General features: G+C 49.1%; 46 protein-coding genes (1 of these 46 running past the window's edge). 30 read left to right on the top strand and 16 right to left on the bottom strand.

Annotation, left to right across the window (positions count from 1 at the left end; all coding sequences use genetic code 11):
- The 6 genes from rpoB to BUA93_RS16060 all read left to right on the top strand — a co-directional run.
- On the top strand, positions 1-2,895 hold the 3' portion of the coding sequence (rpoB, locus tag BUA93_RS14435; RefSeq protein ID WP_072980600.1) for a DNA-directed RNA polymerase subunit beta. It extends 1,377 nt beyond the left edge of the window; 2,895 of the gene's 4,272 nt are visible here — the last part of the coding sequence; the start codon falls outside the window, past its left edge; its stop codon occupies positions 2,893-2,895.
- A gap of 1 nt (position 2,896) precedes the next feature.
- The gene (gene rpoC, locus BUA93_RS14430; RefSeq protein WP_072980598.1) at positions 2,897-7,342 is read left to right on the top strand and encodes a DNA-directed RNA polymerase subunit beta'; all 4,446 of its coding nucleotides are present in this window, start codon (positions 2,897-2,899) and stop codon (positions 7,340-7,342) included.
- A gap of 66 nt (positions 7,343-7,408) precedes the next feature.
- Complete coding sequence (gene rpsL, locus BUA93_RS14425) at positions 7,409-7,798, top strand: 30S ribosomal protein S12 (RefSeq protein ID WP_072980597.1); 390 nt, start codon at positions 7,409-7,411, stop codon at positions 7,796-7,798.
- A gap of 16 nt (positions 7,799-7,814) precedes the next feature.
- Positions 7,815-8,291 carry a 30S ribosomal protein S7 gene (gene rpsG / locus BUA93_RS14420; RefSeq protein ID WP_072980594.1) on the top strand — a complete coding sequence of 159 codons (477 nt, stop codon included), beginning with the start codon at positions 7,815-7,817 and terminating at the stop codon, positions 8,289-8,291.
- 238 nt (positions 8,292-8,529) lie between these two features.
- A complete protein-coding gene (locus BUA93_RS14415; RefSeq protein ID WP_072980592.1) occupies positions 8,530-9,657 on the top strand; it encodes an AAA family ATPase in 1,128 nt (375 codons plus the stop codon).
- Positions 9,658-9,695: 38 nt separating this feature from the next.
- Positions 9,696-10,778, top strand: a complete 1,083-nt coding sequence (locus tag BUA93_RS16060) for a hypothetical protein (protein WP_139258113.1) — start codon at positions 9,696-9,698, stop codon at positions 10,776-10,778.
- Between the two features lies 1 nt (position 10,779).
- Here the strand turns inward: BUA93_RS16060 and BUA93_RS14405 are convergent, their stop codons facing one another.
- Both BUA93_RS14405 and BUA93_RS14400 read right to left on the bottom strand, forming a co-directional pair.
- On the bottom strand, positions 10,780-11,292 hold the full coding sequence (locus tag BUA93_RS14405) for a glycosyl hydrolase (RefSeq protein WP_254794002.1): 513 nt from the start codon (positions 11,290-11,292) through the stop codon (positions 10,780-10,782).
- Positions 11,293-11,444: 152 nt separating this feature from the next.
- Positions 11,445-12,602, bottom strand: a complete 1,158-nt coding sequence (locus tag BUA93_RS14400) for a glycoside hydrolase family 26 protein (protein WP_072980588.1) — start codon at positions 12,600-12,602, stop codon at positions 11,445-11,447.
- A 184-nt stretch (positions 12,603-12,786) separates the two neighbouring features.
- Here BUA93_RS14400 and BUA93_RS14395 point away from each other — a divergent pair, with 184 nt between their 5' ends.
- From BUA93_RS14395 to BUA93_RS14385, 3 genes are read left to right on the top strand one after another with little or no spacing between them, the layout of a single operon-like run.
- The gene (locus BUA93_RS14395; protein WP_072980586.1) at positions 12,787-14,106 is read left to right on the top strand and encodes a GntR family transcriptional regulator; all 1,320 of its coding nucleotides are present in this window, start codon (positions 12,787-12,789) and stop codon (positions 14,104-14,106) included.
- Between the two features lie 40 nt (positions 14,107-14,146).
- Positions 14,147-14,461, top strand: a complete 315-nt coding sequence (locus tag BUA93_RS14390) for a DNA polymerase III subunit beta (RefSeq protein WP_072980584.1) — start codon at positions 14,147-14,149, stop codon at positions 14,459-14,461.
- 1 nt (position 14,462) lies between these two features.
- Positions 14,463-16,256 carry a penicillin-binding protein activator gene (locus BUA93_RS14385; protein ID WP_072980582.1) on the top strand — a complete coding sequence of 598 codons (1,794 nt, stop codon included), beginning with the start codon at positions 14,463-14,465 and terminating at the stop codon, positions 16,254-16,256.
- Positions 16,257-16,430: 174 nt separating this feature from the next.
- Here BUA93_RS14385 and BUA93_RS14380 read toward each other — a convergent pair whose 3' ends face one another.
- Complete coding sequence (locus BUA93_RS14380) at positions 16,431-16,646, bottom strand: hypothetical protein (RefSeq protein WP_072980580.1); 216 nt, start codon at positions 16,644-16,646, stop codon at positions 16,431-16,433.
- Positions 16,647-17,121: 475 nt separating this feature from the next.
- Between BUA93_RS14380 and BUA93_RS14375 the strand changes: the two genes are divergently transcribed.
- Positions 17,122-18,060, top strand: a complete 939-nt coding sequence (locus BUA93_RS14375) for a tetratricopeptide repeat protein (protein ID WP_254794001.1) — start codon at positions 17,122-17,124, stop codon at positions 18,058-18,060.
- A 134-nt stretch (positions 18,061-18,194) separates the two neighbouring features.
- On the top strand, positions 18,195-18,860 hold the full coding sequence (locus tag BUA93_RS14370) for a PIN domain-containing protein (RefSeq protein ID WP_072980578.1): 666 nt from the start codon (positions 18,195-18,197) through the stop codon (positions 18,858-18,860).
- A 276-nt stretch (positions 18,861-19,136) separates the two neighbouring features.
- Here BUA93_RS14370 and BUA93_RS14365 read toward each other — a convergent pair whose 3' ends face one another.
- Positions 19,137-20,051 carry a hypothetical protein gene (locus tag BUA93_RS14365; RefSeq protein ID WP_072980577.1) on the bottom strand — a complete coding sequence of 305 codons (915 nt, stop codon included), beginning with the start codon at positions 20,049-20,051 and terminating at the stop codon, positions 19,137-19,139.
- Positions 20,052-20,168: 117 nt separating this feature from the next.
- Between BUA93_RS14365 and BUA93_RS14360 the strand changes: the two genes are divergently transcribed.
- The 5 genes from BUA93_RS14360 to ahcY all read left to right on the top strand — a co-directional run bounded on the left by BUA93_RS14360 (position 20,169) and on the right by ahcY (position 26,838).
- A complete protein-coding gene (locus tag BUA93_RS14360) occupies positions 20,169-21,485 on the top strand; it encodes an ABC transporter substrate-binding protein (protein ID WP_175547462.1) in 1,317 nt (438 codons plus the stop codon).
- A 3-nt stretch (positions 21,486-21,488) separates the two neighbouring features.
- Complete coding sequence (locus BUA93_RS14355) at positions 21,489-22,286, top strand: cyclic nucleotide-binding domain-containing protein (RefSeq protein ID WP_072980573.1); 798 nt, start codon at positions 21,489-21,491, stop codon at positions 22,284-22,286.
- Positions 22,287-22,322: 36 nt separating this feature from the next.
- Positions 22,323-23,348: a phosphoribosylformylglycinamidine cyclo-ligase gene (gene purM, locus BUA93_RS14350; protein ID WP_072980571.1), complete on the top strand. Its 1,026-nt coding sequence runs from the start codon at positions 22,323-22,325 to the stop codon at positions 23,346-23,348.
- Between the two features lie 274 nt (positions 23,349-23,622).
- Positions 23,623-25,227, top strand: a complete 1,605-nt coding sequence (locus tag BUA93_RS14345) for a hypothetical protein (protein ID WP_072980569.1) — start codon at positions 23,623-23,625, stop codon at positions 25,225-25,227.
- 150 nt (positions 25,228-25,377) lie between these two features.
- Positions 25,378-26,838 (top strand): adenosylhomocysteinase, encoded by a 1,461-nt coding sequence (gene ahcY / locus BUA93_RS14340; protein WP_072980567.1) that lies wholly within the window; start codon positions 25,378-25,380, stop codon positions 26,836-26,838.
- 398 nt (positions 26,839-27,236) lie between these two features.
- Here the strand turns inward: ahcY and BUA93_RS14335 are convergent, their stop codons facing one another.
- The gene (locus BUA93_RS14335) at positions 27,237-27,503 is read right to left on the bottom strand and encodes a hypothetical protein (RefSeq protein ID WP_072980565.1); all 267 of its coding nucleotides are present in this window, start codon (positions 27,501-27,503) and stop codon (positions 27,237-27,239) included.
- Positions 27,504-27,552: 49 nt separating this feature from the next.
- On the opposite strand from BUA93_RS14335, the gene BUA93_RS14330 reads away from it, so the two are divergent.
- Positions 27,553-28,671 (top strand): polysaccharide lyase, encoded by a 1,119-nt coding sequence (locus BUA93_RS14330; RefSeq protein WP_254793999.1) that lies wholly within the window; start codon positions 27,553-27,555, stop codon positions 28,669-28,671.
- Between the two features lie 2 nt (positions 28,672-28,673).
- Positions 28,674-28,859 (top strand): hypothetical protein, encoded by a 186-nt coding sequence (locus BUA93_RS14325; protein ID WP_072980563.1) that lies wholly within the window; start codon positions 28,674-28,676, stop codon positions 28,857-28,859.
- Between the two features lie 30 nt (positions 28,860-28,889).
- Here BUA93_RS14325 and BUA93_RS14320 read toward each other — a convergent pair whose 3' ends face one another.
- From BUA93_RS14320 to BUA93_RS14295, 6 genes are all read right to left on the bottom strand, one after another.
- A complete protein-coding gene (locus tag BUA93_RS14320) occupies positions 28,890-29,963 on the bottom strand; it encodes a PDDEXK nuclease domain-containing protein (RefSeq protein WP_072980561.1) in 1,074 nt (357 codons plus the stop codon).
- Between the two features lie 143 nt (positions 29,964-30,106).
- Positions 30,107-30,739, bottom strand: a complete 633-nt coding sequence (locus BUA93_RS14315) for a nitroreductase family protein (protein ID WP_072980559.1) — start codon at positions 30,737-30,739, stop codon at positions 30,107-30,109.
- 24 nt (positions 30,740-30,763) lie between these two features.
- Positions 30,764-31,774 carry a virulence RhuM family protein gene (locus BUA93_RS14310; protein WP_072980557.1) on the bottom strand — a complete coding sequence of 337 codons (1,011 nt, stop codon included), beginning with the start codon at positions 31,772-31,774 and terminating at the stop codon, positions 30,764-30,766.
- Between the two features lie 74 nt (positions 31,775-31,848).
- A complete protein-coding gene (locus BUA93_RS14305; RefSeq protein ID WP_072980555.1) occupies positions 31,849-32,388 on the bottom strand; it encodes a hypothetical protein in 540 nt (179 codons plus the stop codon).
- Between the two features lie 11 nt (positions 32,389-32,399).
- Positions 32,400-35,105: an ATP-dependent DNA helicase gene (locus tag BUA93_RS14300; protein ID WP_072980612.1), complete on the bottom strand. Its 2,706-nt coding sequence runs from the start codon at positions 35,103-35,105 to the stop codon at positions 32,400-32,402.
- Between the two features lie 29 nt (positions 35,106-35,134).
- Positions 35,135-36,196 carry a PDDEXK family nuclease gene (locus tag BUA93_RS14295; protein WP_072980554.1) on the bottom strand — a complete coding sequence of 354 codons (1,062 nt, stop codon included), beginning with the start codon at positions 36,194-36,196 and terminating at the stop codon, positions 35,135-35,137.
- A 166-nt stretch (positions 36,197-36,362) separates the two neighbouring features.
- Here BUA93_RS14295 and BUA93_RS14290 point away from each other — a divergent pair, with 166 nt between their 5' ends.
- From BUA93_RS14290 to BUA93_RS14275, 4 genes are all read left to right on the top strand, one after another.
- Positions 36,363-38,102 carry a type I restriction-modification system subunit M gene (locus tag BUA93_RS14290; protein WP_072980552.1) on the top strand — a complete coding sequence of 580 codons (1,740 nt, stop codon included), beginning with the start codon at positions 36,363-36,365 and terminating at the stop codon, positions 38,100-38,102.
- Positions 38,103-38,271: 169 nt separating this feature from the next.
- Positions 38,272-39,498 carry a restriction endonuclease subunit S gene (locus BUA93_RS14285; protein WP_072980550.1) on the top strand — a complete coding sequence of 409 codons (1,227 nt, stop codon included), beginning with the start codon at positions 38,272-38,274 and terminating at the stop codon, positions 39,496-39,498.
- Positions 39,499-39,507: 9 nt separating this feature from the next.
- Positions 39,508-40,164: an AbiTii domain-containing protein gene (locus BUA93_RS14280; RefSeq protein WP_072980548.1), complete on the top strand. Its 657-nt coding sequence runs from the start codon at positions 39,508-39,510 to the stop codon at positions 40,162-40,164.
- Positions 40,165-41,061: an AbiTii domain-containing protein gene (locus BUA93_RS14275; protein ID WP_072980547.1), complete on the top strand. Its 897-nt coding sequence runs from the start codon at positions 40,165-40,167 to the stop codon at positions 41,059-41,061.
- 23 nt (positions 41,062-41,084) lie between these two features.
- Here the strand turns inward: BUA93_RS14275 and BUA93_RS14270 are convergent, their stop codons facing one another.
- Positions 41,085-43,019 carry a hypothetical protein gene (locus BUA93_RS14270; protein ID WP_072980546.1) on the bottom strand — a complete coding sequence of 645 codons (1,935 nt, stop codon included), beginning with the start codon at positions 43,017-43,019 and terminating at the stop codon, positions 41,085-41,087.
- A 30-nt stretch (positions 43,020-43,049) separates the two neighbouring features.
- A complete protein-coding gene (locus BUA93_RS14265; RefSeq protein WP_072980545.1) occupies positions 43,050-44,873 on the bottom strand; it encodes a YobI family P-loop NTPase in 1,824 nt (607 codons plus the stop codon).
- 258 nt (positions 44,874-45,131) lie between these two features.
- On the opposite strand from BUA93_RS14265, the gene BUA93_RS14260 reads away from it, so the two are divergent.
- A complete protein-coding gene (locus BUA93_RS14260) occupies positions 45,132-48,383 on the top strand; it encodes a type I restriction endonuclease subunit R (protein ID WP_072980544.1) in 3,252 nt (1,083 codons plus the stop codon).
- A gap of 249 nt (positions 48,384-48,632) precedes the next feature.
- On the opposite strand, the gene BUA93_RS14255 is transcribed toward BUA93_RS14260, so the two are convergent.
- The gene (locus BUA93_RS14255) at positions 48,633-49,259 is read right to left on the bottom strand and encodes a GNAT family N-acetyltransferase (protein WP_072980542.1); all 627 of its coding nucleotides are present in this window, start codon (positions 49,257-49,259) and stop codon (positions 48,633-48,635) included.
- A gap of 261 nt (positions 49,260-49,520) precedes the next feature.
- Here BUA93_RS14255 and BUA93_RS14250 point away from each other — a divergent pair, with 261 nt between their 5' ends.
- Complete coding sequence (locus BUA93_RS14250) at positions 49,521-49,925, top strand: cupin domain-containing protein (RefSeq protein WP_072980539.1); 405 nt, start codon at positions 49,521-49,523, stop codon at positions 49,923-49,925.
- Positions 49,926-50,019: 94 nt separating this feature from the next.
- Here the strand turns inward: BUA93_RS14250 and BUA93_RS14245 are convergent, their stop codons facing one another.
- The gene (locus tag BUA93_RS14245) at positions 50,020-50,655 is read right to left on the bottom strand and encodes a helix-turn-helix domain-containing protein (RefSeq protein WP_072980537.1); all 636 of its coding nucleotides are present in this window, start codon (positions 50,653-50,655) and stop codon (positions 50,020-50,022) included.
- 72 nt (positions 50,656-50,727) lie between these two features.
- On the opposite strand from BUA93_RS14245, the gene BUA93_RS14240 reads away from it, so the two are divergent.
- The 5 genes from BUA93_RS14240 to BUA93_RS14220 all read left to right on the top strand — a co-directional run bounded on the left by BUA93_RS14240 (position 50,728) and on the right by BUA93_RS14220 (position 56,014).
- Positions 50,728-52,128, top strand: a complete 1,401-nt coding sequence (locus BUA93_RS14240; protein WP_072980535.1) for a Na+/H+ antiporter NhaC family protein — start codon at positions 50,728-50,730, stop codon at positions 52,126-52,128.
- Positions 52,129-52,179: 51 nt separating this feature from the next.
- The gene (locus BUA93_RS14235; protein WP_072980533.1) at positions 52,180-53,331 is read left to right on the top strand and encodes an SGNH/GDSL hydrolase family protein; all 1,152 of its coding nucleotides are present in this window, start codon (positions 52,180-52,182) and stop codon (positions 53,329-53,331) included.
- A 259-nt stretch (positions 53,332-53,590) separates the two neighbouring features.
- A complete protein-coding gene (locus BUA93_RS14230) occupies positions 53,591-53,914 on the top strand; it encodes a DUF3392 family protein (protein ID WP_072980531.1) in 324 nt (107 codons plus the stop codon).
- Positions 53,915-53,980: 66 nt separating this feature from the next.
- A complete protein-coding gene (locus BUA93_RS14225) occupies positions 53,981-54,871 on the top strand; it encodes a histidine phosphatase family protein (protein ID WP_072980529.1) in 891 nt (296 codons plus the stop codon).
- Positions 54,872-54,943: 72 nt separating this feature from the next.
- Positions 54,944-56,014: a hypothetical protein gene (locus tag BUA93_RS14220; RefSeq protein WP_139258111.1), complete on the top strand. Its 1,071-nt coding sequence runs from the start codon at positions 54,944-54,946 to the stop codon at positions 56,012-56,014.
- A 95-nt stretch (positions 56,015-56,109) separates the two neighbouring features.
- Here the strand turns inward: BUA93_RS14220 and BUA93_RS14215 are convergent, their stop codons facing one another.
- Positions 56,110-57,129 carry a hypothetical protein gene (locus BUA93_RS14215; RefSeq protein ID WP_072980525.1) on the bottom strand — a complete coding sequence of 340 codons (1,020 nt, stop codon included), beginning with the start codon at positions 57,127-57,129 and terminating at the stop codon, positions 56,110-56,112.
- Positions 57,130-57,377: 248 nt separating this feature from the next.
- Between BUA93_RS14215 and BUA93_RS14210 the strand changes: the two genes are divergently transcribed.
- Positions 57,378-57,671 (top strand): lipid II flippase MurJ (locus BUA93_RS14210; RefSeq protein ID WP_217651020.1); only part of this gene is annotated, 294 nt, incomplete at its 3' end.

Genomic DNA, 57,671 nt, shown 5'->3' with positions numbered 1-57,671 from the left:
CGTGACCTCGTGAACACCCGTATGGTGAGCTCCGTCGTGCAGTCCTTCTTCGGATCGAGCCAGCTGTCCCAGTTCATGGACCAGATGAACCCGCTTTCCGAACTGACACACAAGCGTCGTCTCTCCGCTCTCGGCCCCGGTGGCCTTTCCCGCGAACGTGCAGGCTTCGAAGTCCGTGACGTGCACTACACTCACTACGGCCGTCTCTGCCCGATCGAAACTCCGGAAGGCCCGAACATCGGTCTTATCAACTCCCTCGCTTCCTTCGCCGTGGTGAACCACTTCGGCTTTATCGAGACTCCGTACCGTATCGTGGGCCTCATCGACTTCAAGGATGCCAAGGGCAACGTCGTGAAGATCCCCGAATCCAAGTGGCACTTCGGTATCTTCAAGGCTTTCGTGCACGACCCGCACCTGTTCCTGGAACTCGAACTCACCAGGAAGCAGATCGACTCCGTGCGCATGAACCTCGACATCAAGCAGCGCGACCTGTTCGACGGTTTCGTGAACAAGGTGTTTGCTTTCAAGGATGTCGATGGCAACGTGACTTACTACCGTAACGGTTTCACCGTCGATGACTTCAACGGCAAGGCCGACTACGAACAGGTGGGCACTGTGGTCGAACAGATCGTTTCCGACTACATCACCTTCCTCACCGCCGACGAAGAAGACGCTTTCAAGGTGGCTCCGGCTTCTACCGAACTCACCGAAGACAACCGCTTCAAGGGCGACATGGACGGCTACGTGATCGTCCGCGACAAGAGCGAATATCCGCACCTCATGCGCCAGGACAGCTTCGCTCTCGACGACACCGAAACCGAACGCATCGACCTCATGGACGTGGCCCCGATGCAGATCGTGTCCGTGGCCGCTGGTCTTATCCCGTTCCTGGAACACGATGACGCTAACCGTGCATTGATGGGTTCCAACATGCAGCGCCAGGCGGTGCCTCTGCTCCGCGCCGAAGCTCCGATCGTGGGTACGGGTCTCGAACGCCGCGCCGCTCTCGACTCGGGTACGGTCGTCCGCGCCAAGCACGACGGTAAGGTGACTTTCGTCGACGCACGCAACATCACCGTGCAGCGTGGCAACATGGTCGACGGCAACTTCGTGCCGCTCACCGGTCTTGGCGAAGACTACGAATTCCTCGGCAAGGATCCTATCGATACTTACGTGCTCCGCAAGTTCGAGCGCTCTAACCAGGATTCCTGCATCAACCAGAAGCCGATCGTTGACGTGGGCGACTTCGTGAAGGCTGGCGACGTGCTGGCTGACGGTGTGTCGACCGACCACGGCGAACTGGCTCTCGGTAAGAACATCCTCATCGGCTTCCTCCCCTGGAACGGTTACAACTACGAAGACGCCGTTATCATCTCGGAAGAACTCGCCATCAAGGACACCTTCACTTCTATCCATATCGAAGAATACGAAATGGAAGTCCGCGATACCAAGCGCGGTCCGGAAGAACTCACTCGCGAAATTCCGAACGTCGGCGAAGACGCTTTGCGCAACCTCGACGAAAACGGCGTGATCCGCGTCGGTGCCGAAGTGACTGCCGACGATATCCTCGTGGGTAAGGTGACGCCGAAGGGTGAAACTGAACTTTCTCCGGAAGAACGCTTGCTCCGCGCCATCTTCGGCGAAAAGGCCGGCGATGTCCGCGATTCTTCCCTCAAGGCTCCTCCGGGAATGAAGGGCGTGGTTCTCGAAACCCGCATCTTCAGCAAGAAGGACAAGGCCGACAAGAATAGCAAGGAAAAGGACCAGGAAACGATCAACGAGATCCGCGCCAACTTCCAGGCTCAGATCGACAAGATCAAGGCTTCCTGCTCCGAACATTTGTTCGAACTCCTCGGCGGCAAGGCTGCCGGCAAGGTCATGGACAACGAAACTCACGAACTCCTGATTCGCGAAGGCCAGACCTACACCGAACAGAACCTCTCCGTGATCGACGTGACCAAGGTGTCCCCGTCTTCTACCTTCGTGGTGGGCGACGACGAACTCCAGGAAAAGGTCCTTACGCTCGTGCTCGTTGCTCGCGACAACCTCGATACCCTGACCCGCACCATGGAAAAGGAAATCGACAAGGTCACGAAGGGCGACGAACTCAAGCCGGGCGTGCTCAAGTGCGTCAAGGTCTACATCGCGAAGAAGCGCTGCCTCTCCATCGGTGACAAGATGGCTGGTCGCCACGGTAACAAGGGTGTGGTTTCCAAGATCGTTCCGGTCGAAGACATGCCGTTCACCGAAGACGGTCGTCCGCTCCAGATTCTTCTGAACCCGCTGGGCGTGCCTTCTCGTATGAACATCGGTCAGGTGCTTGAAGTTCACCTGGGCTGGGCTGCAAAGACCCTCGGCTTCAAGGTGACGACTCCGGTGTTCGACGGTGCCAAGTTCGAAGATATCTGCAAGGAACTCGAAAAGGCTTACCAGAAGAACCCGATCGTGAACTACGAAATGGATCCGGACAACAACAAGATTATCGGTAAGGCCAAGCTCTATGACGGCCGTACCGGTGAAGCCTTCCTGAACCCGGTGACGATCGGTTACATGTACTACCTGAAGCTCGGTCACTTGGTGGACGACAAGATCCACGCCCGTTCTATCGGTAGCTACGCTCTCGTGACCCAGCAGCCTCTTGGCGGTAAGAGCCAGTTCGGTGGCCAGCGCTTCGGTGAAATGGAAGTGTGGGCTATGGAAGCTTACGGCGCCGCTTACACGCTGCAGGAACTCCTCACCGTCAAGTCTGACGACGTGCAGGGCCGTTCCAAGGTGTACGATGCCATCGTTCACGGTCAGAACACTCCGAAGCCGGGTGTTCCTGAATCCTTCAACGTTATGATCCGCGAAGTTCGTTCTTTGGGTCTCAATATTCAGACCAATGGAGATAAGTAATATGGTCGAAGAAATTGAACGCGACAATTCTGGCGATATTTCGATTCACCTCGCCGCTCCGGAAATGATCCGCAGCTGGTCCCATGGTGAAGTGACCAAGCCCGAAACCATCAACTACCGTTCCTTCAAGCCTGAAAAGGATGGTCTTTTCTGCGAAAAGATCTTTGGACCGGTGAAGAACTGGGAATGTAACTGCGGTAAGTTCAAGCGCATTCGTTACAAGGGTGTCGTCTGTGACCGTTGCGGCGTGGAAGTGACTCACTCCAACGTGCGCCGTAAGTACATGGGCCACATCGAACTTGCTATTCCCCTGACCCACACCTGGTTCGTCCGTAACCAGCCGTGCGTCATCGGCGCCCTCCTGAACCTTTCTACCAAGGACCTCGACAACATCATCTACTACGAAAAATATGTTGTCATCGATCCGGGTGACGCCGACCTCGAACCGAACGCTCTGATTGATGAAGCCCAGTACCAGGACCTCACCAACGAAGGCCGTACTTTCGACGCCAAGATGGGTGCTTCCGCCATCAAGCAGCTGCTTGACCGCGTGGACCTCACCGCCCTTTCCGCCGAACTCCGTACGCAGGCCCTGTCCAAGTCCAAGACCAAGCAGGACGACGCCCTCAAGCGCCTCAAGGTGGTGGACGCCTTCCTCAAATCCCAGCGCGAAAGTTTCCGTAGCTACTACGAAAATCCGGAAAAGGCCATGAAGGCCGATTCCCAGCAGCCGTGGCTGCGTGGCCTCGCCGAAGCCGTCGCCGAATTCAAGGCCGACTACGAGACCAAGCACGAGAACTTCATCGTGGCAGACGCCTACGAAGATTTCCGCCACCGCTATCCGAACGAAGCCCGCTTGCTCGCCAACCAGCCGTCTTGGATGATCCTCGACGTGCTTCCGGTGATTCCGCCTGACCTGCGTCCGCTCGTTCCGCTCGAAGGCGGCCGTTTCGCAACGTCCGACCTGAACGAACTCTATCGCCGCGTCATCAACCGCAACAACCGTCTGAAGAAGTTGATCGACCTCCGCGCCCCGAACGTGATTCTCTGCAACGAAAAGCGTATGTTGCAGGAAGCCGTTGACCAGCTGTTCGACAGCGGCCGCCGCACTGCCCGTGCAGGCTCCGCCCGTCCGATGAAGAGCCTCGCCGAACTCCTGAAGGGTAAGCAGGGCCGCTTCCGTATGAACTTGCTCGGTAAGCGTGTCGACTACTCCGGTCGTTCCGTGATCGTGGTGGGCCCGGAACTTCGTATGCACCAGTGCGGTCTGCCGAAGCGCATGGCTCTCGAACTTTACAAGCCGTTCATTATCCACCGTCTGGAAGAAGAAGGTATCGTCTATACCCTCAAGTCCGCCAAGAAGTACGTGGACGCCGAACGTCCGGAAGTGTGGGACATCCTCGAAGAAATTATCGAAGACCACCCGGTGATGCTGAACCGTGCCCCGACGCTTCACCGTCTGGGTATCCAGGCGTTCTACCCGCGCCTGATCGAAGGTAACGCAATCCGCCTTCACCCGCTCGTCTGTACCGCATTCAACGCGGACTTCGACGGTGACCAGATGGCATGCCACCTTCCGCTGTCTTTCGAAACGCAGCTCGAATGCCGCGTTCTCATGCTCTCTTCGAACAACATTCTTCACCCGGCATCCGGTCAGCCGATCGCTGTTCCCGGCCAGGATATCGTGCTCGGTCTGTACTACCTGACCAAGCCGCGTCCGGCCCGTAAGGGTGAAGGCATGCACTTCTTCGACGCTGCCGAAGCCGTGCGCGCCTACGAAAACGGTGCTGTCGATCTGAACGCTATCGTTTATCTGAAGCTCAAGGCCGGCCAGAAGGTCTACATGGGCGCCCTCGAAAAGGATGCCGTGTGCCTGCGCGAATCCGCCGACGACAATGGCAATATCGAAGTCGCTGTCAAGGCTGGCGAAAAGATCAAGTTCCTTATCCTTAAGGAAGACAATGTTATCAAGACGACCGTCGGTCGTATCATCTTCAACGAGTTCGTTCCGAAGGAACTCGGCTACGCCAACGAAACCTTCGGCAAGAAGGTGATTGCGAAGTCCATCGACGACCTGTACCGCCGCACCGGTAACCGCGTGACCGTGGATTACCTGGATGACCTGAAGGCGAACGGTTACAAGTGGGCTACCCGCGCCGGTTCTTCTGTGGCTATCGCCGAAATGGTGATCCCGAAGGAAAAGCAGGAAATGCTCGACAAGGCTGCCGAACAGGTTTCCCGCATCCGTAGCCTCTATGAAGACGGTGTGATTACCGACGGTGAACGTTATAACCAGACGATCGACGTCTGGTCCAAGACGACCTCCGAAGTTGCTGCCAAGCAGTGGGACTTGCTCTCCAGCGACCGTGACGGCTTCAACCCGGTCTACATGATGGCCGACTCCGGCGCTCGTGGTAGCCGCGAACAGATTAAGCAGCTGTCCGGTATGCGTGGTTTGATGCAGAAGCCGATTAAGCAGCTCGGTGGTCAGGAAGTTATTGAAAACCCGATTAAGTCCTGCTTCCGCGAAGGCCTGAACGTGATGGAATACTTCATCTCGTCTCACGGTGCTCGTAAGGGTCTTGCTGATACCGCCCTTAAGACGGCTGACGCTGGTTACCTGACACGCCGTCTCGTGGACGTGGGCCAGGACCTCGTGATTACCGAAGAAGACTGCGGTACCACGAACGGCATCGAAGTTTCTGCGTTCAAGGACGGTGACGATACCGTGATTGCTCTTGAAGAACGTCTCCTCGGTCGCGCTCCGGTGGACGACATCAAGCACCCGGTGACTGGCGAAGTGATCGTCAAGGCCGGCGAACTCGTGACCGAACGTGACCTCGCGAAGATTTCTGCGACGGGTCTCGAACATATCAAGATGCGCTCGGTGCTCACCTGCGATTCCCGCAACGGTGTCTGCTCCAAGTGCTACGGCCGTATGCTTGCTTCCGGTCGTCCGGTTGACCTGGGCGAAGCCGTGGGCGTGCTCGCTGCACAGTCTATCGGTGAACCGGGTACGCAGCTTACCCTCCGTACCTTCCACATCGGTGGTGCTTCTTCCCGTCTTACTGTCGAAAGCGACAAGAAGGCAACCGTCGATGGCCATATCGAACTCGAACAGGTGGAAACCGTCGAACACGAAGGCCAGAAGGTCGTTACCAGCCGCATGGCTGAACTCGTTATCTTTGACAAGACCGGCATCAACAAGGGTCGTTACCAGATTCCGTACGGCTCTATCCTCCATGTCGAAAACGGCCAGACGGTGAACGCTGGCGACGTGATGTTCGAATGGGATCCGTATAACAGCCCGATTATCAGTAACGTTTCTGGTAAGGTTGTTCTTACGGACATGGTTGAAAACCGCACCTACCGTTCCGAAACTGACGAAGTGACGGGCGTGGAAACCTGGACCGTGATTAGCGACAAGCAGCACGGCAAGAAGGACCTCCACCCGGCTGTTACCATCGTCGATTCTTCTAACACGAAGATCGGTAACTACATGCTTCCGGACGGCGCTATCCTTACCGTTAAGGCTGGCGAAATGGTGACCGTCGGTCAGACTGTTGCAAAACTTCCGCGCGCTGCCGGTAAGACCCGCGACATTACGGGTGGTCTTCCGCGCGTGGCCGAACTCTTCGAAGCTCGCGTTCCGAAGAACAAGGCGTTCATCGCTCCGATCGACGGTCTCGTCGAAAAGATCGAAGAAGTCCGCAACAATCAGGTTGTTTATATTAAGATGGATGACCAGGAAGAGAAAGTGCTGGTTCCCCGCGGCGTCCATCTGGCGGTCAACGAAGGTGACCGTGTCCACATTGGTCAGAAGATCAGTGAAGGCAGCGTGGATCCCCACGATATCCTCGACGTCCTTGGTCCTGAAGAGGTCCAGCGTCACTTGGTGAACGAAATCCAGGCGGTGTACCGCCTGCAGGGTGTGGCTATCGCAGATAAGCACATCGAATGTATCGTCCGCCAGATGATGCGTAAGGTTCGCATCAAGGATTCCGGAGACTCCGAACTGCTTCCGGGCGAAGAAATTTCCAAGGCACGTCTGCGCGCAATCAACGATCAGTTGACTGCTGTCGGCAAGACTCCGGCGACCTTCACGCCGATGCTCCTTGGTATCACGAAGGCTTCCTTGGCGACAGACAGCTTCATTTCTGCCTGCTCGTTCCAGGAAACCACAAAGATCCTTACCCGCGCTTCCATCGAAGGTAGCGTAGACCCGCTCTTGGGCCTTAAGGAAAACGTGATTATGGGTCGTCTTATCCCGTGCGGTACAGGAGCCCGCCACCTGAGGAACGTCCAGGTGGTGGATGCCGATGCCGAACTGGATGCCGCGGCTCGGCCTATGGGTATTCAGGGCGAATTTGACGAATCCGCCGACAACGGAATCCAGATGTTGGATAACGAAATCGGCATCAATGACGAAGAAGATTCGGAGAATTAACCCTAAGTACTTGAAAAACTTGGAAAAAGAAACTATATTTGCACTCCAAAATCTAGGAGATTAACAGTGCCAACTATTCAACAGCTCGTCCGCAACGGACGCGAACAGATCAGCAACAAGACCGCTTCCGTGGCCTTGAAGTCCTGCCCCCAGAAGCGCGGTGTTTGCACCCGCGTGTACACCAGCACCCCGAAGAAGCCGAACTCCGCTCTTCGTAAGATTGCCCGTGTGCGTCTTTCCAACAAGATGGAAGTGACCGCATACATTCCTGGCGAAGGCCACAACCTCCAGGAACACTCCATCGTGCTCATCCGCGGTGGTCGTGTGAAGGACGTCCCCGGTGTTCGTTACCACATCATCCGTGGTACTTTGGATACCCAGGCTGTGAACGGTCGCCAGAACGGCCGCTCCAAGTACGGTGTTAAGAAGAAAGGTGCCGCTCCGGCCAAGAAGTAAGGAAAGGAAGTAATCTATGTCTAGAAGAAGAAAGGCTCTCCATCGCTCCATCCTCCCGGATCCGCGTTACAAGTCCACGCTCGTTACCGAACTCGTCGGTGTCGTGCTGAAGCAGGGCAAGAAGACCATCGCTGAACAGATCGTCTACACTGCTCTCGAAAACCTCGGCCAGAAGCTCGAAGGTCCGGAAACTCCGCTTGAAAAGTTCGAACTCTGCCTCGAAAACATCAAGCCGCGTCTCGAAGTGAAGTCCCGCCGTATCGGTGGTGCAAACTACCAGGTTCCTATGGAAGTTGCACCGGACCGCGCCAAGGCTCTCGCTCTCCGCTGGCTCCTTGATGCCGCCCGTAACCGCAACGAAGCCAACATGGCTGACCGCCTTGCTGCCGAACTCGTTGCCGCCAAGAACGGTGAAGGCAACGCTGTCCGCAAGAAGAACGACACGCACAAGATGGCCGAAGCCAACAAGGCATTCGCCCACTTCCGTTTCTAATTCTTGCATTAGCACGGAATTATCCTAGAGGAAGGCTCCGCTTTAAAAGCGGAGCTTTTCTGTATTTATGCGGAATGCCGAGTGTTGTCATCCCCGCCTACCTGTCCTCGCGCCTGTCCTCGCTTGACGGGGATGACGGGGACGAGCGGGAATCTTCATTATCCGATTAGGATTATCCAAAAAAGATAATCTTTTTTGGATAAAAATTGTATATTTACGGTATAGACGAGGTTTCGCTATGGATAATGCCGTAATCAATCCTTTTTTGACATCTGGTTATTTGAGTGCAGAGTATTTCTGTGACCGTGAAGAAGAAACTAAGAAACTTACCCGTTTGCTTACGAATGGCAATAATGTGGCGTTGATATCTTCACGCCGCATGGGAAAAACTGGGCTCATTAGGCACTGCTTTGCGCAACCGAAAATCGTCCGTAGTTATAACACCTTTATAATTGATATTTACGCGACCAAGAATCTTGGCGATTTAGTCTATGAGATGGGACGCCAGATTGTGAGTGCGTTAAAGCCGCGCGGCAAGAAGGCTATTGAATCTTTTGTTGATGCCGTAAAATCCTTGAGGGCAGGAATATCTTTTGATGTGCAAGGGTTACCTTCGTGGAATGTTGAACTTGGCGATGTCCAGACTCCGGCAATTACGTTAGAAGAGATCTTTGCGTATATTGAAAGTGCAGATAAGCCGTGCTTGATAGCTATTGACGAGTTTCAGTCTATTTCGAGCTATCCGGAAAAGAATATTGAAGCGACTTTACGCACTTATATACAGAATTGCCATAATGCGAATTTTGTCTTTGCGGGTTCTGAACGGACAATGATGGGCGAAATTTTTGTATCGGCGGCGCGTCCTTTTTACCAAAGTGTGTCCATTATGAATTTGAATGTAATTCCCGAAGGTAAGTATTCTGAATTTATAAAGTACCACTTTGAAAAGAATGGACGAAAAATTGATGATGATTCAATTCATGAGGCGTATGCGCGATTTGGCGGTGTGACGTGGTACATCCAGAAAATCATGAATTATGCCTATTCCATTACGGATAAAGGCTGTGCTTTTTATGTTGCCCAATTAGATGAAACAGTAGAGGATATCGTTGAGGAAAATTCTGAGATATACAAGAATATGCTGTTCCTTTTGACGCCCCCGCAAAAAATGCTCCTCATTGCAATCGGAAAAGAAGGGCGTGTTTCGCAAATTACAGGCCGTCAGTTCTTAAAGAAATACAGCCTTTCTGCAAGTAGTGTCCAAAAGGCGTTAACGGCCTTGCTCGAAAAGCAGATTGTTACGAATAACCAAGGTGTTTATGAAGTTTACGACAGGTTTATGACGATATGGCTCAGCTGGGGGTGATTTTTTTATATTGTCCATAGTCGTTTTAAGGAGAAAGAATGAATAAATATTTATCAATTGTTTTTGTTCTGTTGTTCGTTGCTTGTAGCGATGAGAATCCAATAAATAATCCAATTGATGTAATTGCGATGTCTTCTGACTTGGAACAGTCTTCGTCAAGTGAAAATGTTCAGTCTTCATCTGCTAAAAAGGGCGTATCATCGTCAAGTAAGGAATTATCGAAATCATCGAGTTCGGTACGCTCTTCTTCAAGTGCAAAAGTTTTATCGTCAAGTTCTGTTTTGTCATCGTCATCTAGCTCGGCAAGTTTGTCGTCTAGTGCTGAAATTTTTGAATCTTCAAGTTCCGTGCAATCGTCGTCAAGTGTTGTGTTAGAGTCTTCGTCTAGCGAGGTATTTTCTTCTAGTTCGGTTACAATATCTTCTTCAAGCGAAGTTTCATCTTCTAGTGTCTATGTGAAAGTTTGCGGACCAGAACCCAGTTCGTTGGACTTGGAAGAGGTTTTTGAAAACCAAAGCAAGGCTGTATATCCAGATACTTCTGAATACCAAATAAAGATATATATAAACTCTCCTGGAGTTCTTGAAATGAATTTTGGGATGGCTATTCTTACTGCGGGACCAGACAAGTCGATTACAACCGTCAAGAATAATTTAGTTCAAACGGAAACAGTTCGTAATAATGGGCGTATAAAAGTGACTGATTTAAAAACGGGAAAGGTTTTACCCTTGTCTGATGCTGAAACCAATCTCATGGATTTTAGACAGTTTGTAGGAACGCCGGAAGACTATTCTGGAGCTTCTTTTGAAGATGGCCTATGGAAATTGTCTCCTAAAGATGATGCTGGAAAAATCTTGTATTATTCGGCTTGTGAAGAAAGAATTATGAAGATTTTTTATGTTTCGGGCGATACTGTGACGACCATGAATTATTCATATTTTGATGAACTTGCCGATTTTCCTGGAACTGTTAAATCTATGAATTTGGAAAGATCCGTTTATTTAAGAGATGCCGCTATGCGTGACTATATAAAGTCCGATTCCATGAAGGTTTTCATGGAATGGAGCTTGTATAAGATAAAACAAAGGCATCTCCTGCCAGGTAAGCTGTTTGATATATAGATTAGGATCCCTTAGCTTTTGTTCTCATCTTCGCAATGCCCGTCTTCCACGCGTTGACGGCATCTTGCGAGGTGTTGAGCGCCCAGTCGCCTTCGTAGTCCTTGCTTTGGCTGAACCACATTACGGCGAATACGCGTGAGTAGTCGGTGCGGAAATGCTCAAACATGTCGGCGATCCATTCGGCCTTGCTCCCTCCTTTTTCGGAGCTGGAAATTTCGGCAATGAAGAGAGGCTTGTCGATGCTTGCGAGGGCCTTGTAAGCGTCATCGAAAAATTGCGCAAAGGATTTCCAGCTGGACCTGCTTTGACTCTTGCCCCAGTTGTAACCGTCGATGGAAATGTAGTCGACGTATTCGTCACCGGGATAGTTGCCTGTGAGCGTGGCGCCTTCGCCGTGGTTCGTGACATTCGTGGTCCATACCCATTTGACGTTCTTGACGTTTTCGTTGCGGAAAATCAGAATTATTGGTGATGTTCCCTTTTGCGTGCATACAAATTCTAAGAGCCGTTTCAATCGGTCAAAAACTCGGCTCTGATTGATTCCATGAAGCGGCGATTATGGGTATTCCGTTTGGAGAAGCTTAGTAGGAATAAAAAATCCCCACTCTAGCGTTTTGAAGGAGCTAGAATGGGGGTTGTCCAAGGAGTTTTAAGAATAAGTTTTGTTTAGCGCTTCACGGATAACTTGTAAATGCTTTGTGCGTTTGCCTTGGGTACGTCGATGGCGTGTTCGCCCGGGGTAAAGTGCTGCACGGCGCTCTGCCACAAGATGCGGCCCTGGTAGTCGAACTGCACGACGCTTGCCTTTAGCGCTTTGTCGGTTTGCATGTAGAGTTTGCCGTCTTGCAGGCGAAAGGAGTTGCCGGCGGCTCTCCCGGTAGGCTTGATAGCCGTGTTGCCGCTGTCGGGGTCTGCGGCTTTCATCTTGGCGATGCCGGCCTTCCAGGCGTCAACGGCGGCCTGCGAGGTATTGAGCGCCCAGTCGCCTTCGTTGGCTTCTTTGCTCTGGCTGAACCACATCACCGCGAATACGCGGGAGAAGTCAGTGGCGAAATGCTCGAACATGTCGGTAATCCATTCGGCCTTGTTGCCGCCCAGTTCGGAACTGGAGATTTCGGCGATGAATAGCGGCTTGTCGATCTTGGCGAGAGCATCGTACGATTTTTTGAATACCTGCGAGAAGGTCTGCCAGTTGGACCAGCTCTGGCACTTGCCCCAGTTGTAACCGTCGATGGAGATGTAGTCGACGTATTCGTCGCCGGGATAGTTGCCAGTGAGCGTCGATCCTTTTCCTGCATTCGAGGCGTTGGTCGTCCACACCCACTTTACGTTGGTGACGTTTTCTTCGCGGAAGATGTTCACGATATGGCGGAATGCCTCGGCGACGTTCGCGTCGGTGTTGCCGGCGCCGGCCTTGCCCACGCCCCAGTCGTACCAGTCACCGTTCGCTTCGTGGAGCGGCCTGAGCCAGATTTCTTCGCCGTAGTTCTTGACACCCTTCGCGTAGTCGCGGATGTAGCTGTCGGCCATGCCGTCGACCAAGTCCTGGGCGCCGTACCCGTTCGCCATCCAGGTGACCACCAGCGTGGAACCGTTTTCCTTGGCCACGTTGGCGTATTCTTCGGTTGCGTTCCAGTCGTTGATGTCGAAGAGCGCGAAGTAACTGATGAGGTCGACGTGCGAGCCCTGCAGGTCCTGGAAAGCCTGCACGTTTTCCTGCGTGGGCTGCGGGTACTGTCCCGGGCCGCCGACCCATGCGCCGACCTGGAATGCCATTGCCGCTACGGGAGCGACACACATAGAGAGGAATAGTTTCTTGTTCATATAAACCCCGTTTGGCGTTAAACGCCGGTGATATTGTTTTACTTTACTAAAGATAGGTCGCGATGCTTGCATATTCGCAATAAATTGTGTATATTAACGCTAAAGTGTATCTAGTGTTATTTCGTGTGTGTTCGCCATGTCAAGTTTATTCGGAATTTGTTCCAAATGATGCGGGAGGTGTTCGGTGACGGTCGACGATTTTTGCAGGTGGATTGAATCTTCCGGATTCAAGGATGGCGCAAGGCTTCCGTCGGTGCGCAAGGTGGCGTCGTCGTCGGGAGCCTCGACGTTTACCGTTTTCCAGGCGTACAAGAGGCTGGTGGAGCAGGGCAGGATTTACGGGGAACACGGCAACGGCTATTTCTGGGGAAAGAAGCCCGAGATCGTGATAGAGCCGGGCGAACGCGAGACCGAACGGCTGGAACGCCTGCTTCTAGAAGACTGGAAATCCCGCAAGATTTCGGCAGACAGCACGCTCCCCTCGATAAAGGACCTTTGCTCGGTTTACGGGACTACGCTGGGGTCCATGAGCCGTACCCTCGAAATGTTGCGCAATCGCGGCGTTCTTGACCGCAGGGGGCGCGGCCGCTACTACTTCAGGAACTCCAGGCCCGAATCGCCTAGCCAGAAGGAAATCCTCCTGGTGATGCGCTGCAACCCGAACGGGGACTTTAACGGTCTCGGCGAACGTGAACTCACGTTCATGCGCCTGGTGTACGACGAGGCGCGCCGCAGCGGCCTGAGGGTCCGGGCGCTGGGCTATTTCGAAAAGGACGGGGTTTTCCTGGATGCGGCCGGGAACCGTGTAAGGCTCGAGGACTGCAGCGAGTGTTTCGGCGCAATCGTCTCGACCATGCTGGTGTTCAATGTCAACCGGCTCTTCGCGTTGCTTGCGAGCACGCGGTTTCCGGTATCGGTGTGGTGGGAACATCCGCTCTACGACATTCCGCGGGCTTTAAAGAAGGAAAAGCGCTACGCATTCTTCAACCTGGCTTTCGGAGATTTCCCGGGCCGTGCCGTGGGGCATTTCCTGAAGAAGAAGGGGATGGAGCGTATCGCCTTTGTATCGCCTTACCACATGAGCATGTGGTCGGTGGATCGCCTGCGCGGGCTCAAGAAGGTGGGACTCAAGGTGGTCGAGGCGACAGACGCGACGCATGCGAGTCCGTTCGACTTTATGCAGGAATCCGGCGCGCACGAGCATTTTTGCCGAATACTGTTTTCGCTTGTCGCGAACCTGCCGCCTGTGGACGCGTGGGTGGTCGTGAACGACCGTGTGGGGGTGGAACTCCTTTCGATGGTGAACCGTGGCGAGCTTGCGCGGCCACCCTACATGGTGTCTTTCGACAATTCTACCGACAGCTACCGTTTCCGCCTGGATTCTTTCGAGTTCAGCCTTGCCGCCCTCGCGGAACAGTCCGTGTTCCACCTGGTGTCCCCGGGAGTTACTTTATACAAAAAAGACGATTTTAGGGAACTTTCGGGCCATGTAGTGGAAAAGTAGCGGGAATGCTCGACCCCCATTTAACTATATTTGGGTCGATATGGCTTTATGCATTGAATCTGATCATTTGGAAAAGGTCCAGAGGATCCTCGCTCTCCATTTCGAAGGAATGGAAGTTTGGGCCCATGGCGCCCGTGTGTCGGGGGTGGACCTGACTCCTGAAACGGAACTGGAACTGGTGGTGATTTCCGAAAAGCCCCTTTCCTTCGAAGTGATGACGGCCATCGAGAAGGCCTTCGTCGATAGTGGACTTCCGTTCCGTGTCGATGTCATTGATTGGGCGAAACTGCCCGAGTCCCTCCAGAAGCAAATCAAGAAAGAACACGAGGTGGTTCAGTCCGCCGCGGAATCTTAATATGAAATGTCTTTTACCGTTTGTTTTGGCCGCAGGCCTTGCGACCACCCTGTTTGCCCAAGACGAAATCGCCCAGGCAAAATCGCTCATCCAGAATGGCAGGTGCGCCGAGGCGGTTGCCCCCCTGCAGAAGCTCTACAAGTCCAGCTTCCGTAAGCCCGCAGGCGAAAAGGCCGCCGTGATGCTTGCCGAATGCTATATGCGCGACCACAAGCGCGACGAGGCTCTGAAGCTTTCTTCGAGGTTCCTGGAATACTACGTGAACTCGGCCTACCGCGAACGCATGGAACTCGCGAACGCCATCGTGATGGCGGAACGCGGCAACGTGTACGAGGGCGTGGAATCGATGCTCCGCATTCTCGCCTACACCAAGAACCCCGCCGCGAAGAGCCGCACCAAGGATGTCGCCATCCAGACGATTGCCGCCTCCCTTTTGACGGCGGACCAGCTGCAGGCGCTCCTGGAAAAGTATCCGGTGGACAAGGACGTTATCGGCTGGCTGCAGTTGCAGATCGGCCGCGAATGCCAGAACTCCAGGCGCTACCGCGCCGCCCGCTACTGGTACAAGAAGGTCTTGGCCGGTGGGGTAGCGGAGAACCTTTCCAATACGGCCCAGAGGGGCCTTGAATCGCTGGAAGGCCAGGGTGCGGGCATGCCGACGGTGTTGGTGCTTGCGCCGCTGTCGGGTGACTTCGCGGAGTTCGGAGCCGCGGCTATCCAGGGTGTCATTCTCGCTCACGAAAAGGCGGGGCTCCAGGGCAAGGTGAACCTGCGCGTGGCGGATACCCGTGCGGATGCCGCCCAGGCGCTGCTCCGTACGCAGCAGGCGGTGAACCAGGACAGCATTGTCGCCGTGATTGGACCTATCATGAGCGCCCCCGCGGCGACCGTTGCCGCATGGCTCGGCAGCAACTTCCAGAATATCCCGATGCTTACCCCGACGGCGACCGACGACGGCATCGCGAAGATGGGACCGAACATTTTCCAGGTGAACATCACCATGGACAATCTCGCGAAGAGCATCGCGGACTTTGCGACCAAGTGCCTTTCCATCCGCGAATTCGCGGTCTTAAGCCCGCTGGGCGGTTACGGCGCCTCCATGTCGCAGAGCTTTACGCAGGCGGTGGAACGCCGCGGCGGAAGTGTGGTGGCGTTCCGCAACTACGAGGAAGGCCGTCCTGACTACAAGACTGAATTCAGTCTGCTTCGTGACGTGCGTTTCAAACAACTGAACCGCCGCCAGAACATTGCGCGCGGCGCCGCCGACCTCGACGCGGTGAACGCCAAGGAACGCCGCTTCTACATGCAGGATTCCACGTTCAACATTCCGGGAATCTTCATTCCGGCGACGAACCCGGGCGATGCGGGCCTCATGGCGGGCCAGGTGGCCTTCAACAAGATTTCGGGCGTGCTGCTGGGTGCATCCGGCTGGTACGGCCGCGAACTGCTGATCCAGGGCAAGCGCCAGGTGGACAGCTCCTACTTCAGCGTGCCGGCCATGGACATGGACGGCAACAACGAGAACCTGAAGAAGTTCGTGGGCGACTTCAAGGAACGCTGGGGCGACGAACCCGGCGAGGACAAAGTGAGCGGCCTCAGCTACGATGCGGCGAATATCGTGTTCAGCTCGCTTGCGAAGAAGCCGAACAGCCTTACCAACGCCATCAACAACACGGCGAATTTCCCGAGCGTCTACGGCGAAATCAAGTTCAAGCGCGGAGTGAACATCAACGCGAAGATCGTGACCGTGAACAAGGGCAAGTTCGAGACGGTGGAAGGCTGCCCTGCCAAGTAGCGAAGGGGCGCTGCTCGAGGCGAACCGGAGCGTGACTCGAACTCAAGTCTCGCGAAATAAGATTAAAAAAATTCCGCAGCGGCGTGCTGCGGAATTTTTGTTTCTAGGAGGAGAGAGTCTTTATATAATCAGGACGGTATTCCCTTCGGTTGTTCGGGAAAGACTTTTTCGGCTTCAGTCTTCTTCGCAGGAAGGGCAGAGGGAGGCTGCCACGTAGTCGGGCGAATCGCCGTTGCGGTAGTACGCGTGCAGGCTGTCGTCGTCCAGAAGGTCGTCCAGGTTGCCGCCACCCGCTGCGTCCAGTTCGGCTTTCACGCGGTCCTTGAACGCCTTGAAACCGGAATGGATCATGTAGAATGACAGTGCAGATGTTTTATGGAAGAGCTTCATAAGACCTCCGTCTTTTTTCGATACCGTTAGTTGTTTGTTGCGTTACATGTTTATTTGTTGTTGAAATGTTGAAAAAGTGTTTATTTCTTAACACCAGTTATAGATTATTTTTATTTGTCGGGCAAGGTGCTTTGGGAAAAGGGACGAAAATAACATCTTTTTGTAATTTTTGCGAAAAATGGAAAATTTGAGCGTTTTTCTGAGTGCGGAATCGTAACTCATTGTTTGTCAACGATTTACGGAACGAAAATGTTTCTTTGTTGAAAAAAGTGCGGCTCGCGCCGATTATTCCAATTTGGAATAAAAAATATCGTCTGTGGAAGCCGCGAAGCAGGCGGGAGAATGTGCTTGGCGGTCTGGGGATTTGTGAATAAATTGTTTACGAAAGTTTTTTATCCATAGTTTATCAACAGATTTGTATGTAAATGCGGGCCTTATTGCGGTTTTCCCACTCCTATTTTCTACCTTTGTGTCTATGTTTTTGCGAATTCTGACGACGATTGCGCTGTGTGCGGTCTGTACCTGGGCGGGAGATGTCCCGTCGCTCAAGTTGTCCGCGGGCCAGAACGACCTGTGGGTCAGGGCAACTTCTGCCACGATGGCGCTCCGCTACGGCGATGCCATGGAGCTCGCGAAAAAGCTCCGCTCCGAAAACGAGGGCGCGGGCTGTGTCCTGGAAAATGTCGTGCGCATCAGCGTTTACGACGACAAGGGCGATACGGCTGCCCTGCAGAAGGCGGGTCAGCTACTGGAAAAATGCAAGACGGAGGGACTCTGGGATGCGCTCCGCAGGTTCGAGATGGGCTATGTGCAGGGCGAGACGGGGCATTCCGTGAAGGGGGCCATGACGACGCGTTCTGCGGCGAAGGCCTTCGAGGATTCCGAGGAGCTCGAGGCGCGTGCGTTCTTCGCGATTTACGCCTACTACATCGACAAGAGTTTCAGCTGGGTGCCGTTCAAGTCGGATAACCGCGAGGCGTACCTTGCGACTCTCGACAGTGCGTCGGAGAAATCCGAGCGTTTCTGGCCGCTGTTCCTGACGCCGCTTATCTGGATGCATTACGATAAGGAAGATTTCTCGAAGGGGCTCAAGCTCGCCGAGCGCGGCCTCGCGAAGGCTCCGGGCAATCCCGTGATGCTGCAGATCAAGGCGGACATGCTTTACCGCCTGAAGCGCTACGACGAGGCGGCTGGAATCTGCGAGAAGAGCGCCGCCGATTACCTGAAGCGTACCGGCGCAAGTATCCGCTACTGGTGCTCGGTGCTGAACTTGGTCCGTATCTACCACGATGCGGGCAAGAAGGAAAAGGCGGCGGAATGGCGTGCCAAGTTGGACAGTCCGAAGTTCAGGGCACTCAAGGGCTGGATGCCCGGGTCTCTGATGGACGACCTGGAAAAAAGAAAGTTACTTTGATTCGTCGATGCCGATTTTGAAGCGGAATCGGCAATTTCTAATTTGTTTACAAAATTTTACCGTAAAAAGGGCATGTGGGCTCCTGAAAAAAGCGTGTTAAGAAATAGGCACGTTTTTTTTCGGAGGTTTACACCATGGAGCCTTTGCGCGTCGGGTTCTTTCTTGACGGATATACGCTGAAGAAGGTCAACGAGTATTACCGGAACCATCACCGGTTCCGTTCACAGCTGGATTTCAGGAGCCTGAAGTCGTGGGTGCAGATGCAGTCGCTCAAGTATTTCGAGAAGGGAAACTTCCGCGACCTGGAGCTTGAGGCGCATTATTACCACCCCTACCGGAACCCGCATATCTACAGGGAATACCACGAGGGGGCCATCCGGTTGCAGCACGAACTGGAGCAGGCGGGGTACAGCGTGCATTATAATCCGACCGCTCCGGTCGAGGGGACGCTCGGGCCGAACATGGCGCTGATGGAAGATGCGCTGCTGTTCGCGGTCTACCGCAAGCTGGACGCCGTGGTGCTTTTCAGCACGCAGGGGCAGTTCGCCCCGCTCCCGAGTCGCCTGGGGCTGATGGGAGTGCCCACGCTGCTGCTGGGCTGGAGCTTTGTGTACCCCAAGGCGAAACGCAACGTTTATTGGAAGACCGACCCCTGCCTCAGGGACCGCTGCGCCCATTATGTGGCCATGGAGAAGGTCGTCGACAGGACTCCCAATTCGACGCAGGGACCGAGCGGGTTCTTTTTCCAGTGCGAGCATCCCTTTGAACGGAGCCATTCTGCACCCGGCCGCAAGAGCTAGGCCGCTTTCTAGATTCCTCGACCACAGGCGACGGCGGGCGGTCCGACCTCAAGCGGACTGCCTGCCGTTGTTCGTCCGTGAGCACGAACGGTCATCTGTGAGCAATAAACGCCTCGTATTAACGAGGCGTGATTGCGAGAGTGAGTGCGCTCGTATTGTCTAGTGGCAGTGAGCACGAACGGTCATCTGTGAGCAATAAACGCCTCGTATTAACGAGGCGTGATTGCGAGAGTGAGTGCGCTCGTATTGTCTAGTGGCAGTGAGCACGAACGGTCATTATAGTTTATCGGCTTGTTTCTTTTCCCACGGGGAGAGGAAGTACCAAGTGATTCGGGCTCCGAGGTACCAGGTGTCGCCGACATTGTCTGTTCCGTCTTCTTCATAGAAGATGTTGAATCCTTCGACGTCGAGATCGTTGTAGCGCACGAAACGGTATCCGCCGTATCCGCCCAGGCCGAGGCGTCCGAGCTCGATGCGGAATTCGAGTTCGCCGGTCACGGTCGTCGCCATAGTGCTGTAGAAGCGGTCACGCGCGAGTTCCGTGTGTTCGGGTTTCCCCCTTTCTTGAAGGGTGAACTCCGAGGCGAAGTGGAAATTGATCATGTTGAAGCCGAAGCCGATAGAGGGTATCAGGTTGATGAAGGTGTGTTCGCCGAAAAGTTTCCAGCCGAACATCCAGTCGGCGCCGTAAGAGAACCATTCGACATCGTAGAGAGTCCATGGTGTTTTTTTCGGAGCGACATCCTGGGCACCTGCGGGGTAGCCTTCGATGTTGGCTGTGTAGGAATTTGCAGGGCGTTCGGAAGTCTGCATCGGCATGAAGTTGATATCGAACCAGGTCAGGAACTGCTTGTACTGGGCGCCGATGTTCACGTGTAGACCCAGATAGTAGTCGTTGAACTTGTCGTAGCCTGGAAGCCTGCTGTAATAGGAAAAGGTCGTGTCGACGGTATTAGTGTCTTTGTCGATGTAATAGCCTTCCGCTTGGTGGCCCCAGTTTGAAAATGCCGTATTGTTCACGTAGCGCTGGAATTCGCTACGCATGCCGCGGTAGTCCGCGCCAATCGAAATGAACCCGCGGACGTGGTCCTTTTCGTAAAAACCTTCTTCGACATCGGCGAATGCGCCGGTGGTGAGTGTGAGCAGGCTCAGGGCCACGATGCTCAAAAAAGAGGCTATCTTTGTTTTCATAAAAGATTCCGTTGCTAGTATACGTCATATAAAATACATTATGTTTTGGGTTTTTGGCACAAAAAAATGCATAAGATGTTAAAAATCAACGGTTTACGATCTTTTTTGGGAGTTATTATGTTGAATTTTTGTGGAAAAATGGTCGCAAGAGGTGCTCTGGTGCTCCTGGGGGCGGTTTTCTCGCTCCTGTGCTCGGCCTGCGGTAATGGTGGTCAGTCCGGTAAGTCGGACGGGTGCGGTGAACTTGCAACCCTGGAATACGCGAGAAACCTGAAGATGGGCAGCCCCTGCGACGAGAACCTGTTGGAGGTCCGTTCGGTCGTGGGTCGTGACACGCTGGTCAAGCGTTTCGCGTTGCGCAAACGGGCCGAAGGGGAAGGCGCGGCCGAGGGCGTCGTGGATCTTTCGCATGGGCGTGCCAAGGAGACTGTTCTGCGTGTGCCGCTCGAAAGGGTGGTTGCGCTTTCGTCGGCGCAGGTCGGGTTCCTGCTTCGCCTGGGGCTTATGGACCGCATCGTGGCGGTGGGCGAGGGAAAGTATGTCGCGAATAGTGCCCTGTATGCGCGGGTGCAGCGGGGCGAGGTCGCCGAGGTCGGGAACGGAACGTCGATTTCGCTGGAGAAAATTCTGGCGGTTCGGCCGGACCTGGTGATGGACTTTGCTACGGGCGGCAGCCAGGATGATTACGAACGAATTAATAGCCTCGGGATTCCGTTGATGCTGACTTCGGAATGGCAGGAGGAACATCCGCTCGCGAAAATTGAATGGATTAAGTTGTTTGGAAAACTGTTCGGCGTGGAAGCTCGAGCCGATTCGATTTATGAACAAAGTAAGAATGCGTACTTGCAGGTTGCAAATGGGGGCGTTGCGGGGGGGGACCCCGCTAGAGGGGGTAGCGAGCAACAACGTGTGAGCGAGGGGGAGACTTCCCCCGACAAGTCAGAAGTAGAGATTGCTTCGCCTTCGGCTCGCAATGACACAGTCCCTTGTCCTCGGGTGATTGCGGGGATGAACTACGGCGGAGTCTGGTACGCTCCGGGCGGCAACAGTTTTACGGCGCACCTCATTCGGGATGCAGGAGGCTGCTACCTGTGGGCATCGGACACCAGCCGCGAACTTACGTTTACGCTGGAAGAGATCATGCTCGTGGCGGACAGCGCCGATGTGTGGGTGAATCCGGGGGCGTTCTCGAGTGCGGAAGACATCCTTGCCGCGGAGCCGCGCGTCAAGCACATCAGGGCGTTCCGGGAAAAACGCGTGTGTCAGAATGACGGGCGCAAGGGGCCGGGCGGCGGTAACGATTTCTACGAGTCGGCGGTGGCATACCCTGCCGAACTGCTCCAGAGTTTGCGGAACTGTATACAGAATGCAACGAATGGGGCTGATTCTGCCCGAAAGGAATTTGACTGGTACCGCAATATTTTTATCTTTTAGAACATGAAGACTCATACAGGTATTGGTGATTGGATTGCGGCTAACTATGAGCTGGGGATTCCTTTCCTGCAGCAGGTTCCGAGAGATTGTGCCGATTATTTGCTTTTGAATGCCCAGATCCGTGAGTACGAAGCGGGCGAGGTGATTATCAACGGCGGCTCCGTCGGGGATTCCTTCTGCGTGCTTCAGAGCGGCAATGCCTTTATCTGCGGCCAGATCCTGGCCGACGGTCACTACAATACGCTAGCAACCCTCGATGCGGGTACCTGCTTCGGGGAAATGTCCATTATCTGTAACGAGCCGACGAGCAATACTGTGATTGCGGGCGAAGAGGGCGCCACGGTTCTCCACATTCCGCGCGAGGAATTCGTGAAGTTCCTGGACAAGAACCCGAATATCATGGTGTACCTTTACAAGGTGGTCGCCGACCGCCTGCGCGCAAAGAACAAGGCTTTCGACGAATTCGAACGCCTGTCGCTTTTGGCATCGGCCAAGGTGCTTCCGTTTATCGATTTTGCTCAGACAATGGAAAAGAGCCGTATCACCGGGACGGTCATGTTCGAGTGCAACGGCGAAAAGGGATTTATCGCATTCCAGGAAGGCCGTATCTGCTGCGCCAAGTGTGGCAAACTGGCAGGGCCGGACGCATTGGAAAAGATGCTGTCGTGGGGCGACGAGACTTTGTTCAAGCTCGATACGCACCTGATGCCGGATATCGTGAACATCAACCAGATGTCCGATACCACGAGCCTGATTCTGGATGCGCTCAGAAATATTGATGAAAAACAAAATGCCCGTTAAGGGCGAAAAGATGCCCGCTAGGGCAAAGGATAGAAGATGAATTACGCAGACGCAGGAGTGTCCTTGGCACGCGCCGACGAGGCGATGGTCGGTGTCAAGAAATCCGTACGTACTACATTCAACCAGGGCGTTTTGGGCGACGTGGGCAACTTCGGTGGCCTCTTTACGCTGAACCACCTCGGCATGAAGGACCCCGTCCTCGTGAGCTCCGTAGATGGCGTGGGCACCAAGCTCAAGGTCGACATCGAAATGGGCACGCACGAACTCCCGGGTCAGGACATCGTGAACCACTGCTGCGACGACATTCTCGTCCAGGGTGCACGTCCGTTGTTCTTCTTGGACTACGTGGCTACCGGCCGCCTGGAACCGGGCGTGATGGACAAGCTCGTTGCCGGTATGGCCAAGGCCTGCCGCGAAAACGACCTCGTGCTCATCGGCGGTGAAACCGCTGAAATGCCGGGCTTCTACGGTCCCGGCGACTACGACATTTCCGGTACAATCGTGGGTGTCGTGGAACGCGAAAACATCATCGACGGCAAGAAGATCAAGCCGGGTACCATCATTCTCGGTCTGCCTTCTACTGGCCTTCACACCAACGGTTACTCTTTGGCCCGTAAGGTGTTGTTCGACGTGGCCGGCTACAAGGTCGATACCGTTGTCGACGGCATGGACAAGTCCATCGGCGAAGCCCTCGCCGTGCCGCACCGCAGCTACTACCCGAGTCTCATCGATCTTTGCAACAAGAAGATTATCCAGGGCCTCGCACACATCACGGGTTCGGGCTACCAGGGCAACATTCCGCGTATCCTCCCGGACGATGTCGACGTGATTATCGACCGCACCACGTGGGACCCGCCGATGATCTTCAAGCTCATCCAGCAGGCTGGCTCCGTCGAGAAGGACGAGATGTACAATACCTTCAACATGGGTATGGGCATGCTCATCTTCATCGACCCGAAGGACAAGGCCGAAGTTACCGCTCACCTCGAAGCCAAGGGCGAAAAGTGGGTGCAGATCGGCGAAGTCGTCGCTGGCACCAAGCAGGTGAAGTTCCGCGACTAATTCGGATTTCAGATTTCAGAATTCAGAATTATTTTTTATTTGGCGGCTACGCCGCGATTATTGTAACTCTGGAATCTGAATTCATTATTCTGAATTATAAAAAGGCTTGCGCGTGTAAGTGCGGCCTTTTTTTGTTACTCTTCTTCCCGTTTTGCGCACACTTCGTGAACATTTAATGAATTTGTAACCTGTTTTTACTTTGAAATTCAGGGATGAGAATTTATTTTTAGGGAGTAAATTGCCAAAGTTTGGGTTGGCGTAAAAAAGAGGTTGTATGAAACGTAAACTGTTCAAGACGATGATTGCGGCCGGTGCGGTCGCCATGATTTGTGCCTGCGGCGACGATGCTGCAACGAAGGCGACCGATGCCATTGGTGGCGTTGGCTCGTCGGGGAGTACTTCTCCTGCTGTCGATAGCCCCTGCAACGGAGTCGTGTCGGCTGCAGACACGTGGCTTTTCGATACCGGTAACGGCTACTGGGTGATTTATGCTGATGGAGCGGTCACCGATGCCGCGGGAAATCCGGTGGCGGTCTTTGTCGATGGCTCCATTATGACGCTGGATGGCGTGCCTGCTGTGAGCGGTATTGACTTGAATACCTTGACCCCTTGCAAGGCGAATGCCGTGATTGACCCCCAGACGGGCGAGCTGACCATTCTGAGTTCCGCTTCGGCAGATCCGCAGGATCCGGGGCTTTCGGCTGGTAACGATCCGCTCAACCCGGGTTCTTCTGCCGCGACCAATCCCGATGACCCGTTCGTTCCGAAGTCTTCGACAAGCGTGAATCCGAACGACACGATTTTAGCTCCGCTTGATGAAAGCAGCAGCTCCGTGAATACGGACCCCGATATTGGTCCCGACGGATTCCCGACGATCGAGTCTTACGGTCCGCCTTCTCCCGAATACACCAAGAACATTTTGGGCAACTCTCAGACCGGTTGGAACAGCCGCTACTGGGATGCCTGTAAGCCGCACTGCTCCTGGATTAGCAATGGACAAGAAGGCAAGACTGACACGACAACGCAGGAATCTTACGTCGCAGGCGGAACGACCGCCCGTAACTGCAACATACACGACGTGGAAGTTCCGACGTTTACGCTCGGTCACGCGGTTCAGCAGTACTGGATGGGCTACGAAGGTACCACGAGTGCCTGCGAAGTGGGGGCCGCGGGTGTGTTCACCTGCACCGACATGGCGCCTATCGCCCTGAACGACACTCTCTCATACGCTTATGTGGCTGGTCCCGGTACCCAGACGACCTGCGGCAAGTGCTTCCACTTGCAGTATGACGGAAGCTTCAAGGATGCAAGCGCGAACAATGCCGCCAAGGCAACGCACAAGGCGCTTAAGGGCAAGCACATTGTCGTGATGACCTCCAACATCGGTCATGATGTGGAAAACGGTCAGTTCGACCTGATGGTCCCGGGCGGTGGCGTGGGCGCTTTCGATGCTCTCTCTACGCAGGTGAACGGTGCGAATATCAACTGGGGCGCAGGCTTCGGCGGATTCCTTACCGAATGCCAGAGCAAGCTCGGTTACGACAACACGCTTGAAAAGTACCAGCAGTGCGTAAGGGATATGTGTGACGCCGCTTTCGGCAATGCCGGATTCCCCAACTTGCTGCGCGGTTGCCACTGGTTTGCGGACTGGTATATGGCGGCTGACAACCCGACCTACCACTGGGAAGAAGTGGAATGCCCGCAGTACCTGGTTGACCATTACATGACAACGCTCAACCCCACCAAGAGCAACAACTATGCATGGCATACCGACTGGTCCACGTACAAGAAGGGCGACGAGCTGGAAACTCTCGAATGCGATGACAAGGGCTGCACCTGCCCGCCGGAAATGGCGGAGAAGGGAGCCTGCAGACTTTAAGGTTGCAAGCCTTCACGACCCATCAGAAAAAATCTGGTCCCGCGAAAATTTCGCGGGACTTTCTTTTATCTAGGACAGGGAGTCTTGACTAATTTTATGCATATAACTATATTTATGCATAAATAAGATTTTTAAAAAGGATATATTAACATGGAATACAAAATTAAGGATATCAACCTTGCTGTGGAAGGCCGCAAGGAACTCGACCTCGCCGAAACCGAAATGCCGGGCCTGATGGCGCTCCGCAAGGAATACGCAGGCAAGAAGCCGCTCGCAGGTGCGCGCATCATGGGTAGCCTCCACATGACCGTGCAGACCGCTATTTTGATTGAAACGCTGGTGGATCTCGGTGCCGACGTGCGCTGGGTGAGCTGCAACATTTTCAGTACGCAGGACAACGCTGCCGCCGCCGTCGTGGTAGGCAAGAAGGGCACCGTGGAAAACCCGCAGGGCGTGCCCGTGTTCGCCTGGAAGGGCGAAACCCTCGAAGAATACTGGGAAAACACCGCCCGCGCCCTCGTATGGCCCGACGGCAAGACCGCAGACCTCATCGTGGATGACGGCGGCGACGCCACCATGCTCGTGACCTGCGGCGCCGAATTCGAAGATGCCGGCAAGGTGCCCGAATTCAACCCCGCTACCGACAGCGAAGAATGGGGCGTGTTCCTCGCCACCTGCCGTAAGATTTTTGAGAAGGACCCGAAGCAGTGGACCCGCGCCCGCGAAGCCCTCCGCGGCGTTTCCGAAGAAACCACCACCGGCGTGCATCGCCTTTACCAGATGGCCCAGGCCGGCCGCCTCAAGTTCCCGGCAATCAACGTGAACGATTCCGTCACGAAGTCCAAGTTCGACAACCTCTACGGCTGCCGCCACTCCCTCATCGACGGCATCAACCGCGCCACCGACGTGATGATGGCTGGCAAGATTGCAGTCGTGTGCGGCTACGGCGACGTGGGTAAGGGTTGCGCACAGTCCCTGCGCGGTCAGGGCGCCCGCGTGATCATCACCGAAATCGACCCGATTTGCGCACTCCAGGCCGCCATGGAAGGCTACGAAGTCAAGACCCTCGACGAAGTCGTGAGCTACGCCGACATCTTCGTGACCACCACCGGCAACACCGGCATCATCAGCGCCGCCCAGATGGAAAAGATGAAGCACCGCGCCATCGTCGGTAACATCGGCCACTTCGACAACGAAATCGACATGGCCGGTCTCAAGAAGATTCCGGGCATCAAGCGTAACGAAATCAAGCCGCAGTACGACGAATGGATTTTCCCCGACGGCCACAGCATCCTCGTGCTCGCCGAAGGCCGCCTGCTGAACCTCGGCTGCGCTACCGGTCACCCGAGCTTCGTGATGAGTGCAAGCTTCACGAACCAGACCATCGCACAGATCGACCTCTGGCTCAACGCACAGGGCAAGCAGACTGTCGCCGGCATCAAGTACGAAAGCGGTGTCGTCTATACGCTCCCGAAGATCCTCGACGAAAAGGTCGCACGCCTCCACCTCGAAAAGCTCGGCGTTCACCTGACGACCCTCACCAAGGCCCAGGCCGATTACATCGGCGTGCCTGTGGAAGGCCCGTACAAGGCGGATCATTACAGGTACTAATGAGGTCGCGCTTCGCGCTTTGGGGTCGCTGCGCTCTGAGGCGTGAGCACGGCACTTCATGCCTTTGAGCTGTCATCCTGAGCGGAGTTCACGAAGGTCGGTTATAAGGTCCCTGAGCTTGCCGATATACGAAACTTGGCAACTCGTTGCCTTAGTTGAGTTAGGTTCGTAGGAGCAGGGCCGTCACCTGTATGTCATCCTGGAGGGAGCCGCAAGGCGACCGATAGGATCCACAGCGACAAGCATCGCGAATCGCACCACCCGTGCTGTCGAACCTTGTACGTCATTGCGAGGGGCGAATAGCCGAGCCTGCCACGAGCGAAGCGTGGTGGAAGCAATCTCTATACAAATTCTAACGACAATCCCCCGGCACCAGCCGAGGGATTTTTTTAATCAGCTTATCGGTTCCAGCCGGAATGCCCTTCGCCGTAATAGAGGGCGGCGTCTTCGGGGCCAAAGTCGTCGGCGACGGAATCACGCGGAGAAAGCCATCCGCGCATCTTCTTGATGCGGGCCTTGCGAGCCTCGGCAGCGGAGTCTGCTGAAGTTCGGGCAGCACGGTTTGCAGCGTCTTGTGCGGCAGCCTGGGCAGCGGGGTCTGCGGCAGGAGTCGCGGCAAAATCCGTGCCAGTTTCAATGTGTTTTTCGTCAAGTGAATCGGCCATACATTAAAAAGATAGTTTAATGCCAGCCAAAAAAGATTATTTTAAAGGTATGAGCGCAAAAATTCGTAACACCTTTTCTGCGGCGATGTTCGCCGTCGCGGTGGCATGCTCCGCCTCGCTTGCCCCGTTCGCCTTCGCGCAAACGGTATCCGACACCGTCTCGTTCGTGAACTTCGAGAACCGCGAAGTCGGCGTGTACGGCAATGCGGAGGCCAAGGAAGACTTCAAGCGCAACGACTACGACAAAAGCTGGTGGTACGCCATGGACAAGAACAATGGCGAAAACTCCAAGGTCGTGTACGACGGCGAGGAACACGGCAAAGTTCTGCAGCTCAAGTACCCCAAGGGCTGCGTAGGCCCGAACGACAACGACACGCCCGCCTGCGCCGCGCAAATCATCCAGCCCCTCGTGAAAACCGCCGACACCATGTGGAGCGCCTACGACATATTCTTCGAAGACGGGTTCGAGTTCCAGCTCGGCGGCAAGCTCCCCGGCCTATGCGGCGGCAAGTGCTACACCGGCAACGCCATGCCTGAAACCGGCGACGGCTGGAGCGCGCGCATCATGTGGCGCAAAGATGGCAACGCCGTGCAGCTAATCTACTTCATGGGGCAAGAGTCCGTATACGGCGACGATTTTAAGTGGAATCTGAACGGCACCATCCCGCAAAAACAGTTTACCACCGGCACCTGGCACCGCATTGTGAATAAAGTAAGTATGAACACCATTGCCACTCCCGGCAACGGCGACAAGAACGGCCGCGTGCAAGCGTGGATTGACGGAGAAGTCGCGCTCGATGTAGATACCCTCAGGCTCCGCGACTACGACACCGTGAAAGTCGACAAGTTCTACCTCTCCACGTTCCACGGCGGAAGCAGCACCGAATGGGCCCCCACCCACGACTGCTTTATCCGCTACGACAACTTCACCGTATCGACGGATTCCATTGCGGTAAAGGCAAATGCTTCGGACACTAGTGGCACCTGCGAAGGTGAAAATTGCGGGCAGGGCCCCGAACGCATTATGCCGCGGGCACAGAACCGCACCATAGTCGCCCCCGTTGAAACCTACCGCATCGACGGTACCTTTGTCGGCCGCAAGAACACCCTCCCCGCTGCCGCCACGCACCAGCTCAAGAACGGGAAACGGGTGAAGGTTGTGAGGTAGGAATGATTCAAAAACTCTGGAACACCTGCAAAAAGTGCGGCTGCGAAAAGCCCGAAGACACCGAGAAACTTTGCGAGCATTGCAAGGCAAATCGGCGTCAATTCTGGAACGACCTCACGAAAGTCGGCGGCGTAGCTGCTGGTGCTCTCCTGGTGGTTTTTGCTAGTGGAAAATTGAGGAAGAAATAATTCTATTTCATCGGCATGAGCAGTCTGTAATCAAGAATCATTTTGTTCGGCAAAGATTTCCTTCTGACGTTCGATTTCCATATTCAACTCCTCCAATGTCGGCATATAGGGCATATATTTCGCCTGGAAAAGCCGCTTATTGCCTTTTAGAACGGAATATCGAGCGATATCCTTACTTGTGTTAGATCCAAGAACAATACCTATAGTCGGATTGTCACCTTCATTTCTTTTTAATTCGTCATACATTCTGACATACATATCCATCTGGCCGACATCTTGATGGTTAACAGTTCCTGTTTTCAAGTCAAATAGAACGAAACATTTCAGGATATAGTTGTAAAAAACGAGATCAATAAAATAATCTTCGGTATCAGTCCGGATATGTTGTTGTCTAGCAACAAACGCAAACCCCTTTCCCAATTCTAGAACAAACCTTTGCAAATGATTGATTATCGCCGTTTCTAGCTTTGATTCAGAAAAATCAGTATTGGGCGACATATTCAAAAATTCAGCAACAACAGGATTTTTGATGAACTCTAATTTATCTTGTTGAAAAGCCTTCGTCTTGTTTCGCATCTCCCTTTTGACGGGGCCCTTGTTTTGCGATGCTAAAAGTCGATGATAATACTGCGTTGAAATATTTCTATCTAGGGTTCGAGCGCTCCATGTTTCATTTATAGCCTCCTGCATATACCATTCACGAGCATCGGCGTCAAAAACTCGCAAAAGGCTCCTATAGTGACTCCATGTAAGCAGCGGTTGTGCAGATTTTCCACACGGTGTGTGGAAAATTTTAGGAAAGATCTTGTAGAATTGCAGAAAGCTGTACAAATTGGTTTTTGTATAACCCCTTCCATAAATATCGGTCAGCCGTTTCGACAGTTCCGCAATAATTTTAACGCCGTATTCTGCACGAGTTTTACCCTTAATTTCTTCTTCCGCAATACGCTTGCCCAATTGCCAGTTGCGTTCCAACATTGCCACATTTACGGCCGCGTAAGCGCGAGTCCTCGATGTCTCAATGATACATTGTACATCGGCAAGGAAATTCGCCGAAATAATAGTGGAACACCTTGTGTAAACAGGTTCCTTATTTTTAGACATAGCAGCTCCTTTGAAAAAAAGAAAAACATTTGATAATCATCAAATGCCTTTCGGAGCCTGCACTATTAGGAACCGCAGCTGAAATGTAGATAATATTAGGATGCTGGCAAGGGGCTTAACGAAATTTTACAAACCCGCTTCAACTACTTCGCATAGCCCACGGGGTTGTTCAGCAAGGGCACCTGCGAGTCCGAAAGCTTGAGAAGCTTCTTGATGGCGGGAACATCCATCGTCATGCGCGGGCGGGTCACCAGGCCCATGCCGGCACAGAACAAATTAATATTCTCGCTCACGATGCCCGCATCGGTTCCCATCGTCACCTTCGCGCGGGCGTCGCTGCTGCCGAACTTGGTCTCGTCCGCAACGATGAGGATGCTCACCGGGGCCGCCTTCGCCCAATCCTGACGGTCGGCAACGAGCGCCCTGTGGTCACCCTTCGCCACCTGCTTCAGCGCGTTTTCCTTGTTCAGGTATTCCGAGACGCCCTTGCTCGTGAACACGAACACGCGGATTTCCTGGAAGTTGCGGGCAGTCGGCGAAGTGAGCTTGCCGTCGGCAGGGCGATTCACGCCGATAGCCGCAAAAAGCAAATTCGAAAGATCCTGGTCACTGAGCATCTTGTCGCTGAACTCCGTGCCAGAAGCCCTGTCCCAGAGCGCCTCCATGACAGGCTTGCCGCCGGTCTTTGCCGGAGCGGGGAGTTTTTGGAGCTGCGCCATGGCAAGCGTGCTGCAGATGAGCGTTGCCATAAGCGTGAGTGCAAAACGATTTTTCATGGGGAACTCCTTGTGGTGGGTGGGCTAATTCTTCTTTATTTTCCGGATTACCTTGTCGAAATCAGAGTCAATCTTTTGCGTGCGGTTGAAAATCTCGTATTCTCCGAATGCTTTCTCGTCCGCCTGGTCCCGGCTGACTTTTCCATTGCCATCGAGAATGTCGTAGCGCCTGAATTCCAGGAACTCGTTCACGCTTGCGGCAAACTGCTCCATGTTAAAAGCAATCTCCCGCTCTATCAAGTCTTCGATGTAGTCAAAATAACCGCTCACGGCGCGTTCCAGCTGACGGATCTGCTTTTCTGACAAATAATTCTTGGCAATGTTCACATCGCTTTTCAGCACACGGCCGCTCGGAGAATTTTTCCAGGTCGTAAGCCCCATGTGCTCTTTTTTGTGGTCGGCCCTCTCGTACACGATTTCCGCAGCAGTCTGCCCTGTTATTGCATAGTGGAACTTGTTCTGAACCGTGGCGAAAAACTTTTTCGTTATTTCAGAATCCTTGTCGTAGTCTATGGAACACTCGGCAAAAATATCCGTTATCTGCTGCCAAATGCGGCGTTCGCTCGCACGGATAGATCGGACTCTTTCCAAAAGTTCCTTGAAGTAGTCCTTACCGAAAACAGCGTTACCCTGCTTTAAGCGCTCGTCGTCGAGCACAAAACCCTTCTTGATGTATTCCTTCAGGATTCCCGTAGCCCAAATGCGGAACTTTGTGGCCTTCGCAGAATTTACACGGTAACCGACGGAAATAATTGCATCGAGATTGTAGAAAGAGACATTGCGCTTTACGGAACGGCCATTTTCATTTTGAACTGTTTCCAAAATGGAAACAGTTGCGGATTCACTAAGCTCTCCTTCATCGTATATGTTTTTCAAATGCTTCGAAATGCCCGGAACATTAACATCAAAAAGCTCGGCCATAGCCTTCTGCGTCAGCCAGATGGTCTCGTCTTTGACTAAAGCCATGACCTTGACATCTTCTTCAGGACTGCTGTAAAGAATATACGATATCTGCTTGGCTAGTTCGTTCGACATATCTCCGCCATGTTTCTACTCACTTGTGCACTAAATATATATTCCTAGAGCAGATTTGTCAAGACTTTTTTCTGCTATTCAAACAGCCTTGACGGTTCGAGTTGCAGGTCGGATTCGCCAAGGAGTTTGTAGAGATTCTGGCAGAGGATGTAGAGGGCGGCGAGGGCGTTCATCACATTTTTCAAGTGCGCAAGCTGATAGTTCGGGATTCCCTTTTCCGGAACATCGGCACGGAAATGCTTGACCAGGTTATAATCCTGCCACCAGCCAGCAGCCGACTCACTGTCAAAACCGGCAAACGGGACAAAATTGATAATCTCGTATGGATACTTCGTAGAAACCCTTTGATCTTTAATCTTCGGGTCGTCAGTCACAATGACAGTCATCTTTTGCAAGATGTTCTTGACCTTCGAAGGAGCCTTCACAACCTTGCAATATTCTTCTGCAATGGAATCAATTTCACTGCAGATGTTCAAGAACAGATAAGTGTAACGACTGGAGAACGTCTTGAAGTTGCTCTTGTCAATCGTCACGAACTCATCCGTTTCAAGGAAATCCTTTTCAAGCAGAAGGTACTGCTTCCAGAAAATTTTGGAGAAGGATTGGGGAGTCATTTATAAATTCCTTACAAGTCATACAACAACTTTAACAAAGCCACATCTTTTGCCTTATGTTGCGGCTTAAAACTTTCTATAACTCTATTTTCCACTTCAGGAGACCAATATATTTTTAGATTCTTTCTAGCACGCGTAATAGCTGTATAGAAAATATTATGGGTTATCTTTTCATCCACTTCATTTGATATAACAATTTTTACAGAATCATATTCCAATCCTTGAGCTTTGTGGATTGATATCGCATAAGCCACCTGGAAGGGAACCATATCTTCTAAACGCTCGTTGTCATTATCTGTACTACGATATTTCGACACTCTAATTCTTATCGTTGATGTTGTTTCTTCTGGTGTCGAGAGCAACTCAAAATCATATCCTCTTGCACTAATTTGGTCGATTGCTATTTCAAGGCTAATATCAAAATAGTAATTCACCTCATCTTTCCATAATTTTTTTATTCGTCCTTTCATATTATTATATATGAGTGGTGCATATCGATTAGATTCGATAAAAAGAACAGGATCCCCAACCTTATAAGTATTAACCCCTATTCTAATATTTGCATTTCTATTTTGTCCTTGTAGAAATGCATTGATGTTATTTATGCCGTATAATCCATCATAATTAAGGCAAAGTACGATTTCATCTTCGTGATTGTATTGAAAGTCAAAATCTTCTAATTTTGCCGACATATCGTTTTTATCCAAGACCTCTTGAACAGAGTCTTCGTAATTTCGAACTCGACCCCAGAGTAGTTTTAATTCATCATTCGAGCTACGATAGGTATTTGTTAATTCATAAATACACGATGAAGGCAAAAATTTTTCCGCTATTGCAAACCAATTTCCAAAACGAATGGACTCTATTTGATGAACATCTCCAACAAGAACAAGTAACTCCGTAGTAGATTTGTTCAATATTTGAACCATTTGCTCGTTGCTAACGGTACTGCATTCGTCTATAACTATTAAATCCCATTGGCAACAAACCTGTTTGTTTTTTAAATATGACTCAATAGTCATATACACAGCATTGTTATTTTGGGTTTTTCTTTTCAAGTTCTCTATTGCTGGATGTGTTACTGCTAGATATAGCTTTATAGCATTTGAATAGTATTTTGAAATATGTCCGATTAAAGTTGATTTTCCTGTGCCTGCTGCACCATAGACAAACGCAACTTTAGATGAAACAAATAGTTCTTTTAGAATTTCAATTTTTTGGCAATCATCAATAGCGTTAAGAGGGTCTTCCAACCAGTGCTGAATTGCCGTTTGATATCCATTTACACCAGATTGTGCAAAAACCGACAACTTACGTAGAATTTCGGCGCAATAATCTGCATACTCCTTGATATAATAATTTCCTTTTATTTCCTTGATTTTTCGATTTTCATGCTTGTAATAAAGAGCTCCATTAAAAGCCCTTACTAAAGCATCAATATTATCGAATTTTTTCAAATCATCTTTCTTTGTAAATAGATTACCCCTTATTTCTGTTTCTACTTGAATACTCTTTACTAAGAACTCGTAATCTCTATTTTCTGATGGTATACAATCCAGTAATTCGAAAATCCTCGGATTATGGTTTCTTAACGCAGTACAAAACGGCATTTTATCAAAAGGAATACATCCATAATCCAAATAAAGATTTTGCAGCAACTCGTTTTGAGCCCCCCATTGTCGCTTTATAATATCATTTTTCATTTTGTAAAGAAGATATCTCAAGATATTGCTTCCCGCCAATACATTGCAAATGATACTACGACTTCTATCCAAAATATCAAATATGAAAGAATCTTGAGCTTTTGTGATAACACCTTGCTTTATATGGTTGTAAAAGTCATGTGAAGAGGTTACAAATTCACATAAATCGATATGGTATTTCGTGAGGAAACTCATCAGTATCTTATATTCAGAATCATCGCTTCTAATCTCAATATTTGATCCAAAAATATGCATATAATTTGAAACTTCACAAGGGCGAATTGAAACGCTCCAAGCATCAATTATATTTATTTTTATGGCATTCCCCATTACATTTATATATTCTTCTCTTTGAGAAAACTTCACAGAGTAATTGGGTAAAATATCATATTTTGTAAAAGCAATAACTCGATCAAATTTGCTAATATTGCTAAAAGCCATTGTAAACGTTACTTCGTAATAAATTTCCGAACCAACAAAAAATGGTTTTATTTTTTGGATGTAATATCTATTCTCATCAGATACTTTAGGTTCAATAGTAGACTTCGTTTCTTCAATTTTTTGCGCCACAGCTTGATAATAAACATCTAAATCTTTATCTGTATTTATCGGGAAATCGGATATATTTCTTAAAATATCCAAATCACATTGTTCTTTTACAAATTTCTTTACTATTAAAAGATACTTGTAATATTTAATCATTAATCTTTCAGAGCCATTTTCATCTATCGTATAATGAGATGCAGATTTTTGCAGTAATTCATGAAACTTATATAAAGGGCGACAATTTCCACGAGTAGCCAAAATATTCAATGCACGGGTTTTCTGTTCATAACAATTAGGATTAATAGATTCGCCAATAAGACAAACCCTCATTGCAATGTATTCAATAAGATTTCTCAATTGAGCCAATATATTTTGACTCAATAGACCACGTTCTGATTCATCAAAATGGGATATGTTTTTGCATATTACCGAATCACAGTCAAGAATTGCCTTGTCAATAGAAACCATACATCTCTCTTTAATATTCCAAACCAATGTTAAACATCATTTATTTTTTCGCCCTTTTCTTGCTCTGCCATCCATTTTTCTCGGATATCGTAGATTAGCTTTCCTTCATTATCTAGATTTTTAGATTTCTTGACCCAGGCAAATCTATAAGTATCCACAGCATCCCATTCCAGAGCCTTGCGAAGCCACTGTTGCATTGTCATTATGGCCCCAACGGCAAGCGTCTCTTTTGACGTGCTGACAATTTTCACTTGACAATTGCCTTGCAACTCAACACATTCTCCTTCGCGATTTTTAGCCTCAAAGATATCACCCACAAAAAGAACATTGGCTCGCACAAGAGCGTTAATCTTTGGCAATTGAGCTTTTGATTTCGACGAAGAATTTTTGTGTGAAACTTTTGAAGGATTAGATTCCGCAATTTCAAGAATAAAATTCTCTTGCGGGATTAATTTCTTAACATCCAAAAGATATTTATCATTCTGTTTAAAAAGATTGAGCTGGATACAGCTGATATCGATCTTATTTTTGCAGAGCCAATCTGCTGCAGAAAGCGTTTCTTCATCAAATTCTCCAGCAACCAATATGATTCTCTGCTTTCCGCTCAAATCCGTCTTATTGTTTTGATCTAAAAAATCCTCAAGTTTATCTAATGCCAAATCAAGCATATTTTGCCCTTCTTGAGGTTTTACATTCTTATATTTCTCTAAAAACGGAATATAAATCTTATCCGCCAAATCAAAAACATCTTTTATCGTCGAATAACTCGCAACATAACGAATTGCCTGAAATGTAAATGATTCAGCACGAGCTTTTATATCTTTGACATCTCTTTTTATTTCAATTAGAACAAGATTGCCATCTTTATCAAGTGCGGTTAAATCACTACGTCCATTGCCTTCATTACGAACTTGACGACCGACAATAAGAAGAGAGCTATTTTCTTCGTCAGAATCATTAACATCTTCGTCAAGGATTCCAATACGGTTGACCAGAATATCTTCAATATCCTTTTCCGTCAAATTGATTGAACTAAAATCAATTTTTTCTAAAGGAAACAATTCCTTTTTGTTTGAGGATAATTCGTACATTTTACGCCTCCATCAGACGATACATGGCCATTCTATTACCTTTAATATATATTGTTTTCTGAATAAATGGTTTGTCCTATAGGCCCAGATTGACGGCATTTAGCGTTCATTTTACCTCGATTTTCCCATAAAAATCTATATTCCCTATTGACAAATAAGGATTCTTATGACCGACGTTGAATTGAAGAACTTGAAAGACCGTCTTTGGCATTCCGCAGACATTCTCCGCGCTGGAGCGCACCTTGCCGCAAACAAATACGGGCAGCCCATTCTGGGCCTAATCTTCCTGCGCTATGCGGACATTCTTTACAAACAGCATAAAGACGAAATCATCGCTGAGTTCGAAAAACTCAAGGGCACCCGTCGTGCACGCACGCTCAAAGAAATCTCCATCGAAAAGTGCGGTTTCTACTTGCCTGAATGTGCCTGCTTCGACTTTATCAACGACGCCCCGGATGACGCCAAGAAAGCGACTCTCGTCAAGCGCGCGATGAAGGCCATCGAAGACGAAAACGAAAAGATGGAAGGGGTCCTCTCCAAAGATGTTTACGCACAGCTCGTTCCCGAAGAGGAGCCCGATTTGCTTTCGAAGATTGTCCGCATTTTCAAGGACATCCCCGAAGATATCGGCATCGACCTGTTCGGCGAAATCTACGAATACTTCCTGGGCAATTTCGCTTTGTCCGAAGGCAAGGACGGCGGAACATTCTATACGCCCGCGACAGTCGTGCGTTACATGGTCGAAGTCTTGCAGCCAAGCGGTCACGACAAGAAATTCCTTGATCCGGCTTGCGGTTCGGGCGGCATGTTCGTGCAGGCGGCCCGCTATATGCACAAGCACAACAAGAGCGAAGAAGATGACACGATGTCTTTCCGTTGCTACGGCGTGGAAAAGGAACCCGATACGGTCAAACTCGCCAAAATGAACTTGCTCCTGAACAATGTCCGTGGCGACATCACCGAAGCGAACTCTTTTTACAGCGACCCTTACAACGCATTCGGCGCATTTGATTACGTGATGGCGAATCCCCCGTTCAACGTGGACGAAGTCGTTGTCGATAAAGTCAAGGAAGACGAACGTTTCAGCACCTATGGCGTTCCCAGAAACAAATCCAAGGCAGGCAGCAAAAAAGAATCAGACAAGAAAGAAACCGTCCCCAACGCAAACTACCTATGGATTGGCTACTTCGCAACAGCCCTGAATAAAAACGGCAAGGCGGCACTCGTCATGGCGAATTCCGCAAGCGATGCCGGCGGCAGCGAACTTGAAATCCGCAAGAAGATGATTGAAGAAGGTGTCATCAGCCAGATGGTCACCCTGCCCTCGAACATGTTCAACTCGGTCACGCTCCCCGCGACGCTCTGGTTCTTCGACAAGCAAAAAGCGGGCGGCAAGAAAAAAGACGAAATCCTTTTCATCGACGCACGAAACGTGTTCACCCAAGTTGACAGGGCACACCGCAAGTTCAGCGACGAACAAATCAAGAACCTCGCCATCATCAGCCGGCTATACGAAGGCGACACGCAGGCTTTCAAGGACTTGGTCAAGGAATACAAGGAAAACCTCAAGAACGCTCCCATAAACAGCGACGATAAAGAAGTCAAAATCAAGGATTATTGGCAGGCACAAATCAACTGGCTCACCGAACGGTTCCCGAATGGAAAATACCAAGACGTAATCGGCCTTTGCAAGGTCGCAAAAATCGAAGGAGAAGACGGAATCAAGGACCAGGATTATTCGCTCAACGCGGGCCGATATGTGGGCGTTGTCATTGAAGACGACGGCATGACCGCCGAAGAATTCAAGGAAACGATGCTCGGGCTGAACGACGATTTCGCCAAGCTGAGCGCCGAAGCGAAGAAACTGGAAAAACAGATTGCAGAGAATATGAATGCGTTATTTTAGGGACAATGGGGAAAGCCTTCCCCTCGCTACAGCCACTTGTCATTCCCGCGAAGGCGGGAATCTCCAAGTGTCTTACGCTACCCCTTCTGCGGGGACACCCCGCAACGCCCCGAAAACGCCATTGCAAGAAGCATAGCAACGAAACAATCTAAAAAGTTTAGAAAACAATATGAAATTTACTACATACAGATTAAATGAGATTTGCGATGCGAAAAGCGGTAAACGATTACCGCTAGGTTCTGATTTTTCAAAAGAGATCACAAAATACAAGTATATCAGAGCAAGAGACATCAAACAGGGGAAAATAGATGTATCTAACTGTGGATACATTTCTGAAGAAGTAAAAAAGAAAATAAGCAAATATATCATTGAAGAAAATGATGTCGCCATCACTATCGTAGCGAATATAGGTGACGTCGGCTTTTGTGGACAAGACGCATCAGGAGCAAATTTAACAGAAAATGCTGTCCGTTTAACAAATTTCAACCCTCAAAAATGTTTTTCTAAATATTTAGCTTATTACCTCGCTCAACCATGTTTAAAAAAATACATGGAAGGCTTAGCAATTGGTGCAGCCCAAGCAAAGTTGGGCATTTATAAAGTAAATCAAATAAAAGTCCAATTACCTTTAGTCGAGGAACAGAAAAAAATAACTTCGATAATTGAAAATTACGACAACCTGATAGAAAACAACAACAAACGCATTAAAATCTTGGAACAAATGGTGGAGAACCTATACAAAGAATGGTTCGTCCGCTTCCGATTCCCCGGCCACGAAACAGTCCCAATCGAAAACGGAATTCCCAAAGGCTGGCGAATTGATAAAATAGAGAATATAAGCAATGTGACAGATGGCGTTCATAACACCATACAAGATACGCCAAATTCACCATACTTACTACTTAGCTGTAAGAATATTAAAGATGGGAAAATACAAATAGGAGAAAACGAGCGAACTATTGATGAAAAAACTTTTTTTACGCTTCGAAAAAGAACCCAATTGTCAAAAGGAGATATTCTTATAACCTCTGTTGGAACAATTGGGGATGTCCACCTCCTAAATCAAGAACCTTCCTATATAGAATTTCAGAGAAGCGTTGCAATTATCAAACCAAACAAAGAGCTAGTCAATTCCTGCTATTTATATGAAACGTTCAAATCAATGCGGAAAGAATTTGAGAACGCAGCCCATGGTGCAGCACAGCAATGCCTTTTTATTGGCGATATTAATAGAATGAAAGTCTGTCTTCCGCCTTTTAAAATCTGCCAACTCTTTGAAAAAAAGGTTCAACAAATATACGATTTGATTCTTACTTTATCAAATCAGTGTGACAACCTCATCAAACAACGCGACCTGCTCTTGCCCCGCCTAATGAGCGGAAAACTCGCCGTATAGGTAATTATCATGTCAAAAATGGTTCTAGATTTACAGCAAGCATGTCTTGAAGAAAAAGTGTCCTGCTATAATTTATTACTCAGGGCGTATGCAATTGCTGAAAAATTAAACATCAAAGACATGGCTGATTTTTGCACCAATGAAATCAACGGCTACTATGACATAGAAGATAAACTCATCCCATTATATCGTAAAATTCATGTAAATGCAGAAGCATACAAAGAGACCGCAAAACGTTGGGAACCCATATCTTTTCCTGCTGGCAGTCCATGGTCCATGAGCATCATAGTAGAATCCGTTGCCGAAATTGAAAAAATTGATCAATCCAAACGTGAAATGCTCGAAGTCCGATTGAATTACGATGAACAACTAGCCATCTATCAAGAAATTGACATGCCCAAACCGTTACATGTTCGTAAAATTTTTATGGCTGCAAAAGTCACTTCGATACTCCAAATTGTCCGTAAACTCATTTTAGATTGGGCTTTGAAACTAGAAAAACAAGGCATATTTGGAGAAGATCTTGTTTTCTCTGACGAAGAGCAAAATAAAGTCAAAGATGTTCCGTCCATTCAAATCATCATTAACGGCAATGTAACTAGTTCGAATGTTGCCGGCGTGCTAAACGATTCTATTTCAAGCATCCAAACGCAAAGGAAAGAATAAATGTCAAAGCTGGTTATAGAATTACAAATGGATTGCGTCAATCCAACTATTTCTTATGCAGCTCTTTTCCAAAAAGCATATTTTACCGCCCATAAATTAGGGCAAAAAGAAATGGCGGATTTCTTAAGAAAAGAAATTGACGGCTACGGAGATCAAATAGTTCCGAAATATCGATATATTAACGCAATATTTAAAGCAAAGAGTAGTATAGGTCCCTGGAAACCAATAATCATTCCAAGCAATTCGCCTTTAGCAAATTGCCTGCATATTCCCGTAAAACAAGGAACTTCTGAAATAGAATTATTTTTGAATTCACCAAAAGAAACAATTATTTCGCCAATATCTGCAGAACTACATAACCTTTTCGGCGAATTAAATCCATTATTGGCCTCTAGAGACATCTGTGCCCATTTTTCAAAATACCAGTATAAAACAATCCTTGAAATAGTCAAAAGAAAGATTTCTGAATGGGCTATTGATTTGGAACCGAAAGACGTTTCAAAAGAAGAATTTGATATTCGGTCTAAAGAAAAAGACATTGCCAAAAATACGACCATTATAAACAACTATGGGAACATAAATGGATCAAATGTTGTTGGATCTGCAATCAACTCCACTCTAAACGCAAACGGAGTAAAAGAATTTGATTACGAAGGGGCCAAAAAACTTCTTAAATCTATAAAAGAGCTGATAAAAGTACCATCTGTCGATGAAAACGACAGAAATCTTTTAAACACCCAAATTGAAAAAATTGGCCAAAAAATCAATCAAAAAGATTCTAAATCTATCGGAACGCTACTCAACAGTTTGGGCGTTTGGGCGCAAAGCATAACTTGCAGCGTTATCGGCTCAGACATTTACAGCAAAATTGATGCGTTCCTGAAAACAGTTCAATGAGCCAAGCAAGTATTCTTAAAAAGCTACAGCGAATTAATTCTATTTTTCAACACAATTTCAAAATCTTCAGTTATAAAATTCTTCATTGAATTCACAAGTGCAACAATTTTGTCTTTGCCAAAATTAGTCATCCATCTATTCAAACAATTTTCATCTAAAAGTTTATCAACTATTTTCGAAGTATCAAAAATGCCGATTTGATCGCACAATTCTTTTACCACTTCATTAAAATATTCTATTGATATTTTTCCCATTATATGACTTAAATGATAATCTTCTAGGATGTTATTTTCATTTTTTAGAAGAATTGATAAATTGAGCGGCCAGCATTTTTTTCCTAAATATTCATGCTCAATATTTCCAAAATTATTTATGAAATAATCAAATTCTTTCTTGATAATGGCGCAGAATGCATTATTTGTTTCTTTTTTCGGACAATGTCTACCAAAAATAAGCCTTACAAAGACGTGCATTTTTTCGTCCGGAATAGTTTCATTTTTTTCTATCACAGAAGTCGCTAAATCGACAATATCAACATTATTTGTTATTAAAAAATTCGATTCTTCTTCAAAAAGTTCGTTATCAACTTTCTTCTCCTTAAAAAGAAAGCTGTAAAAGCGTCCTAAATTCAATTTAGCAAAATCATCTATGAAATATAATTGTATACTTCCACGATCTTTGCTCACCTGTTTTTTCGCAAGTAGAATTATATCATCAACAATATTACTCGCGGAAACAAACAACACGTTATTAAAGTCGACTTTAATTTTATTATGACTGAGTAACAAGTGAATAATAGTCGAATCCAACGTCACAATATAATTCGTATTTTCTCTAAAAAATTTTGGTAAGTATACCAAATCAACATACTCATCTTCTATCTTATCAACAAACCTCTCAATTTCAACATCATCAATCGTTGTAGTAAAAAGAAAATCGACAATTCCTTCAGGCGCAAATTTACATTCCGAGTCACCAACAAGAAATTCATCGACAAAATCACAGGCTTTTTCAGAACCATTTATTTTATTTTTTAATCTAGGATTCTTTCTTATATAATCATAATAGAAATGAGGTTGGATATCAGTCTGCCGAGCAATAATATAGTCTAAATTTTCTTTGGACAAAAGAAACATGGCGTTATTAACTAATTTTTTCTGAATAGAATCTACATAGTCCGATACCTTTTTTACTTCAACATTTATTTCAAGCAGTTTTTTCTTAAAAGAAGCATTCGTTTCTGCATAATCAAGAACATAACCTAAAACAGGCTCCCTTTTTCCAAAAAAAACATCTAAAAATTTCGTATAATCATCATCAACAGGCCTATTTTTTATCATTTCGCACAATAATGCACCAGACTCATTACTGAAAAAAGACAAAAGAAAATTCATTTTAGAATCTTTTGAAATATCTGAATTAAGCTTTTTCGACAATTCGTTCAATAATCTATTTACAATTTCATCCCTATCATTTAATTTTTCTATTGAACCAATATATTGATCAACGAAATCGTTTTTTCCATATTCTTCATAATAGTTTTTTATCGCATTTATAAACCAATCTATTTGATTCGATAATTTATACTTATTCAAATAAGTAAACACATCATTATTCAGCACGGAAGGGCTAGACCACTGAAAATCCTTTATTTCCGCAACCACTGATTCTACATCTGTTATTTTTTTTGTGAATTCCGGCTCTAGTTCATTTTTTACCGTTTTAAGATAAAAACGAGCATTTGCATCCAAAAGGTCTTCCGATGTTTGTTGAATATAATAACGATATTCCTCATTAATAAATCCTTCTGAAAGCACCGTGAAAAGGAAGTCTTCATCAACACGCTCTCTTCGGCTATATCCTAATTCATCTTCAATTATCCTTTTTTGCTTTTTTATAAAATTTTTTAAGCTAGCATTTTCTACATCTTTTAACAGTTGCTTCAATGACTTAATCATTTTTTCGCCTTTTTTTCGTTAAAAATTTTCTTATATGTTATGAATCTGAGAGAAATACATTACACCTTTATTCGCAGTTTCTTTTTCAAATTCAAAAGGAGCGTCATTTAAACAATAGTATAGCACACCTTCTTCACTTATCAAATTTTGATAATTTTTAGGATTGAAATTTTTATAAAGCACCAAAGTGAATATTTTCTCATCGTCCAACTCACCATGATTTTTTATAGCAACTTCTTTAAATACTTTAAACTCATTAAAGCAGTTCTTCACCAAGCGAAGATCACTTAAATATTTAGCCATTTTCTTTAAATATCCATCACTAAGAAACGGTTTTTCTTTATCTGCGTCATTTATAGGCATTTTTGTCTTTCTTAAAAAATGAGTTTTTATATATTTTATAGTTTCAGTCCTGCCATTTAACACTGGTATCACAGGTATAATCATATCGAAAAATTTTGTTCTTTCTTCAGACGCTAAAATATCATCTTTAACGAGATACACAAACTTAACTCTATCTTTTATTCCAGGATAATTATTTATTAAAAAGTTTATTTCCCGAAGTTTAGTAAAGTATTTCAAAGTATCAAATCGGTCAAGGTCTTCAATAACAACACAATTACATTTTGTCGCTTCAAAAAAATAGACGATTTCGTTTATATATTTGTCAAATAAAGAACCCTCGTCACACGTAGTTAATTCTAAATCCTTCAAATTTATTTTAGAAATTCTCAGTTTGTTTATTTTTTGAATAGCATAGAAAATTAAAATGTATACAAATGACAATATCAGAGGAATATAAATTGTTCCTATTTCAAAAGGACTTTTCAACCAAGCTTTTACAACACTCAAAATAGTCTCATTGGCAAACGGAACAATTAATGCAAACAGAATGAAAACAAACGTTGTCAATAGAATTGTCTTTAAATCTGTTAAATTATAAATCCTCGGAACATTTGAATACTTTAAATCTGTATATTTCTTCGAAAAAATAAACTGTTGAATGATAGCACATTCCACTTCTGACTCGCTATACGTTTGCGAAGATTCATTCTCATTGGGATTATTAAACTTTGCCAAAGAAATTTCAACGATTTTTTTCTTCTCTTTAACTTTCATCTTTTCGCAAAAAGTCTGCCACACAGAACTTTTTCCAGCACCATATGGGCCACTAATTGCAATATTATTCACTTTTCCTTCTTCTTCGATAATCGCATATTCCAATTGTTTATAAATTTCATCATAAACATTATCAGCTTTTTCAGTTGGTGAAAGTATATTGTAAGTTCCGATATCTTTCGATTTCTTTTTTAAAGTCATGGAACGCTGAATTATCATTACTATTAATAAAATTAATGGGACGCAAGAAAAGATACCTAGAGCATATAAATACTTTTCTTCAACTAAATAAGCATTCAGTGATTGACTAGTATCTTTGATACTATAAAAAAACTTTTTTTCATTTGCGTTCCCAATATAAACATTATTTACCTGACAATTCGCGCCAAAACAACCTTCCCGCGAATCGATTATTTCTTCCTTTTGATAATTAAGGCGACCACGTAATTCATAATCTCTACTAAAATCCAACGGTACCGAGGGACTTACCGTAACATTAGTAGACGACGCATTAGACACAGAATCCTTTGCATCATTCAACGAGCACACTTCTTCCGCACGCTGTATAACCAGCGTATCTTTTAAGCAGCATTGTTTTTCTTGACTTTCACTGCTACTTATTGGCGTTGTAGTACAAGTCTGCTGAACACGTTGAGGAGAATTAATGTTGGTAGAAGTACATCCAGAAAGAAACAGGCCCAAAGCCAAAAAGAATAAAAAAACGTTTCGTTTCATATTTGACGAAAAAAGATTTACATGTTCATTTTGAACAATTTAAAAAACGCGAACAAAATATATCTAATTATTCCATTTTGTGCACTTTGTATCAAAAATGTATCTTAATTCAAACATTTGCATATGTTGTCTTTTGCGCGTTACTAAACTATCCCTAACAACGTCTTTTTCGCTCAAAACATCAAAACCAGCCCCATTTTAGGATAAAAAAGCAAAAAAAATCATTAAGAACCAATCGCAAAGAGTTAATTTTATGGCATGAAGTCCTTTATTTCGGAAGATGACATTGAACAGGCTATTCTGAAAATGCTGGAGGCAGAGCCCTTCGGCTATCAGATTGTCCGTTGTGACCCATCTCCGGAAAAAATGGATGACCTGAATGACGGAACTGGTAGGGCAAACAAAAAGCAAGGCGTTTTGCCAGCAATCTTGCGAGAATCACTCACAAGGCTCAATCCGAATGTCCCAAAAGACAAGTTGGACGAACTAGTCCATGAACTTGCACGAGACTATTCAGGAACAGATATAACCGCAACCAATTACACGCTCTACAAAAAGCTGCGTGATGGCGTTCGCGTGAAATTTATCAGGGACGGCAAGTCGGATTTTGAGGATGTTGCTTTTATTGATTTTGTACACCCCGAAAACAATACATTTACGGCTGTTTCGCAAATGTGGATTCAAGGACGGTTCAATTACCGCCGTCCCGATGTTTTGATATTTGTAAATGGGTTGCCACTTGTCTTTATCGAACTGAAAAATAGCACCGTCAAGATTGAAGAAGCCTACAACAAGAATTTAACGAGCTACAAGAAGGATATTCCGAACCTTTTCGCGCTCAACCAGATTTGCGTGCTTTCGAACGGTTTCGAGACAAAGCTTGGGGCGTTCAACGCCAGTTACGATTATTTCTTTGAATGGCTCAAGTCTAGCGAAGACGATAAAATCGACCGCAAATACATTCGCGGCGAAGGTGTCAGCGCTGAATACATGGTTAAGGGATTGCTAAACAAGGCGACCATCATCGACTATATCGAAAACTTCATCTTGTTTGAAAACCAGTCCATCAAGATTATCGCCAAGAACCACCAGTTCATGGGTGTGAACAACTTGTGCGAGGCAGTAAAGAACCGCAAGGAACTGGACGGCAAGCTCGGCGTTTTCTGGCACACACAAGGGAGCGGCAAGAGTTATTCGATGGCGATGTTCGCCCGCAAGGTCAATCGCAAGTTCCATGGGAATTTCACATTCCTTGTCATCACCGACCGCGATGACCTTGACACGCAGATTCACAAGAATTTCATTCGCACCGAAATCATTGGGCCGAAGGATGAATGCCAGCCCAAGAACGGCGCACAGCTTAGGGAATACCTGCAAGGCAATAAACCTTTCATATTCACGCTGATACACAAGTTTGGTTACGAGAAAGGCAAAAAATATCCCGTACTTTCTACCCGTGATGACATCTTTGTCCTGGTAGATGAAGCGCACCGCACGCAATACAAGACCTTAGCCGAAAATATGCGAACCGCTTTGCCGAATGCAAACTTTATCGCATTTACGGGTACGCCGTTGCTCGGGAGCAAGCATCTTACGAATCAGTGGTTCGGCAACTATGTTTCGGAATATAACTTCGCACAATCCGTAGAAGACGGTTCTACCGTCCCGCTATTTTACAGCAGGCGCGTTCCCGAAGTCGGGCTCCAGAACAACTTCCTTGACGATGATGTTGTCTCAATTATCGAAGACGAGAATCTCAACGAAGCCGAAGCGAATCTTTTGGAAAATTCCAGTTCGCGCATTCTGGAAGTCATCAAGCGCGAAGACCGCCTAGACAAGATTGCAAGGGACATCGCCCACCATTTCCCGCGTCGTGGATTCCTTGGCAAGGGCATGGTCGTATCCGTCGACAAGTTTACTGCCGTAAAGATGTACGACAAGGTTCAGCACTATTGGAAAGAAGAAAAGAAGGCGCTGACCATCGAACGGAATAATGTATCGACACAGGAAGAACGCGAACGCTTAACCGCAATCTTGAATTACATGGACAAGGTCGAGATGGCGGTTATCGTTTCAGAAGAAGCGGACGAAGTTCAAAAGTTCAAGGCACAGGGTTTGGATATTTCGGCACATCGCAACAAGATGAACGCGATCACCCCCGAAGGCAAAGATATTGAAGACCGATTCAAAGATCCTAATGACAATTTGCAGTTGGTCTTTGTCTGCGCCATGTGGCTTACCGGTTTTGATGTAAAGAGCCTTAGCACGCTTTACCTCGACAAACCCATGAAAAACCACACGTTGATGCAGGCAATCGCAAGAGCGAACCGTGTATTCCCTGGGAAACCGTGCGGCATCATCGTGGACTATGTGAACGTATTCAAGTTCATGAAGCAGGCTTTGGCCGCATACGCTATTGGCGATGACGGTAGTGAATTCCCCGCTAAAAATATCGACGAACTGATTGGCAACATTAATGCCTGTATAGAAGAAGCTCACAAATTCCTTCTCGAACACGAAATTGATCTCTACAAGATTTTGGACGGAGCATCCACTTTCGATAAATTGGAAGACATTCGCAATGCATATAACAAAATCGTAGAAATTGACGAAAATGCCGAAAAGTTCAAAGTCATTTTAAACACCTTGCTGAATCTTTACGACGCTTCAAAGCCAGAAATTTTTGAACGCGATTGGAGTAATCCAATATTCAGCGCACTCATTTACTTGCACGGACAATTCTTCCGCCTGATTGATGACGAGAAAATTGAAAAAGCCCGCAAGAGAATGGGAGACTTGCTGGATAGCAGCGTCTCTTCGGAAAGCGTGAAAGCTGATGGCGCTAGCGAACTCCGTGATATTTCAGGAACGCAAACGTATATGCGCGGGTCCAAACTGATTGACCTTTCAAAAATTGATGCAAACGGCCTGCGCAAGGAAATCAAACAAGCAAAATACAAGGCTGTTGAAATCAACGACATGAAAGAATTCATCGAAAGAGCCTTGCAGCAAATGATTAACAAAAACGTTACGAGAATCAAGTTCTCCGAAAGATTCCGCAACATCATCAACCGTTACAACGCTGGCGGAACGGAAAACGAAGATTATTACGAACAGTTGATCAAGCTTGTTGAAGAATTGAAGAAAGAAGATTCTCGCGCGGCTACGATGGGCCTATCAGACGAAGAATTGGAAATCTTTGACTTGCTCGTGATGGGCAAGAAACTGACAAAAGCGCAGGAACAAGAAGTATTGCTGACCGCCAAAGCGCTTTTCAAAAAAATGCAAGAAAATCGCCAGAAAATTCTTGTGGTTGATTGGTATAAGGACGAACAGACTCGCGCCAAAGTCAAGAGCACTATTGAAGAAGTTCTGGACGCCCCGAAACCGCCCCATTTGCCGGACTGCTATGACATTGATTTATTCAACGTAAAGAGCAACCTACTCCTAAACCACTTCATTGATATGGCCGTGCAAGGCTACGGCTGGGCAAGAGGCGGAGTCGGGTAATAGCGAGAGCAAGGCTTTTCCCTTAATTTTTACTCCACTAAACAAATTTTCGATATTTTTTATATCAACTTTGTGTTTGGTCACAACTTTTTGAGCATGAACCCGTTGACACCAAAGATATCCCCAACTGTCGCAAATTTTGCGACAGTTCAAAATGGGAATAGTGTCAAAGAAAAGCGCCAGAAGAATATTTCTCCTGACGCCTTTTCACTTTCGCTCGGTCACTTCGGCAAGCTCAGTGACCTTTCGTTACCCTAGCTGCCCGGGCAATACTAGCTTTTCCTTATGCGGAAACTCCTTATCGTACTTCTTGAACGCCTCGGGATTGCGCATGGCGACAAAGTACGGTTCGGGATCGCGGTAGCTGCCGGTGATTCCGTCGAGGAACCCCTCCTGCAGTTCCTTGCAGAGGAAGTAAGGCGCGTCGCTTTCGGGGTCGTCGGCATAGCGAATTCCCCTGGTGCTCGCGACCACAAAGCCGCTCTTGCCGTAGAACGCGATGTTCCCGCAAATCAGGAGGCAGCCCGCGCCCATCTCGGCGGCAATTCGCATGGAATGGTCGAGCAATGTTTTCCCGTATCCCTTGCGCTTATAGTCGGGGCGGATGCTGATGGGCCCGAAGGTCATCATGCGGATTTTGCGCCCGTCGTCGGCGTCGATGTGCGACCACGCGTACATCACGTGCCCGATGATTTCGCCGTCCACTTCCAGCACGAGCGAGAGTTCCGGCACAAAGTCGGGCTCGCTCCTGTAGCAGTGCAGCACGTAATGCTCGGTGCATCCGGGACGGTACACGTTCCAGAAGGCTTCGCGGGTAAGGTTTTCGACGGTCTTAAAGTCGCGCGGTTGTTCCGTGCGGATGGTGTAATTTTTCATTGTTTATCTCCAGGTTGAATTTTTATGACGGGCATAAAAATCGCCTTGGAAGACGGCCCAAGGAATGTCTCCCAAGGCCCTAGACAATGAATCAAGATTTGCTAAACAGCATCCAGTCTCCGTTAAAAGTACAAGGCAAATATAAATAATTTTCCGCAATTTTATCCAATTTTTCCATGCACCCCTTCGTATAGATTTCGGGCATAATCGCGACGCAGTTAGCAACAGTCGCGGACGAAACACTATCATAGGAGTTAAATCATGGGAAAAGCTAATCTCGGTAACGATATTTTTGAAAAATTCAACGAGGGCGAGCTCAGGCTCCCGAGCAAAACGGTCGCTTTCAAAGGTATCGCGTGGTCCAAGCATCCGACTTTCGAGGGGGTAGAACTCAAGCATATCATTACCGCAAAAGAGACCGGCGGCACGTTCAGCTATCACTTGGTGAGAATTGCGCCGAACAAGAGCATCAAAACGCACATTCACGAAACCCAGCTCGAAATGCACGAGGTCATTGCGGGGAGCGGAGTTTGCATCAATGATGGCGCCAAGCTCGAATGCGTTCCGGGCGTCATCTCGATTATGCCGGCGAAGGTCCCGCACCAGGTAGACGCTGGCGACCAGGGGCTTTATCTGTTCGCAAAGTTCATGCCAGCGCTTTGTTAAGGAGATCCCCGCTTACGCGGGGATGACAGAAAAGGTAATGCTAAGAGATTGCGTCGCCCTTACGGTCTCGCAATGACGTATTAGTCATCCGCTTTTATGTGTCTGTCTTCACGGCACGTTTATATTCTTTCGGAGAAAGGCCGACGACTTTTTTAAAGCAGCGGTCCATGTGGCTTTGGTCGTAAAATCCAGCGTCAAAGGTCACCTCGGCTGCGGGCCTTTCTTCGAGCAGCTTTTGCGCCTTGCGGACTTTGCATTGCATCTGGAACTGATGCGGCGTGAGTCCGAAGGCCTTTTTGAATTCGCGTATCATGTGGAACGGGCTGATGCATGCATCATGCGCCATTTGCTCTATCAGATAAATGTTTTCGGGATTTTCAAGGATGTTTTTTTGCAATTCATCTAACCGCGCGACTATACTTTCATAATCCCGCGCGCAGTCCTCAGCTACAATCTCGTCGACCTCTAAAGCGGTACACAGCACCACCATTGAATAACATTCATCGCCGACAGTCTTGATTTCGTGCAACGTATTCGGTGGAATTTGGAACCGTTCTCCGGCGCCGTAAATTTTCGCTTCGCCGTTCAGTACCATGCAAACGCGGCCCTCTTCAATATAGCCGACGGTCATGTGGGCGGTATGCGTGTGCGGCGGGTACGACTTGCGCCAATCCTTGTAACGCACGCATTCAATCCGGTCATTCTTTTTACTGTACGAAATCTCGCTCATTTTCTACCTAGCAAGGCAACCGCAAATTAGCTATTTTTCAAGCTCTCCATTTTTATCTAAATTTACCTCTCTATGTTTCTTGAGCTTTGTACACTTCTTTTGTTCGTAGCAGTCTTGGTGGCGGCGCTTGCCTTCAAGGTGAAGCTGGTGTTTGCCATGCTGGCGGGGCTTGCGTTTTTTGTAGGTTATGCGCTGGTGCGGGGGCATGGGGTGCGGCGCGTGCTCGCCATGTGCGGGCGCGGCATTGTCACGGCGAAGGGGATTCTTATTTTGTTTGTGCTGCTCGGTTTGTTGACGGCCTTGTGGCGGGCGGGTGGCGTCATCCCGCTGATGGTGGTGCATTCGGTGCAGTTTATTCACGGGAGCGGTTTCTTGCTTGCGGTATTCCTGCTGAACTGTGCGATGTCGCTCTTGACGGGGACTGCGCTTGGTACGGCGGCAACGGTGGGGGTAGTTTGCGCGACAGCGGGGCATGCGCTCGGCGTGTCGCCTTGTTGGGTGGGCGGCGCCATTTTGGCGGGGGCGTATTTCGGGAACAGGATTTCGCCGATATCTTCGATGGCGCTTTTGACGGCGAACATCACGAATACGGATATTTATGCGAATGTGCGGCGGATGCTGAAAACCACTTGGCTTCCGTTGCTCTTGAGTTGCGCGATTTATCTGGTTGTTGGTCTCTGCGGTTTCGCGAATGATTTAAGTGGGGTGGCTGGCGACTCGATTTACGCAAGCGATGTTGCGGGCAATTTTTCGGCGGAACCGGTGCGAGCGCTTTTCGCAAAGGAATTCAGTCTTTCGCCGTGGTGCATTCTTCCTGCGGTTTTGATGGTTATTTTATCCGTACTCCGGGTGCGGTCTTCGCGGGTGTTGCTCCTGAGTGCTCTCGCGGCTTTACCGCTTGCTTTTGTTATCGAAAATCATTCCCTTGCCGATGTATTGCGAGCAGTTGTTTTTGGATTCCACGCCCACACTCCGGAACTTGCGCCGATGATTAATGGCGGTGGATTTCTTTCGATGTTGAACGTGTTCTGGATCGTGGTTATTGCGGGGTGCTATGCGGGGATTTTCAAGGAGACCGGGATGCTTACGCCCCTAAAATCTGCGGTCGAAAAAATCGCGGCCAGGACAAACTCTTTTTGTGCGACGCTTGTGGCTTCTTGCGTTACGGCCTGCGTTGTTTGCAACCAGACGCTCACCATCATTCTGACTCACCAACTCACGGAAAATCTTGACACGGATTCTGCACCGGGCACAACAAAATTATGCGATGCGGATAAATCCAGCGATAAGCCAAACGCAATCGTCAAGAACGAATCCCACGCGCTTGATCTTTATGATACGGCGGTGACGGTGATCGCGCTTGTGCCGTGGTCGGTTGCGACGGCGATGGTGCTTGCCGCGGCCAATGCCCCTGCAAGTTCCGTGCTGTGTGCATGCTTCTTGTATCTGCTGCCGATTTGCCGATTGGTATAGCGGATTTACATTTTTCTATTTTTGTCTGTTGCAATCATTCGCGGAGTCAATATGCCAGAGAAATTTTCGAAATGGGTTGCCTGCTGGGGAAACGCCACCTCTATCACTGACCGCAAGGAAGCTACCTACGCCAAGGACTTGACGCTGCGCAACCCGATTCGTGCGTGCTTTTCGGGGAACAAGTTGCGGTTCCATTTTTCGAATCTCACCGGCACGGAACCCGTGACGATTTCCGAAGCATATGTCGCACATTCCCAGGCAACCTCCGCATACTCCCCGGTCGCCATCACGTTCGGCGGCAGCACTTCCGGCACGATCCCCGCGGGCGAAGAAATCCTGAGCGACGAAATACCATTCGACGTGACCGCAGGCGAGACTTTCGATGTAAACCTCTACTTCGCCGACTTTACGCAGATGAACGCAGGCACGGCTATCACGGGCCCGCTTTCGGGCGGCAAGTACAGCTACGGCAACTTCGCAAAGTCCGCGACACTCCCTGACGACTTAACGCGCAAAACCAACTGGATTTATTTCCTGAACACCATCGACATCTTCACCGAAGAAAAGAACTTTGCGCTGGTGTGTTTCGGCGATTCCATTACGGCGCAGGACTGGCCCGATTACCTGACGCTCCGTTGTGCACGCGAAGGTTTCAATAACGTGGCCATCATCCGTCGCGCGGTAAGCGGCACGCGCATCCTCCGCGAATACAGCTGCATCACCTACGCGGCCTACGGCCTCAAGGGTGCCACGCGATTTCCGATTGAAATGAATGTCGCAGGCGCCCGCACGGTAATCGTGCAACACGGCATCAACGACATCATCCACCCTGTCGGCGTAGAAGTCAACAAGTTCCGTCCCTGGAGCGACATGCCCACTGCAGACGACCTCATCAATGGCGTACGCTCGCTTTACATTACGCATGCGCGCAAACTCGGCCTCAAGATTTACAGCGGCACGCTACTGCCCATTTACGGCTGGCGCACCTACAACGAAAACCGCGACATCATCCGCATGGCGTTCAACGAATGGCTCCGCACCGCACCCGATTTTGACGGCTGCGTCGACTTCGATAAGGCGGTACGCGGTCACGACAATCCGAAGGCGTTCAGCAGCGGATTCGATTCCGGCGACCATCTGCACCCGAGCGCAAAAGCCTACGAGGCCATGGCCGAATGCGTTCCCGAAGAACTGCTGAAGTAAGAGTCTTGCGGCAGTTGCTTCTGGATTTTTTTTGCATTTCGGTTCGAAAATCGTGTGGCGGTGTAATCTTCGTCACATGTTTACATCTGTAAAAATTATTCGTTTCTTACAAGATTGATTTTGCCCTTTTAAAATTGTAATTTAGGGGCATGAATTCCAACGATATCAACATTGTCAAGCAGATTGTGGTCTTAGTCGCTGTTGCGGTAATTCTTGGGTTTGTTTACGGCTAATCCTTGCAGTTTTATATATTTACTGCATGCAGCCCTACATTCACCATTTCGCGAATTTTTTGCGCCTTCACATGGACTCCATTTCGGTGGGTCTTGTCGCTACCTTGCTTATCATTTACGGTGGCCACATCAACAATTATTTTAAGAAGATAACGCGGAGTATCCCGTTCGTCGGGCGTTTTGCGTTGTTTGTGGTGCTGTGTAGCGCGGGGTATGCGTTCATGTCATCGCAGGCGGTGCGTTTCTTGAAGATGTTTTTGCGCGGGCAGGCCGACCTTCCGCTGATCGGGATTATTGCCGGGGCGTTTGTCGTGCTCGCGTTTTGCGCCAAGAGCGGGAAAGATATCTAACTCTGTAAATAAAATCTTTCCTGATTTGTCTAGCAGGAAAGCCCCAAATAATATATAATTGTTACTATGAAGTTAAAGAATTTGCTTGTTCTCGCTGTGCCCGCTTTTTTCTGGGCAGCCTGTTCCTCCGATTCGGAAAGTACACCGGCCCAACCGCCTGTCCCGACGGAGATTTCTTCTGCCTCTACGGTCGACCCTTCTGTTCCGGCAGAACCTTCTGATCCTGTCGATCCGGCTGTTCCGTTTGTCCCCGAAGAACTGGTTTACGACAGCATCGGTTTTGTCGATATCGCGAACGCTTTCCACACGGTGGCCCCCGATGAAAAGGTGGTCTTTGTGCTGAGACATGCCGAACGTGAATCTGGTGTAGGTCGCGAGACTCCGCTGACGGAGAACGGTATTCTGCAGGCGCAGTCCGTGGGTCAGAAACTTATCAGTGCCGACGAGTTTGTATATGCCCACACGGCTTATGTGCGCACCAAGGAAACGGCTTGCAATATCGCCTTGGGACGTGGCCAGGTGCAGGTTTGCGACGACAGCTTTGTTTCCGACACCATTTCCGAGTTGACCGGTGGCTGGTTCATCAAGGACGAGGATCTCCGTGATTCCTATGTTAGCAGTACCGGAAAGGATACCAACACGAGTGGCATCGTTTCGCTCTGGGCCTACGACGGTCAGTTCGCCGACGCCTTCTACGACCTGGAAGAACGCAGCCTCGAAGTCATCAACACTTACCTGATCAAGGACTACGCCGAAATGCCGAAGGCGAAGGTGGTTATCAGCCACGATGAATTTGTCGTGCCCCTGATTGCCTGGGCGACCAACAAGACCGCCTCTATCCGCTACAAGTGGGGCCGCTGGTGGGTCAATTACCTGACGGGTCTTGCGATTATCGTGAACAGCAAGAACGAGGTCCGCTATATCGGTATCAAGGGCCTGGAAACTGCCACCGAGTAGTTTTTGACAAAAATGAAATTGGAAGGTCTGCCGGCTTGAATGCGAGGCGGCCCTTTTTTATATTGTGAGAGTATGCCTGCAACGAATGAAATTTTTAACGAGGCGGTCCGCAGGGCGATGAAGCTCAAGGGGCTTGTGCAGGAGGATATTTTTGCGCGTCTCGGGTATTCCCGCAGGACGCTCGTCGAAGGTTTTTCGTTCGTGAAGATGTGCGAGCTGGAATTTTTGCTGGGAACCCCGGCGGAGGTCCTTTGGAATGTTGACCCGGTAGACAGCGAGGCGCTGGCGCAGGCCCGTAAGGCTTTCGAGAGGCGTTTCTGCACGGCGGAGGCGGTCGACTGGGCGCAGCGATTCCCGATTCGCGAGTTGCAGCGGCTGGGCCACATCCGCATGACCGAAGGGCTCACTTTCAATAAGAAATTCAAGTCGGGACTGCTTCCCCGCGAAATCATGAAGTTCATGGGGGTCGCCTCGCTGGACGGCTGGAAAAAGACGTATTCCGTTGCTTTGGAAACGGTCAATCCGCAGGTCTATTCCGCATGGATTCGCCTGGGTGAAATTCAGGTGGCGCGCCCGTCGTCGGATTTTTTCATCAGTCGCGACGTGATTGCGAATAACTTAAAATTCTTGCGCAGGAACGCCTTGCCGCTCAAGGAAAACTTGCGCCAGATTGTTATTGATACTCTGCGGAAATGCGATATCGCGGTATTGCAGGTTCCTTCGTTCATTATGGCGCCTGCTCCGAAGGCGGCTTGTTTCTGGCGGGGCTTGCAGCCCGTGGTGCAGCTGCCGACGGGGCCAATGAGCGACGGTGAATTCATGGAGTCGGTTTACCATGTCATGGGGCATATCCTGCAGTCGCACAGCAAGCGTCCTTGCCTGCTTGCGCCGAAAACGGTGGCGGGGATGATTGCCACGGCGAAGAATGGTTGCAACGAGGCGAAGCGTGTCGCCGAAAGTCTCCTGATGACCGAGGCGGAAGAATGCGAACTGATTTGCTGCGGGCGTTTTGCCGAAAAAGCCTGCATCGAGTTCTTTTCGCGCAGGTTCCAGATTCGCCCGGGCATTATCGTGTCGCGCCTGCAGCAGCTCAAGAAGATTCGGCGCGACAGTCCGCTGAACGCGCTCAAGATGGCAGTGTAGAAACTGGCGGGTGTTCGCTGCAGGTAATAAAATAAGTGCGGAATTGAAAATAAGCGCGGGAGTGCCGCGCTTCGTTTCGTTTAAATGAGGTTCGGTTAGTAGTTGATGGCGATGTAGGCGCTGCCTGCACCGAAGCGGCGGTCGAAACTTTCGAAACCGTCCCACAGGGCGTCCCACGCGAAGCCGATTTCGAGCTGCGTCGCGGAATTGCGGAAGAAGATGATTCCCAGTTCGGCTCCTCCCGCAAGGCCGATGGCAAAACCTTCGTCCCCGTCGTAGTAGTGGCTGTCGGTTTGGATGCCGAGGCCGATTCCTGCGCCGATGAAGGGCGTGACGACTCCCGTGCTCGGGAAGAATCGCCCGCCCAGGAGGAAGGTTTCGTGCCATTCCCATTCGTCGCCGAAGGAGAGGTTCATGTTGTTCACGATAGTCATTGCGGCCTGCGGAATGACTTCGAAGATTCGGGCGTAGTGGAAGACGAATGCCTGTTCCCAGGTGCGGTCGGTGTCGTATTTTTCGTGGCAGGCGGAGTCTCCCTTGCAGCTCTTTTCGACGAAGTCGTAGTTGTGCCAAAGGGCTGCGCCGAGACCGTAGCTGACATAGTTGCGGGTGGGGCGCTTGTGCGCGAAATTGTCGTTCGGGTCGCCGTTGCGTTGCTCGTAGCGTTCGGCCGGGACGACAACGACGACATTCTGCTGCGGCTCCTGATAGTAGCCGTTGTTTGCATAGTTGCCGTTTTGCGGGGCGCCCTGTGCGTTGGCATTTGCAGCGGCGAGGTTTGCGAGGGCTCCCTTGACGGCCCAGTCGATGGCATAGTCCAGGTTGTCGATGGAGTTCGCCTTCTGCCTTCCGCTTCCGACAATCGTTCCGTTGTTAATTTGTTCACAGACAACGACGAAGGAACTGCCCATGGTCATGACGCTTGTACGCAGCTGGATTTCGGCTGAACTTTCGACAGGCGTGTTTCCCGTCTCGCTCACGGAGGCGCGCACGATGGACTGGACCATATTCGGTGCGTCCGGCGCAAATTCCGCTCCGGTCGGGGCGAGAACCTGGACGTTGGCGGCAAATGAAATTGCGGCGAGCGATAAAAAAGCGGCGAGAATCTTTTTCATATCTCAAATATACAAAAGAGAAAAGAACGCGCCCATTGGGTAAATGCCAACATCCTTCTGTCTGCATCATCCTGGATCCCGTCGTTCACTTCGTTCGCTCCAGGATGACATGAGCAAGGGTCTCGTCTCAGCCGATGTTCGTTCTGGGATGACGTATCTTATCTTCAACGGCCATCCCCTTCAACTAGTGAGTCTTTCACTTTTCTATGTTTTCTAGGGATGACGTTTCTACAACCGTCGACTAGTCTATGAATAAAGCCGCTATTATCGTTGCCGTTTCGATGCTCCTGAGCCGCGTGCTCGGAATTTTCCGTGAAATGCTCTTGGCGCATGCCGCGGGCGTGTCGCTCGAGAAGAACGCCCTGGACCTTGCCTTCATGATTCCGGATATCTTGAATCACGTGGTGAGCACCGGGTTCCTCTCGATTATCTTCATCCCGATTTTCACCGGATACAAGGTGGCGGGCGACGAGAAGGGCGGCTGGAAGTTCTTCAGTAACGTGCTGAACACCTTCGGGATAGCGCTCTTGATTTTGGTGGTG

Source organism: Fibrobacter sp. UWH4 (genome assembly GCF_900142475.1).
GTDB lineage: Bacteria > Fibrobacterota > Fibrobacteria > Fibrobacterales > Fibrobacteraceae > Fibrobacter.
The sequence above is the reverse complement of the archived record's forward strand: the minus strand, read 5'-3'. Positions and strand labels throughout refer to the sequence as shown.

Coding starts and splice junctions, on each gene's coding strand:
- BUA93_RS14275 (WP_072980547.1), top strand. CDS start 40,165: ATGTCAAAGCTGGTTATAGAATTACAAATGGATTGCGTCAATCCAACT.
- BUA93_RS14300 (WP_072980612.1), bottom strand. CDS start 35,105: ATGGTTTCTATTGACAAGGCAATTCTTGACTGTGATTCGGTAATATGC.
- rpoC (WP_072980598.1), top strand. CDS start 2,897: ATGGTCGAAGAAATTGAACGCGACAATTCTGGCGATATTTCGATTCAC.
- BUA93_RS14375 (WP_254794001.1), top strand. CDS start 17,122: ATGTTTTTGCGAATTCTGACGACGATTGCGCTGTGTGCGGTCTGTACC.
- BUA93_RS14390 (WP_072980584.1), top strand. CDS start 14,147: ATGGCTTTATGCATTGAATCTGATCATTTGGAAAAGGTCCAGAGGATC.
- BUA93_RS14215 (WP_072980525.1), bottom strand. CDS start 57,129: ATGAAAAAGATTCTCGCCGCTTTTTTATCGCTCGCCGCAATTTCATTT.
- purM (WP_072980571.1), top strand. CDS start 22,323: ATGAATTACGCAGACGCAGGAGTGTCCTTGGCACGCGCCGACGAGGCG.
- rpsG (WP_072980594.1), top strand. CDS start 7,815: ATGTCTAGAAGAAGAAAGGCTCTCCATCGCTCCATCCTCCCGGATCCG.
- BUA93_RS14345 (WP_072980569.1), top strand. CDS start 23,623: ATGAAACGTAAACTGTTCAAGACGATGATTGCGGCCGGTGCGGTCGCC.
- BUA93_RS14295 (WP_072980554.1), bottom strand. CDS start 36,196: ATGTACGAATTATCCTCAAACAAAAAGGAATTGTTTCCTTTAGAAAAA.
- BUA93_RS14325 (WP_072980563.1), top strand. CDS start 28,674: ATGATTCAAAAACTCTGGAACACCTGCAAAAAGTGCGGCTGCGAAAAG.
- BUA93_RS14260 (WP_072980544.1), top strand. CDS start 45,132: ATGAAGTCCTTTATTTCGGAAGATGACATTGAACAGGCTATTCTGAAA.
- ahcY (WP_072980567.1), top strand. CDS start 25,378: ATGGAATACAAAATTAAGGATATCAACCTTGCTGTGGAAGGCCGCAAG.
- BUA93_RS14320 (WP_072980561.1), bottom strand. CDS start 29,963: ATGTCTAAAAATAAGGAACCTGTTTACACAAGGTGTTCCACTATTATT.
- BUA93_RS14330 (WP_254793999.1), top strand. CDS start 27,553: ATGAGCGCAAAAATTCGTAACACCTTTTCTGCGGCGATGTTCGCCGTC.
- BUA93_RS14265 (WP_072980545.1), bottom strand. CDS start 44,873: ATGAAACGAAACGTTTTTTTATTCTTTTTGGCTTTGGGCCTGTTTCTT.
- BUA93_RS14305 (WP_072980555.1), bottom strand. CDS start 32,388: ATGACTCCCCAATCCTTCTCCAAAATTTTCTGGAAGCAGTACCTTCTG.
- BUA93_RS14280 (WP_072980548.1), top strand. CDS start 39,508: ATGTCAAAAATGGTTCTAGATTTACAGCAAGCATGTCTTGAAGAAAAA.
- BUA93_RS14360 (WP_175547462.1), top strand. CDS start 20,169: ATGTTGAATTTTTGTGGAAAAATGGTCGCAAGAGGTGCTCTGGTGCTC.
- BUA93_RS14370 (WP_072980578.1), top strand. CDS start 18,195: ATGGAGCCTTTGCGCGTCGGGTTCTTTCTTGACGGATATACGCTGAAG.
- BUA93_RS16060 (WP_139258113.1), top strand. CDS start 9,696: ATGAATAAATATTTATCAATTGTTTTTGTTCTGTTGTTCGTTGCTTGT.
- BUA93_RS14220 (WP_139258111.1), top strand. CDS start 54,944: ATGCCTGCAACGAATGAAATTTTTAACGAGGCGGTCCGCAGGGCGATG.
- BUA93_RS14225 (WP_072980529.1), top strand. CDS start 53,981: ATGAAGTTAAAGAATTTGCTTGTTCTCGCTGTGCCCGCTTTTTTCTGG.
- BUA93_RS14415 (WP_072980592.1), top strand. CDS start 8,530: ATGGATAATGCCGTAATCAATCCTTTTTTGACATCTGGTTATTTGAGT.
- BUA93_RS14310 (WP_072980557.1), bottom strand. CDS start 31,774: ATGTCGAACGAACTAGCCAAGCAGATATCGTATATTCTTTACAGCAGT.
- BUA93_RS14365 (WP_072980577.1), bottom strand. CDS start 20,051: ATGAAAACAAAGATAGCCTCTTTTTTGAGCATCGTGGCCCTGAGCCTG.
- BUA93_RS14245 (WP_072980537.1), bottom strand. CDS start 50,655: ATGAGCGAGATTTCGTACAGTAAAAAGAATGACCGGATTGAATGCGTG.
- BUA93_RS14290 (WP_072980552.1), top strand. CDS start 36,363: ATGACCGACGTTGAATTGAAGAACTTGAAAGACCGTCTTTGGCATTCC.
- BUA93_RS14335 (WP_072980565.1), bottom strand. CDS start 27,503: ATGGCCGATTCACTTGACGAAAAACACATTGAAACTGGCACGGATTTT.
- BUA93_RS14355 (WP_072980573.1), top strand. CDS start 21,489: ATGAAGACTCATACAGGTATTGGTGATTGGATTGCGGCTAACTATGAG.
- BUA93_RS14230 (WP_072980531.1), top strand. CDS start 53,591: ATGCAGCCCTACATTCACCATTTCGCGAATTTTTTGCGCCTTCACATG.
- BUA93_RS14315 (WP_072980559.1), bottom strand. CDS start 30,739: ATGAAAAATCGTTTTGCACTCACGCTTATGGCAACGCTCATCTGCAGC.
- BUA93_RS14285 (WP_072980550.1), top strand. CDS start 38,272: ATGAAATTTACTACATACAGATTAAATGAGATTTGCGATGCGAAAAGC.
- BUA93_RS14400 (WP_072980588.1), bottom strand. CDS start 12,602: ATGAACAAGAAACTATTCCTCTCTATGTGTGTCGCTCCCGTAGCGGCA.
- BUA93_RS14270 (WP_072980546.1), bottom strand. CDS start 43,019: ATGATTAAGTCATTGAAGCAACTGTTAAAAGATGTAGAAAATGCTAGC.
- BUA93_RS14255 (WP_072980542.1), bottom strand. CDS start 49,259: ATGAAAAATTACACCATCCGCACGGAACAACCGCGCGACTTTAAGACC.
- BUA93_RS14240 (WP_072980535.1), top strand. CDS start 50,728: ATGTTTCTTGAGCTTTGTACACTTCTTTTGTTCGTAGCAGTCTTGGTG.
- BUA93_RS14235 (WP_072980533.1), top strand. CDS start 52,180: ATGCCAGAGAAATTTTCGAAATGGGTTGCCTGCTGGGGAAACGCCACC.
- BUA93_RS14380 (WP_072980580.1), bottom strand. CDS start 16,646: ATGAAGCTCTTCCATAAAACATCTGCACTGTCATTCTACATGATCCAT.
- BUA93_RS14250 (WP_072980539.1), top strand. CDS start 49,521: ATGGGAAAAGCTAATCTCGGTAACGATATTTTTGAAAAATTCAACGAG.
- BUA93_RS14385 (WP_072980582.1), top strand. CDS start 14,463: ATGAAATGTCTTTTACCGTTTGTTTTGGCCGCAGGCCTTGCGACCACC.